General features: G+C 46.3%; 47 protein-coding genes (1 of these 47 running past the window's edge). 26 read left to right on the top strand and 21 right to left on the bottom strand.

Going from position 1 to position 57671, the window contains the following annotated elements; genetic code table 11:
* Nucleotides 1-653 precede the first annotated feature (653 nt).
* The 7 genes from L0U89_RS17670 (at nt 654) to L0U89_RS17700 (ending at nt 11572) form a co-directional block, all read left to right on the top strand.
* Nucleotides 654-1859, top strand: coding sequence for a helix-turn-helix domain-containing protein (locus tag L0U89_RS17670; protein ID WP_234862726.1), 1206 nt, complete (start codon nt 654-656; stop codon nt 1857-1859).
* Nucleotides 1860-2123: 264 nt separating this feature from the next.
* Complete coding sequence (locus tag L0U89_RS17675; protein ID WP_234862727.1) at nt 2124-3656, top strand: DUF1214 domain-containing protein; 1533 nt, start codon at nt 2124-2126, stop codon at nt 3654-3656.
* Nucleotides 3657-3712: 56 nt separating this feature from the next.
* Entirely contained in the window at nt 3713-5113 is a 1401-nt protein-coding gene (locus L0U89_RS17680) for a DUF1254 domain-containing protein (protein ID WP_234862728.1), read from the top strand.
* A 32-nt stretch (nt 5114-5145) separates the two neighbouring features.
* A complete protein-coding gene (locus L0U89_RS17685) occupies nt 5146-6612 on the top strand; it encodes a DUF1254 domain-containing protein (protein ID WP_234862729.1) in 1467 nt (488 codons plus the stop codon).
* Nucleotides 6613-6964: 352 nt separating this feature from the next.
* On the top strand, nt 6965-8131 hold the full coding sequence (locus L0U89_RS17690; protein ID WP_234862730.1) for a helix-turn-helix domain-containing protein: 1167 nt from the start codon (nt 6965-6967) through the stop codon (nt 8129-8131).
* Between the two features lie 417 nt (nt 8132-8548).
* Nucleotides 8549-10432 carry an alkyl sulfatase dimerization domain-containing protein gene (locus L0U89_RS17695; protein WP_234862731.1) on the top strand — a complete coding sequence of 628 codons (1884 nt, stop codon included), beginning with the start codon at nt 8549-8551 and terminating at the stop codon, nt 10430-10432.
* 327 nt (nt 10433-10759) lie between these two features.
* On the top strand, nt 10760-11572 hold the full coding sequence (locus L0U89_RS17700; protein WP_234862732.1) for a porin family protein: 813 nt from the start codon (nt 10760-10762) through the stop codon (nt 11570-11572).
* Nucleotides 11573-11630: 58 nt separating this feature from the next.
* Here the strand turns inward: L0U89_RS17700 and L0U89_RS17705 are convergent, their stop codons facing one another.
* A complete protein-coding gene (locus tag L0U89_RS17705) occupies nt 11631-12290 on the bottom strand; it encodes a hypothetical protein (RefSeq protein ID WP_234862733.1) in 660 nt (219 codons plus the stop codon).
* Between the two features lie 32 nt (nt 12291-12322).
* Nucleotides 12323-12772: a copper resistance protein NlpE gene (locus L0U89_RS17710; RefSeq protein ID WP_234862734.1), complete on the bottom strand. Its 450-nt coding sequence runs from the start codon at nt 12770-12772 to the stop codon at nt 12323-12325.
* 171 nt (nt 12773-12943) lie between these two features.
* Between L0U89_RS17710 and L0U89_RS17715 the strand changes: the two genes are divergently transcribed.
* Nucleotides 12944-15481, top strand: a complete 2538-nt coding sequence (locus tag L0U89_RS17715; protein WP_234862735.1) for a glycogen/starch/alpha-glucan phosphorylase — start codon at nt 12944-12946, stop codon at nt 15479-15481.
* Nucleotides 15482-15579: 98 nt separating this feature from the next.
* Here L0U89_RS17715 and L0U89_RS17720 read toward each other — a convergent pair whose 3' ends face one another.
* The 3 genes from L0U89_RS17720 to L0U89_RS17730 form a co-directional block, all read right to left on the bottom strand.
* Complete coding sequence (locus L0U89_RS17720) at nt 15580-16704, bottom strand: lipase family protein (protein ID WP_234862736.1); 1125 nt, start codon at nt 16702-16704, stop codon at nt 15580-15582.
* A gap of 18 nt (nt 16705-16722) precedes the next feature.
* A complete protein-coding gene (locus tag L0U89_RS17725; RefSeq protein WP_234862737.1) occupies nt 16723-17331 on the bottom strand; it encodes an HdeD family acid-resistance protein in 609 nt (202 codons plus the stop codon).
* A 157-nt stretch (nt 17332-17488) separates the two neighbouring features.
* Nucleotides 17489-18229, bottom strand: a complete 741-nt coding sequence (locus L0U89_RS17730) for a hypothetical protein (RefSeq protein ID WP_234862738.1) — start codon at nt 18227-18229, stop codon at nt 17489-17491.
* Nucleotides 18230-18439: 210 nt separating this feature from the next.
* On the opposite strand from L0U89_RS17730, the gene L0U89_RS17735 reads away from it, so the two are divergent.
* The 3 genes from L0U89_RS17735 (at nt 18440) to L0U89_RS17745 (ending at nt 20487) form a co-directional block, all read left to right on the top strand.
* On the top strand, nt 18440-19363 hold the full coding sequence (locus tag L0U89_RS17735; protein ID WP_234862739.1) for a glutamate--tRNA ligase family protein: 924 nt from the start codon (nt 18440-18442) through the stop codon (nt 19361-19363).
* 199 nt (nt 19364-19562) lie between these two features.
* A complete protein-coding gene (locus L0U89_RS17740) occupies nt 19563-20024 on the top strand; it encodes an Xre family toxin-antitoxin system antitoxin (RefSeq protein WP_234862740.1) in 462 nt (153 codons plus the stop codon).
* Nucleotides 20025-20031: 7 nt separating this feature from the next.
* Entirely contained in the window at nt 20032-20487 is a 456-nt protein-coding gene (locus L0U89_RS17745; protein ID WP_234862741.1) for an RES family NAD+ phosphorylase, read from the top strand.
* Between the two features lie 96 nt (nt 20488-20583).
* Here the strand turns inward: L0U89_RS17745 and serA are convergent, their stop codons facing one another.
* From serA to L0U89_RS17765, 4 genes are all read right to left on the bottom strand, one after another.
* Nucleotides 20584-22476: a phosphoglycerate dehydrogenase gene (gene serA, locus L0U89_RS17750; RefSeq protein ID WP_234862742.1), complete on the bottom strand. Its 1893-nt coding sequence runs from the start codon at nt 22474-22476 to the stop codon at nt 20584-20586.
* Nucleotides 22477-22613: 137 nt separating this feature from the next.
* On the bottom strand, nt 22614-23102 hold the full coding sequence (locus L0U89_RS17755) for an NUDIX hydrolase (protein WP_234862743.1): 489 nt from the start codon (nt 23100-23102) through the stop codon (nt 22614-22616).
* Nucleotides 23099-23722, bottom strand: a complete 624-nt coding sequence (locus tag L0U89_RS17760) for a chloramphenicol acetyltransferase (protein ID WP_234862744.1) — start codon at nt 23720-23722, stop codon at nt 23099-23101. Before L0U89_RS17760 ends, L0U89_RS17755 begins: the two co-directional genes overlap by 4 nt.
* A 10-nt stretch (nt 23723-23732) precedes the next feature.
* Nucleotides 23733-24584, bottom strand: coding sequence for a DUF2911 domain-containing protein (locus L0U89_RS17765; RefSeq protein WP_234862745.1), 852 nt, complete (start codon nt 24582-24584; stop codon nt 23733-23735).
* Between the two features lie 200 nt (nt 24585-24784).
* On the opposite strand from L0U89_RS17765, the gene L0U89_RS17770 reads away from it, so the two are divergent.
* Together L0U89_RS17770 and L0U89_RS17775 are read left to right on the top strand one after the other, a co-directional pair.
* Entirely contained in the window at nt 24785-25705 is a 921-nt protein-coding gene (locus L0U89_RS17770) for a 2-hydroxyacid dehydrogenase (RefSeq protein ID WP_439651577.1), read from the top strand.
* A gap of 18 nt (nt 25706-25723) precedes the next feature.
* The gene (locus L0U89_RS17775; RefSeq protein ID WP_008628499.1) at nt 25724-26566 is read left to right on the top strand and encodes a universal stress protein; all 843 of its coding nucleotides are present in this window, start codon (nt 25724-25726) and stop codon (nt 26564-26566) included.
* A gap of 34 nt (nt 26567-26600) precedes the next feature.
* On the opposite strand, the gene L0U89_RS17780 is transcribed toward L0U89_RS17775, so the two are convergent.
* Nucleotides 26601-27302, bottom strand: a complete 702-nt coding sequence (locus L0U89_RS17780) for a tetratricopeptide repeat protein (protein WP_234862747.1) — start codon at nt 27300-27302, stop codon at nt 26601-26603.
* A gap of 132 nt (nt 27303-27434) precedes the next feature.
* Between L0U89_RS17780 and holA the strand changes: the two genes are divergently transcribed.
* The 9 genes from holA (at nt 27435) to trmB (ending at nt 38005) form a co-directional block, all read left to right on the top strand.
* Entirely contained in the window at nt 27435-28457 is a 1023-nt protein-coding gene (gene holA, locus L0U89_RS17785; protein WP_234862748.1) for a DNA polymerase III subunit delta, read from the top strand.
* Nucleotides 28458-28465: 8 nt separating this feature from the next.
* Nucleotides 28466-31453: a tetratricopeptide repeat protein gene (locus tag L0U89_RS17790; RefSeq protein WP_234862749.1), complete on the top strand. Its 2988-nt coding sequence runs from the start codon at nt 28466-28468 to the stop codon at nt 31451-31453.
* A gap of 8 nt (nt 31454-31461) precedes the next feature.
* A complete protein-coding gene (locus L0U89_RS17795; protein WP_234862750.1) occupies nt 31462-33135 on the top strand; it encodes a TonB-dependent receptor in 1674 nt (557 codons plus the stop codon).
* A gap of 89 nt (nt 33136-33224) precedes the next feature.
* Nucleotides 33225-33992, top strand: a complete 768-nt coding sequence (locus L0U89_RS17800) for an SPOR domain-containing protein (protein WP_234862751.1) — start codon at nt 33225-33227, stop codon at nt 33990-33992.
* 2 nt (nt 33993-33994) lie between these two features.
* Nucleotides 33995-34687, top strand: coding sequence for a MotA/TolQ/ExbB proton channel family protein (locus L0U89_RS17805; protein ID WP_008628488.1), 693 nt, complete (start codon nt 33995-33997; stop codon nt 34685-34687).
* A gap of 2 nt (nt 34688-34689) precedes the next feature.
* Nucleotides 34690-35082, top strand: a complete 393-nt coding sequence (locus tag L0U89_RS17810; protein WP_234862752.1) for an ExbD/TolR family protein — start codon at nt 34690-34692, stop codon at nt 35080-35082.
* Nucleotides 35083-35088: 6 nt separating this feature from the next.
* Nucleotides 35089-36048 (top strand): energy transducer TonB, encoded by a 960-nt coding sequence (locus tag L0U89_RS17815; protein WP_234862753.1) that lies wholly within the window; start codon nt 35089-35091, stop codon nt 36046-36048.
* 5 nt (nt 36049-36053) lie between these two features.
* Nucleotides 36054-37343 (top strand): bifunctional folylpolyglutamate synthase/dihydrofolate synthase, encoded by a 1290-nt coding sequence (locus L0U89_RS17820; protein WP_234862782.1) that lies wholly within the window; start codon nt 36054-36056, stop codon nt 37341-37343.
* The gene (trmB, locus tag L0U89_RS17825) at nt 37343-38005 is read left to right on the top strand and encodes a tRNA (guanosine(46)-N7)-methyltransferase TrmB (protein ID WP_234862754.1); all 663 of its coding nucleotides are present in this window, start codon (nt 37343-37345) and stop codon (nt 38003-38005) included. Before L0U89_RS17820 ends, trmB begins: the two co-directional genes overlap by 1 nt.
* A 17-nt stretch (nt 38006-38022) precedes the next feature.
* Here the strand turns inward: trmB and L0U89_RS17830 are convergent, their stop codons facing one another.
* Nucleotides 38023-38523 carry a GNAT family N-acetyltransferase gene (locus L0U89_RS17830; protein ID WP_234862755.1) on the bottom strand — a complete coding sequence of 167 codons (501 nt, stop codon included), beginning with the start codon at nt 38521-38523 and terminating at the stop codon, nt 38023-38025.
* Between the two features lie 474 nt (nt 38524-38997).
* Between L0U89_RS17830 and L0U89_RS17835 the strand changes: the two genes are divergently transcribed.
* The 3 genes from L0U89_RS17835 (at nt 38998) to arfB (ending at nt 45018) form a co-directional block, all read left to right on the top strand.
* Nucleotides 38998-41673: an amylo-alpha-1,6-glucosidase gene (locus tag L0U89_RS17835; RefSeq protein WP_234862756.1), complete on the top strand. Its 2676-nt coding sequence runs from the start codon at nt 38998-39000 to the stop codon at nt 41671-41673.
* A 131-nt stretch (nt 41674-41804) separates the two neighbouring features.
* Nucleotides 41805-44597 (top strand): formylglycine-generating enzyme family protein, encoded by a 2793-nt coding sequence (locus L0U89_RS17840; protein WP_234862757.1) that lies wholly within the window; start codon nt 41805-41807, stop codon nt 44595-44597.
* Nucleotides 44598-44601: 4 nt separating this feature from the next.
* Nucleotides 44602-45018 (top strand): alternative ribosome rescue aminoacyl-tRNA hydrolase ArfB, encoded by a 417-nt coding sequence (gene arfB / locus L0U89_RS17845; protein WP_234862758.1) that lies wholly within the window; start codon nt 44602-44604, stop codon nt 45016-45018.
* A gap of 66 nt (nt 45019-45084) precedes the next feature.
* Here the strand turns inward: arfB and L0U89_RS17850 are convergent, their stop codons facing one another.
* From L0U89_RS17850 to L0U89_RS17880, 7 genes are all read right to left on the bottom strand, one after another.
* Complete coding sequence (locus L0U89_RS17850; protein WP_234862759.1) at nt 45085-46461, bottom strand: efflux transporter outer membrane subunit; 1377 nt, start codon at nt 46459-46461, stop codon at nt 45085-45087.
* Nucleotide 46462: 1 nt separating this feature from the next.
* On the bottom strand, nt 46463-49612 hold the full coding sequence (locus L0U89_RS17855) for an efflux RND transporter permease subunit (protein WP_234862760.1): 3150 nt from the start codon (nt 49610-49612) through the stop codon (nt 46463-46465).
* A 30-nt stretch (nt 49613-49642) separates the two neighbouring features.
* Entirely contained in the window at nt 49643-50797 is a 1155-nt protein-coding gene (locus tag L0U89_RS17860) for an efflux RND transporter periplasmic adaptor subunit (RefSeq protein ID WP_234862761.1), read from the bottom strand.
* A gap of 88 nt (nt 50798-50885) precedes the next feature.
* Nucleotides 50886-51764: a 3-hydroxyacyl-CoA dehydrogenase NAD-binding domain-containing protein gene (locus L0U89_RS17865; protein WP_234862762.1), complete on the bottom strand. Its 879-nt coding sequence runs from the start codon at nt 51762-51764 to the stop codon at nt 50886-50888.
* 10 nt (nt 51765-51774) lie between these two features.
* Nucleotides 51775-52806 (bottom strand): phosphotransferase family protein, encoded by a 1032-nt coding sequence (locus tag L0U89_RS17870; protein WP_234862763.1) that lies wholly within the window; start codon nt 52804-52806, stop codon nt 51775-51777.
* Nucleotides 52803-54011 carry an acyl-CoA dehydrogenase family protein gene (locus L0U89_RS17875; protein ID WP_234862764.1) on the bottom strand — a complete coding sequence of 403 codons (1209 nt, stop codon included), beginning with the start codon at nt 54009-54011 and terminating at the stop codon, nt 52803-52805. The genes L0U89_RS17870 and L0U89_RS17875 overlap by 4 nt, the downstream gene beginning before the upstream one ends.
* Before the next feature lie 9 nt (nt 54012-54020).
* Complete coding sequence (locus tag L0U89_RS17880; RefSeq protein ID WP_234862765.1) at nt 54021-54788, bottom strand: SDR family NAD(P)-dependent oxidoreductase; 768 nt, start codon at nt 54786-54788, stop codon at nt 54021-54023.
* Nucleotides 54789-55137: 349 nt separating this feature from the next.
* Here L0U89_RS17880 and L0U89_RS17885 point away from each other — a divergent pair, with 349 nt between their 5' ends.
* Entirely contained in the window at nt 55138-56106 is a 969-nt protein-coding gene (locus tag L0U89_RS17885; protein WP_234862766.1) for a zinc-dependent alcohol dehydrogenase family protein, read from the top strand.
* 155 nt (nt 56107-56261) lie between these two features.
* On the opposite strand, the gene L0U89_RS17890 is transcribed toward L0U89_RS17885, so the two are convergent.
* The 3 genes in view from L0U89_RS17890 to L0U89_RS17900 are tightly spaced (at most 11 nt apart) and all read right to left on the bottom strand, a layout consistent with a single transcriptional unit that may run on beyond the window.
* Nucleotides 56262-57287: a hypothetical protein gene (locus L0U89_RS17890; protein ID WP_234862767.1), complete on the bottom strand. Its 1026-nt coding sequence runs from the start codon at nt 57285-57287 to the stop codon at nt 56262-56264.
* An 11-nt stretch (nt 57288-57298) separates the two neighbouring features.
* A complete protein-coding gene (locus L0U89_RS17895) occupies nt 57299-57622 on the bottom strand; it encodes a DUF3817 domain-containing protein (protein WP_008628394.1) in 324 nt (107 codons plus the stop codon).
* Nucleotides 57623-57627: 5 nt separating this feature from the next.
* Nucleotides 57628-57671: the end of a hypothetical protein gene (locus L0U89_RS17900; protein ID WP_234862768.1), read on the bottom strand. 493 nt of this gene lie beyond the right edge of the window; only the last 44 of its 537 coding nucleotides appear in the window; its start codon lies beyond the right edge, outside the window; its stop codon occupies nt 57628-57630.

Here is a 57671-nt window from a genome sequence, read left to right on the forward strand (position 1 = left end):
CCTTACCTGTCAACTTATATCAGGATTACAAAAATCCTTGTAAAGTCCAATCAGGATCAGGCTTTCTACTGTAAAGCCAATTCAGTATTATTACAAAAACTGTCAACTTTTTTCAGGACGGGTCAAAAAGCCGACACGAGTCACCTCAGAACCGACACGAGTCAGCAAAAAGCCGACACAAGTCACCTCTGAACCGACATGAGTCGGTAAAAAGCTGAGACGAGTCGCCTCGGAACCGACACGAGTCGGCAAAAAGCCGACACGAGTCGCCTCTGAACCGACACGAGTCAGCAAAAAGCCGACACGAGTCACCTTGGACCCGACACGAGTTAGCAAAAAGCCGACACGAGTCACCTCGGAACCGACACGAGTCGCTAAAAAGCCGAAACGAGTCACCTCGGAAACGACACGAGTCGGTAAAAAGCTAACACGAGTGAGCTCAGAACCGACACGAGTCAGTAAATAGGTTGTTTGTGTTACCCTTCCTGCCTGCTGACAAAGGCAGGGTTGCACTTTTGGGAATCGGGATTACAAATCCCGAGAAATAAAAGGGTGGAATTACAAATTCCACCCAGCCGGGTTGAACTTTGGAATTTCAAATGCCAACAGGCTTCCATTCCCCTCGTTTTTAATTCCGCCGAAATCTTCATTACTTGGAGGGGATTTTATTGGACGTACATAGCCAAGTAGTAAAAAGGATAATGGAAATCAGTTTTGACCTCGCCACCTTTACACATTTGGCAGCCTGTGTGTTGGGGGTTGTTTCGGGGATTGTTTTGCTTTATCAGGGAATCAAAAGTAACCCGGTCAATCTGCCCTTGGCCTTTGGTCAGATTGTACTCGCGGTTGCCATTTGGGTAAGTTTTCTGGTGGTATCCCAATTGCTGGTCCACTGGCCCTTTATGTTTCGCACGGGCAGCTTTTTTGCCTTGTTGTTTGTGCCGCTGCCATTTTTATATGTGCGGTTCTATACCGAGAAGCGAACTTGGATGTGGTATGATTTTCTGCACTTTGTTCCTGCCTTGGTTTTTCTGGTCGATTTCTGGCCGATTTTCACACTTTCAAACCAAGAGAAGCTGGCTTTGATCCTCAAGGACATCGCCAATGAAAACCAATTTGCGCAATTGCGCGAAAGCCGATTTTTCCCACCAGGCTTTCACCAATCCTTTCGAACCATCTTGTTCAGTGTATATTGGCTGCTGGAAATGAGGCTAATGTACCGCTGGATCAAGGCAAAGCCGAATTTGGGGTTCGAAGAGAGGATCTGGAAAAATTGGATGTTTGTCTATCTGGCTTTTCAAATGGCTATTTGGCTTCCTTTCTATCTCACTTTTCTTTGGATCGACCCGGCACTGACTTACCACATGGTCAACACCGCAGGTGCGGTTTGGCTGGTGGTTTCTTCTTTTCTTTTGCTGCTGTATCCATCGCTCGTATATGGTCAGGCCAATCATAGGGCTCAGAATAAGGTGACAAAGCAGAAACCAACGGAATTGGAGCAAGGTACTGAGCTTTTGAAATTGCAGGAAGTGAAATCGGCAATTGAGACAGCCATGGAAAAAGACGCTCTATTTCTGAAACCCGGCTACACGATCAATGATTTTTCGCGAGATATCGGTATCCCGGTGTATCAGATATCCAAATGCATCTCCCATTTTGAGGGCATCAGCTTTATAGACTTCATCAACCGAAAGCGTGTTGAATACTGCGCACAAAAACTTGAGGCGGGCGAGTGGAGAAACCTCAAGATTGAAGCCTTGGCCTTGGAATGCGGCTTCAATAACCGAAATTCCTTTACCAATGCCTTCAAAAAGTTCAAAGGTATTTCCCCATCCGAGTTCATCGTCAGGCATAGGTAACCATCCACTGCAGAGGAGACCGTTCGAAAGTGTTTTTTTGATTTTGCAGCATAACAGGATTTAGAAAATAAATACCACTTTTCGACACTTCCTTTAATGGTCGTTTTCGTGCCAATCTTCGCCCAAGGATGGCCATGCCTAGCCCTTTTTCGCCCAGGTCACCCCCAGAAAGACTTACTTTTATAATCGGGCTACAACATGGTTTGTTTCCATGACACACGCCATGAGGCCTATTTCCATTCACCAAATTTTTGCTTTTAAAATATGAAGACCAACAAACTACTTACCTTCTCAACCTGCGCAATCCTTTGCCTTGCCCTCGCGGGCAATGCCGAAGCGCAAAGAAAGTCACGTGCCGCACAACCCGCTCCTGTACCTTTGGAAAAGGCTGTTTTAAAAGGAGACGAGAAAATCGAAACCCCTTATGGGGTGATGGAGCTGCAGCATAACTACCTGACAGACGAAAGCTCCCAAAAGCTTTTTGATGCCATGGACCTGCAGCGTGCCTCTCAGGCTTATATGTGGTCGACACCTCTGGTAAGTTTTGTCACCTGGCGCGAAGAACAGAATAAGCACTACGGACCCAATGCCCGCGGCACGTTTGCGGTGTATGTGAGTTTTCGGGAGAAGCAGGGCATCGTCACCGCCAACCTGACAACTCCTTATTTTATTGCTTTCGATAACCTTTCGAATGGACCACTCTACATCGAATATCCTGCCGGCATGACAGCAGGTGCTGCAATGGATTTCTGGCAGCGTCCCGTTTGCGACCTGGGCCTCACTGGCCCGGATAGGGGCGAAGGTGGAACTTACATCATTGTAGGTCCGGAGGACAATCCTGAAAAATATAAGAAGAAGGGCGTCTATGTATTCCAATCGGCTACCAACAACATCATGTGGGGATTTCGGATACTGGATACAAATCCGGCATTCAAAACCAATTTCGTGAAAGCCTTGAAGGTCTCCGCGCTCGGGGGTCAGCCTGTGCAGAACAAATTGATCGAAGGTTTGGATAAAACCTGGTCGGCGACCGCCTACCGGGGAATGGACTACTGGAAAGCCTTGCACAATGTCATCAACCAAGAGCCTGTGCGCGAGCAGGACAAGGTTTGGATGGCGATGATCGAACCACTGGGAATTGTAAAAGGAAAGCCTTTTTCTCCGGATGCCCGTCAAACAAAAATTCTGACCGAAGGTGCAGCCCTGGGTGAGCTGATGGCGCGTAATCTGGCAACCAATCCACGTTTCATGGAGAATTACTGGCCGGAAAAACAATGGCACAATATGATAGCCTTCTCGATTCCGCAGATTACTTACAACAAGGTGGAACTGGACGAGCGGACCGTATGGTTTTATGATGCCGTTACCAGCAGCGAAGGCATGGTTAACCCATACATCGGAAAAGGTCAGGTTTACCTGGTTGCCAAACGAGACAGCAAGGGCAACCTGTTTCGCGCTGACAAGACCTACCGGCTACGGGTGCCTGCAAATGTTCCGACTGCCCAATTCTGGGCGGTGGATTTGTACAGCCAGGATACCAGGCGTCATTATGACAACGGTGACCCAAATCCAAAGGTAAGTTCGGTGGCCATCAACAGCAGGATGCCCGACATCAAGCGGAATGAAGACGGCACCGTTGATCTGTATATCGGAGCCAAAGCGCCTGAGGGATACGAAAGCAACTACATGAAGACGGTCGGAACTGATGGATGGTTTGTGATCTTCAGGCTTTATGCACCGTTACAGCCCTATTTCGATAAGACTTTTGTATTGCCGGATTTTGAGGAGTTGAATTAAATAGAAGAGTATAGAGAGGCTATACATGTAATCCGGAACACTTTAAACAAGATCATATGAATATCAAATTTTTGATTGGCCTAGGGTTAATAGCCTTTGTCCTTGGTTGCCAAAGTCCGAAACCCGAAGTGACGCCCGAAGAAGCAAGGAGAATTGCTAAGGAAGCGTACATCTACGGCTTCCCGCTTGTAGACAATATGCGGGTGCAATACGCCTATTTCATCGACAAGAACGATCCGGATTACAAAGCGCCTTACAACATCCTCTATAATATTCCCCGCGTTTTCACCTCCCAAGACAAAGCAATCCAAACGGCCAATTCGGACACGCCTTATTCCTGGATCGGCCTGGATTTGCGCACAGAACCGATTGTGTTCACTGTGCCGCCTATCGAAAAAGACCGGTACTGGAGTTTGCAGCTCATCGACCTGTACACACACAACTTCGACATACCCGGTACGCGCACAGATGGGAACAATGGCGGCAGTTTTCTGATAGCAGGTCCCAACTGGAAAGGGGAAATACCCGAAGGAATTACAAGGGTAATCCGTTGTGAGACTGAGATCGCATCTGCCCAGTTCCGGACTCAACTCTTTGATCCTGCCGACCTGGAGAATGTTAAAAAAATCCAGGAGCAGTATATTGTAAAGCCTTTATCGGCCTTCATCAATCAACCTTCCCCCAAGGCTGCCCCTGAGATCAACTTCCCCAAGCCGCTCACGCCGGAGTCCCAGAGGACATCGTTGGAGTTCTTCAACTTGTTGAACTTCTACCTGCAGTTCTGCCCTACGCATCCATCCGAAAAAGACCTCAGGGAGCAATTTGCAAAAATTGGCCTGGTATCCGGTAAAACCTTTGATGCGGCATCCTTGTCTCCCGAAATCAAAGATGCGCTGAGTGCGGGTATAGAGGATGCCTGGAAAGAATTTGATGCCTTCAATACGAACGAAATCAAAACCGGCAAAGTGGGTAGTGCTGAGGCGTTTGGCACCAGGGAGCATTTAAACAACAATTATATGTTTCGCATGGCCGGAGCGGTATTGGGTATTTATGGCCTTTCCAAAGAAGAAGCAATCTATCCCATTTATCAGACTGATTCAGAGGGGCAGCCTTTGAATGCCGCTACCAACAAGTATACATTGACCATGAAGAGTGATGAAATGCCCCCGGTTAATGCATTTTGGTCATATACCATGTATGAGCTGCCGGCAAGAATAATGACGGAAAATCCGATTAACCGGTATTTGATAAATTCCGCCATGTTGCCAAATCTCAAGCGCAATCCAGACAATAGTATTACAATTTATATACAGCACGAATCTCCGGGTAAGGACAAGGAGTCGAATTGGCTTCCTGCGCCTAATGGGCCTTTCTTTTTCGTAAACCGCCTGTATTTGCCTAAACCTGAGGCCTTGAACGGTACCTGGAAGCCAAAGCCTTTGGTGCGGGTGCAATAAATCAACGTTTTGATGAAGTAATGACTGATAAAATGAGAAAAATAAAAGTTGGCGTATTTACTGTCCTAGGTCTTATTGCTTTCTCCACGGCATGTCAGAGCCCGAAAAAGGAAACTCAAACAGATTCGGTTGCTGTGGCAAACGCAGAGAAGTCTTACGCTGATTTGCAGCAGCAAGTGATGCAATCGCGGGCGATAGAGGCGATGATCTGGGGAATGCCTGCAGTGAATCTTGACCTTATGTACCAGGCTATGCTCAATGAGACGGCCTGCCGGGAAAACCAGATGTTGTATTGGTCGCGCCTCCTCGATTGGAAGAACCAAACGCTCACGCCCAATACCGACGTGGTCTATTTCACGCCTTACTTTGATACCCGAGAAGTTGGCCCCATTGTGTTGGAGGTACCACCGGCTGATGAGGGCGCCATTGTGGGTACGATCATGGATGCCTGGCAAATGCCACTGGAGGACGTTGGTGTGGCAGGTGCTGACCAGGGCAAGGGCGGGAAATACCTCATCCTGCCTCCGGGATATGATGGTAAAGTGCCTGCCGGATACATTGTGCTGCCTTCGCTTACCTACAGGGGTTATGCCCTTATTCGTTCTGTTTTAAAAAGTGGCAGCGAAGAAGACCTCGCCAAGGCAGTGGCATACGGTAAGCGCATGAAGATCTACCCGCTATCTCAAGCAAACGCTCCATCCCCCACGGTTTATGTGGATGCCGCGGGCGTGTTGTATGATGCCACGATCAAGTATGACATCCGGTTTTTCGAGACGCTGGATCGCATTGTACAGTATGAACCATGGCTGGAACGCGACCGGGCCATGATCGACAAGTTGCGTATGATCGGTATTGAAAAAGGCAAGCCATTTGCACCAGATGCCGCCCAAACCGAATTGCTCAATGAGGCAGCCGCGCAGGGTTTTACCTTCATTGACGGGATGTACAAGGAAGTGGTCAAGGGTGGTGCATTTGCAGAGGGCAGCAGGTGGTCATTTCCCCAGTCGATTGCCATGGTTTTCAAGGCATCGCAAGACCAATTCAAGGATCCGAACCTCTATCCTGTAGATGCGCGCGGCCTGTTGTTTTCCTTTATTTTCTTCACACCCAAGCGGATGGGAGAAGGCCAGTTTTACCTCATGGCCCTAGAGGATAAAGATGGCCAACTGTTGGATGGTAGTAAAAATTATAAGCTCACCGTTCCTGCCAATGCGCCTGTGCGTCAATATTGGTCGGCTACGCTTTACGATCTCCGTACGCATGCCCTCATTCGCGAAATGTCCCATGCAGGTCGCTCTTCCCAAAGCCCGGGATTGCAGGTGAATGCCGACGGCTCTGTGGATCTTTACTTCGGTCCCCAAGCCCCTGAGGGAAAAGAGTCCAACTGGACCCCGACAGATCCAAATGGGCAATTCGAGATATTGTTCCGATTCTATGGCCCCCTTCCATCCTTGTTTGATAAGACTTGGGTGCTGCCTGACATCGAGCCCGTGAAGTGAAATCTACCCTGTGAAGGAACGGAGCCCTGAGTCAAAAGTCCGCAAGACCAGGGCTCCGATTCCTGCGGGGCTTGCCTGTCGGTGAAGGCAGGGTTAAATTTTTGAATATTGGGATTTCAAATCCCGAAAAATGAGAGGGTGAAATTGCATCCCGACGCCTGTCGCGGATCCACCCAGCGGGGTCCCAAAAAAAAGACGGCGAAATTGCATCCCGAAGCCTGTCGCGGATCCTCCCAGCCCTTGGGATTTCTAATGCCGACAGGCCTTCATTCCCATCGTTTTTTATTCAGCCGAAATCTTCTTTATTTGATGATCGTTTTCCCCGATAGTCAATAAAGGAGCAAATCAAGCGATGGAAATCAATTTTGATTGGATCATTTTTGTGCATTTGGCAGCGGCAGTACTTGGGGTATTGTCGGCAGCGGTTATTTTTCGTTTTGCCGTAAAAAATAACCCTGCCTATCAGCCGCTGGCAATAGGGCAACTGAGTATATCCTTGGCTGTATTTGTTGGATTCTCCAATGTATCCCAATTGACGATCTATTGGCCATTCATGTACCGGATGGGAAACCTATTTGCATTGATCTTCATACCGATGCCTTACCTGCACATGGTCTTTTTCACAAAGCAGCGGCTTTGGAGGTGGTATGATAGCTTTCATTTGATTCCCCTTTTGGTGTATTTGGTAGACTTTTGGCATGTGTTTTCGATGTCTTCTGCGCAAAAGGCCGAATTGATCGTGCGTGAGGTGCAGGATTTGAACCTCTTGGGTATGTTTGCCCAGAGCAAGTACTTTGGGCCAGGTTTCCACCAGGAGTTTCGAACGATATTATTTAGTTTGTATTGGATTGCCACGGTATGGCTCTTTTGGAAATGGAACAAAAGCCGCTCGGAGTCAAATTCCGATGCGAAAGGCTGGAGGAATTGGATGGTGATATTTCTGGGATGTCAGGTTTTTTTGTGGTTTCCGTTTTACCTCAGCATGTTGGGTTTGGAAATAATGACTACTTACCATATCGTCAATTCGTTTTCGGTGGTATGGCTGATGGTGTCAAGTCTGTCGCTATTTTTCTTTCCGTCTTTGCTTTATGGAGGATTGCTCCAGAAATCCGCCCAAACGCACCGACAAGGAAGAGTTCATGTCAAGCAGGAGTCAAATCCGGAGGAGGAGAAAAAATTGGAAGAGTTCATTCAAATCATTGAATCGGAGATGGATGGGAAGAAGTTTTTCCTCGAAAGGGGCTACAGTATCAATGATTTTTCGAACGATATCCATATACCTGTGTATCAGATTTCAAAAAGCCTCAATACATTCCGAAGCATCAGTTTTATAGATTTTATCAATCTAAAAAGGATTCATCATTGTGTGGAAAACATTCAAAACGGGAAATGGTCGAACTATACGATAGAGGCCATTGCAAATGAGTGTGGCTTCAACAATCGCAATTCCTTTACCAATGCTTTCAAGAAGTTCATCGGAACCTCCCCATCCGAATACCGGGAAAACATCAAGCATTGACATTGTCCCGCCTGAAAATCACTCATGAATTGAATTTTTCTTGATTATTATTGGCCAAGACCCCAGCGAGTTCATTCGGATTTTTTCGCTAACAAATTAGGTTTCGCCACTTTTTAGGGAATGCGTGCTGATACATGTGGCCTTGCGGATTGCCCTGAGCTACTTTTGGTCCAACTCGGCAATCCTTGCGACCCCAGGAAAAGAGGGAATTCTTTAGGGTGGATTCAACTATTCCCGAGGGTAGTTGGAAATAACGCGGGGGCTTGAACTCTTGGAAAGAAGGATTAGATGCTTTAATGAGCAGTACTAGACTCCTTTTACAGCGTTGATCCGGCCAAGAAATTAATCGTTGCTTTGATGGAAGGGGAAACTATTCGAACGTCAATATTCTATTTTCAAAAAACTAATCAAAATTCTATGAGATCTAGGTCAAATTTCGCCATTAAGCTGTTTGCAGTTTTACTTCTGCTGGTCACTGCCTGTAATCGGCAACAGTCAGAAACAGAAATAAATGAAGCAGATGCCCAAGAACTGACCATTGAAAAGAGTGGAACCTTCATGGGCAAACCTTATGAATTGGTTGAATTTCCCAATGGCGCATGGGCTAACAAAACCCTACAGACTGACTACAAAATGTTCAAAGTCCCATTATCGTCCAATTTCATCAAAAAGGAAGTTGCAAAAATTGCCGATGGCATCTACACCATCAACGGCTTGTTTGCATCGTACATACCCGTGATCGAAACAAAAAATGGGGTAATCATCTACGATAGTGGTACCAGCCCGGAAATAGGACGGCAGATCCTTAAGATGCTGGAAACAGTAACCGAGAAGCCGGTGATTGCGGTGATCTACAGCCACTCACACTACATTTTTGGAAGTTCCGCAATCAAGGAAAAATACCCAAATGCCCAATTCATTGCCAACCCGAGATTGGCATCAAACCTGGCTTCCGGCCAAGGGGCAGGAAGCGTGTTTCCTGAGATTGGACCCCTCTTGAACAGTGGTTTGGTACAGCAGTTTCATATGATGCTACCACGAGAGGGCAAGGATGCGCCCTTTGGTGGATTCATCTCTTTTCCTGACTTCAGCGGATTCGTAAGGCCGACCACTGAGGTGACCGAAGGGCAGGTGCTCAATATTGATGGGGTAGATTTGCAGTTCTTCACCAATTTCAATGTGGACTCTGACGATCAATTGCTGGTATGGATTCCAAGTAAGAAAATAGTATTGAATAATGCATTCTGGGGATTTATGCCCAACATGTATTCTTTGCGGGGTTCCAACTTCAGAGATCCGGAAAACATCACGCAGGCATTATTTAAAATCAGGGACCTGGGTACTGAAATAATGCTGAGTACACACGGCACACCTATAGTGGGCAAGCAGGCGGTCAAGGAAACCGTGGAGACCTATGCTGATTTTTACAATTTTGTGAAGGACCAGACTTTGAGGGCCATGCTGTTGGGTAGGGCCCCGCAGGACCTGGGCAAGTTTTTGAAATTGCCACAGCATTTTCGCGATGCGGAGTACTTGTGTGAAACCTATGGTCCGCTCGAGACATTTGCCGAACCTATCTATCATCACGGCCGAGGATGGTTTGACAACGATGCTGCCAATATTTTCAAACTTACAAGGGAAGATGAGGCAAGAAACCTGATCAAAGCAATGGGAGGTCCTGACCGGGTGGTGCAGCTGAGCGATCAGGCCATCAAAGAGGGTGACCAAATGTGGGCGCTGAAGCTGATCAACTATCTGTATGTAACCGAACCCACCAACCAAACTTACCGCACCAAAAAAGCGCAATTGCTTTACCAATTAGGAATGGTGCTCGAATCGCAAAATGCACGGAGTTGGTGCATCACACAGGCCTATGCGCTTACCAATAAATTGGCTTTGCCGCGGTTGGTATTGCCTGATGAGATCGTGAATAATATGAATCCAACAACGCTGCTCACGCAGTACAAGGTAAGGATTGACCCTGAAAAGGCCGGTACCACGAATTACCTGTTGGCTTTTGCCGTAGGCGATGGCAAAAAAGTCGGACTTCATTGCCGCTTTGGCGTGGTTGAGTTTATTGATGATGTAGAAAAATACGGTCAAGCGCCCAATGCCACCCTTACCATGTCGCAAACCTCCTTGGTTGATCTTTTCATGAACAGAAAACCTGTTGGCCAAATTTTGTCAGAACAAGGCAACGCAGTTAAGGGAGACAGGAAGGAAGTGGAAAATTTCCTGTCGTATTTCGATGAAATATTTAGCCCCCAAGTGAATCAGGCTATACCCGTAGTGAAGAAATAGCCTATGAGGAGAGAAATGCCTGGCACATGGTTTTCAAATATGAATTCATTGTCACGCGATTGTTTCTTTTGCCTACTGATTGGCAACCATCTTCGCTAGCGCGTAGGTGCCCTTATTTAAAATGCTTCTTCCATGTCGAAAGGCTGTAATGTCGCATTCGAGAGCTTTCTAGGCCATTTCAAATGCTGAGATTGTCCAATATTTTACTTCGATGAAAGGCCGACGTATTTGTCGGTCTTTTTTTTTCTACAAAGGTGATGCGGTGGTTGTAGTGCTTGGGTGGTTTACCTATCGGGTTGGTTTTGTCGGAACATTCAAAGCAAATCGATGCCGTGGGAAATCCAAAACCTGATAAATATTGTATTTTTGGGCGTTTACAAATTTTGCGTGATGCGGGGACTATTTAGCCTTCTGTTGTTTTTGATTTCTTTTTCGGCTTATTCCCAAAGAGAAGTATTGGATGACAATGAAAACTGGTGGGGGATACTTACCTCAGGTCAGATTGCGCCCAATTATGCCTTGTGGATGGACAGCCATTTTGTGAATGAAACGTTTTGGATCATTCGTTCGGGACTTACCTATCAGACGGATAATGGGCAATGGGCCTTGACTGCTGGCTACGCTTACTTGAGGCTCGGGGCGCCATTTTCCGAGGGAAAACTGGTGAGGCCGGAGCATCGCCCTTGGGGACAGGTCGTGTACCGGGTTCCGGGGAAAGGCCCTTTCACGGCTAGCTTTAGATTTAGGTACGATGCCCGTTTCCGGGCAAATCTCGGTCCTACGGGTGTAGAAGATGGCTATATGTTCAATAGTCGTTTCCGTTTCAACAATTCCCTTCGGTACAATTTCCGGGATGCGCTGAGTCCCCATTTCAATTTCGCGACCTCCCTACTCAACGAGAGCTTGATTACGACGGGACCGGCACCCGTTACCAATGCTTTTGAGCACCGGATATTTTTTCTCCTGAATTTTCAAAAAAACAGCATTACGCTTTCTCCCGGATACCAGGTGAGGTTCTTGGATTTTCAGCCTGACTTCCTGCGGTTCAGACATGGATTCATTTTTTGGCTGACTTACAACTACCGCTTCAAGGACTTCAAAAGGAAGAATTTTGATGTGCTTCCCACCGACAAAATGTAAAAAAAAAAAAAAGGGGCCAACTTTGATGTTGCCCCTTAAAGTCACTTGATTTGATACTCTATTTTTGTGCTTGGATCACGCCTTCTTTGAGCATCCTTTCCAAAACCACCTCGGCAAATTCTCTTGAAAATTTCTCCATGGAAGAAGGATTCAAGGTTTTGGACTGACCGGTCCACACAAGAAGCTCGGAGCTTACATCGTAGATATTGATTTCGACGAAATACTTTCTGTCATTGACGATATGGCCGGGAGTCATCATCATGCCGTGGTGCATGCCCCAAAAGCCACCAAAACCTCCGGCGCCTCCCATTCCCCATCCTGGGCCCCACATCATCGGACCGCCCATCATGGCGCCTGGGATGTAGCGTTGCTCGTTTTGTACGTCGATGAGCGTCATGGTCATGATGGCGTCATTGCCGCGCTGATAGATGATATTCATCATGGCGTTTTTGTCCAAATCCGTGCTCATCCAGAAGTTAGGCTGTATCGTCGAACTGCTGGTAGTCGAATTGATGCCGAGGTTTCCAAGTGTTTTTTGCACATCATTTTCAAAACTCTGTCTCTTGGCCATGTCGCCAATCACTGCCGCTACGTAAAGGTTTTTGTATCCACCTGGATTTTTGGACGGGCTGGTCCATGATCTGGTGATCTTGGTAGCGGGAGAGCATGACACAACTGCCAGAAATATCATGAAAGCGTAAACGATATTCTTTTTCATCATTGTAGTTTGATTAATTTTTCTTGGTTTGTTTATTTTTTGTTCAGTCTATACTTATCTGCCAAATCCCCAGTGATTCGATTCCCGTCCATGTCGAGGTGAAACAGTACGTTTTCTCCTACGAAATATTGGTTCGGGGCGGGTTCGCTATCCAGGGTAATCGTGTTTCCTTCGTCATTCCAGGAGAAGGTGCCCTGAGTTTCGATGACTTCGCTATTTTCCTTTCCCAGATAGGTGACCTTTTTTACATAAGAGTTGCCTACACCCAACTCAATCACCGTTTGGATTCCTTCACAATCCGCACACGGGAGGACGCCCTCATAGATTCCCATAAAGTCCAAAGAAGTCACCGCGTTGTGTTCATCTCCTTCAAACATTTCATCGGAAACGACAATTTCTTCTGTTTGCTGTTTTGTTTGGCAGGCGACAATCATCCCTCCGTAGGCTGCCAAAATCACCATGATTACGGTGTTTAATCTCATTTTTTGCATCAGCTAAAATCCGGTTCAATATACAACCAATTTGCTATTTTCATCCTCGTAGATTACGTTATTCGCCACAATTCAATGAAAAAGATCAGATTCTATCTGTTTTGTTTGCTTCGCGATTTGGTTAACTTTCGCGCTTGAAATTTTTGGTAAAGTTGAAATAAAATGAAAAAGAAAGTACTAGCGGATAAGGTCCAAGCCGACGCGACTAACGGCAATGGCAACGGCAACGGACACTCACCGTATTTGGAGGATTCAAGGACAGGCTTGGGTGTGGATACGCTTAAAAGAGCGATCAGAAATAACCTGTTTTATGTGCAAGGCAAGTTCCCCGAGATCGCAACAAGAAACGATTATTATATGGCCATCGCATATGCTGTCAGGGACAGGCTTTTACAGCGATGGGTGGCTTCTGTCAAACAATATATTCAGGAGAAACACAGGGTAGTTGCCTATTTGTCCGCGGAATACCTGCTTGGGCCACATTTGGCCAATAATCTGATCAATCTAGGGATATACAAGGAGACGGAACAGGCCTGTAAGGAACTTGGACTGGATTTGGATTGGCTGATCGAAAAGGAGGTTGAACCGGGTTTGGGTAATGGCGGTTTGGGTCGTTTAGCTGCCTGCTACATGGACTCCTTGGCCACCCTGGAAGTTCCGGCGATCGGGTACGGAATCAGGTACCAGTTTGGGATTTTTGAACAGGACATCAGAGACGGCTGGCAGGTAGAAGACACCGATAACTGGCTGCGCCGCGGTAACCCTTGGGAAATCGCCCGCAGGGAGTTGAGCTATGACATCAAGTTTGGAGGTTATGTGCAGACCTATTTGGACCGAGCAGGAAAGCTTTGCTTCAACTGGATTCCCGAGTTGGTGGTGAAGGGTGTGGCTTACGACACACCAATTTTGGGTTACAAAGTAAACACGGCCAATACCCTAAGGCTTTGGAAATCAGAGGCTCCACACTCCTTTGATTTTCAGTCATTTAACGCAGGTGACTACAACAGTGCGGTGAACTCGAAGATTATTTGCGAAAACATCTCCAAGGTCCTTTATCCCAATGATGAGCAAATAGAAGGTAAAAGGCTTAGGCTGCAGCAGCAGTATTTCTTTGTGTCCTGTTCGCTTCAGGATATGATTGGAATCCACTTGCGTCAAGGTGAGAAAATCCATGATTTCCACAAAAAGTTTGTGGTGCAGCTCAACGATACCCACCCAGCGATCGGCGTTGCGGAATTGATGCGTCTGCTGATGGATGTCCATCAGTTGGAATGGGAAGAGGCTTGGGATATCACTTCCAAGACATTTGCATACACCAACCATACACTGCTGCCCGAGGCCTTGGAGACTTGGGATTTGCAGCTATTCGGATCAGTCCTGCCACGGCACCTGCAATTGATCTATGAAATCAACCGTAGGTTTGTTGACTACGCAACCATTAAGTTATATGGCAACCACCAGAAGATTTCCAGCCTATCGTTGATCGGCGAAGGTCCTAGGAAATATATCAAAATGGCCAATTTGGCTTGTTTGGGAAGTTTTGCGATCAATGGGGTGGCAGCCCTGCACTCTGAACTGCTGAAGAAAACGGTACTGAAGGATTGGTATGAACTGATGCCTCACAAGTTCCAGAATAAGACAAATGGGGTAACCCCGCGTCGCTGGATGGTGCTGGCAAATCCGGAATTGACCAATCTGATCAGCAGCAGAATCGGAGAGGGCTGGATCAAAAATCTCCACGAGTTGAAGGGATTGGAGCCCTTTGCGGACGATCCGGAATTCAGAAAGGAATGGATGCAGGTGAAGTTCAACAAGAAGAAAGCCTTGGCCAAACGTATCAAAAAAAGGCTCGGTTTGGACGTGGATCCCAATTCCATGTTTGACATCTTGGTGAAGCGTATCCATGAGTACAAGCGTCAGCATCTAAAGGTGCTGCACATCATCACGCTTTACAATCAAATCAAAAAGAATCCAAATATGGACGTCGTTCCAAGGACGTTCATTTTTGCTGGAAAGGCTGCGCCCGGGTATAGAAAAGCAAAGCTGATGATCAAGTTGATCAACTCGGTTGGTGAAATCGTCAACAATGATCCTGATATCAATGGTCGCATCAAGGTGGTCTTCTATCCCAACTACAATGTGACAAACGCCCAAAAAATATATCCTGCTGCTGACGTTTCGGAGCAGATTTCGACAGCCGGAAAGGAGGCTTCCGGGACAGGAAACATGAAATTGTCCCTAAATGGAGCCTTGACAGTAGGCACGTTAGATGGTGCAAATGTGGAAATCAGGGAATGTGTGGGCGAAGAAAACTTCTTCCTGTTCGGATTGACTGCGGACGAAGTTGCCAAAGTAAAATCCGAAGGCTACAAGCCCTGGGATTACTACAGCGAAAATCCGAATCTCAAAGAGGTCATCGACCAAATCAACTCGGGATATTTCTCGCATCTGGACAGCAAGGTGTTCAAGGAATTGACGGATTCCTTGTTGTATGACGACCAATACTTACTGTTTGCAGATTATCAATCCTATATCGATACGCAGGCCAAAGTCGAGGAGGCGTTCAAGGACCAAGACAAATGGGCCAGGATGTCGATTCTCAATACCGCGAGAATGGGCAAATTCTCTTCTGACCGCAGTATTCGCGAATACTGTGATGAAATCTGGAAAGTGGAATCTGTCCCTGTCACATTGGACTAAACATAAAAAAATCCCGGTTTTTACAGCCGGGATTTTTTTTGACTTTTAAGATGCCGGATTGGTGATGCCAATAATTGGCGTTTCCGCCAGAAATTGGATCAGCGTATTTCGAACCTGCGTTTTACCAACTCCATATAGGGCAGGTGGAAATGGTGCATGAAGATTTTTTCGGGATCATCAGGATATTTTTCCAAATATGCCGCATCGGCCGTAAGGGAGATTGTGTTTCCTGCACGCGCGTAGTCCATTGTGCCGGCAAAGGTAGGTTTTTCAAACTCGGGTAGGTATTTCTGGATAATTCCCGTCGCCTTTTCGCCAAGGTATTTTTCGAAATTCCGACTTGCGTGACGGGTTGGCTTGTCCAGTTTGTTGTAGACGTGCTTGAAGAGTAGCCGCTGGGAAAATTTCTGCTTTTTCAATATTTGATCAACATCCGAAAAAGGGTTCACCTTGTTGAAATCGGCAATCGTTTGGATGGAAAACGGAGTTTGCGGTACCCAATCAGATGCGTTGATGACATTGTATGCCCATCCGTCTTGGGTCAGGTTTTCATAATCCATGGCGAAAAATAGATTTCCGGGCTTCGGGGCGGCACTACAATAAGTCTTGATTATCCAGTCTGAAGGGATTTTTCCATTGGCACGGTTGGTGAGTAAATAAGCTGTCAATAAGTAGGCAATACCACCGCCCTGACTGTGGCCCATGATGAGTAGGTCTTTGGTGCCCGCTTGGTATAAGGAATCCATTTTCGGTCCAAGGTCCCTTGCGATAAAGGCCGTTGCCAAAAGCCAACCTGTGTGCACCGCCGCCCTTGTATTTTCGGCCAATTGATAATCAAACTTAAAATCACTGGCAATTTGGAGCTGACCTTTGGCGGGGACCATCCCTGAATAAAAGTTTTCAAGCCAAGACGAGGGGTCGCCCGCGGTCCCACGAATGCTGACCAAGGCGGTGTTTGAGTCTTTGTCAAACCACAGTTGCCATTTGTTTTTCAAACCCATCTCGGGGGAATCGTATATTTTCTCGAAGAATTCAGGCTCAGGAATTTTGCTCAGGTAGAGGCTATCCTGGGCAAACTTGGCCGATACCTTCATCAGCTCAAGGTATTCTTTTGGACTGAATCCCGGTTTTAGACCCTGTGCCCGCAGGCCATTGACTGAGTAAAATGCCAAAAACAGCAATAAGGAGATCCTTCTCCAATTCCAACAAGGTGTATTTCTCATCCAAAAAATGTCTTGAGTTTAGGATAACCGATTTTTCAATTCTTCTAAACCTTCTTTGATGTCCTGGCCTTTGTTCTTGATTTTTTTGAGCCCAAGCGACAAGACGATGTTGAATAGACCGAGGGAAAAGAAAGCCATGGCTGTGAAAATCACGATCGTCAATCCGCCCAAGGTGGGATTGAAAATGATCATTACCGCCAAAAGTATGGAAATCGCCCCTGAAAAAAGTAACCATCCCCATCGGCTGTCACCATATCGCTTCATGTCAAAGGCAAACCCGAAAGTCGCGAATCCTTTGAACATAAAGTAAAAAGCGACCAAGTAGGGGAGGACAGCCATTGTCAAAGGTGGGTGAAAGAATAATATTGCGCCAACGACAAAATCGAAGATCGCACCTGCAAGGTGCCAGCCCCAATCCTCGATGTCAGCCCTATTGCTGATCGCAAAAATCAAATTGAAAATGCCGGAGACAAACATGAATGCCGCAAAGAAGATCGCCAAGGCCACAAAGCTGGCAACGGGCGTAGTGATCGTCCATATGCCCGCGATGATGAACATGATTCCAATAATCAATGGCATCCACCAATATTTTACCGCATTTGTAGTTTTTTGGAGAATTGATTTCATAAAAGATTGGTTAAGGATAAATTTTTGAAGTAAGCTTTTGAAAAATACAAAATTTTGTAACGTCCGAATGTTATGGTTTGTTGAATTTTAAAAAATCCCATTAGAAATGAATTTCCCGAAGGGATAGATGCCTCGGTAGAGTTTGGCCTTCAGCGTTTTACTCTTCTTTTCGATACAAAGTCTTTCGCTCCAAAAAATCGGTCAGCATTTTTTCCACTTGCTCCCAATTCATGTCCAGGAATTGATGGTCGATGTTAAGGAGGTTGAACTCAATGATCAGGTCGTCAAGGTCTTTGTCGGATAGCTGATACTCGTATTTTAGCGCTTGCATGACTGAGTCCGATTGGATGAGGTCCAGATAGTCCTTTTGCCGGGCCAAGAAGGCGAGTTTTTTTGCGTAGGCACGCTTTTGTCGCTCACTTTTCATGAAATAGGAAATCGGGCCATCTAGTGTCAATCCCGGTTGAAGGCTTTGGTTGTTGCTGGTTCCTGCATACACCTTACCAGGCCCAGTTGGTCTATCGCTGAGGGCACGCATTGTTGAAAGATTTCCGGCACGAAAAGGAATTACTATTTCTTCCGCATAAAGGTCGAATCTTGGTAAGGTTCTTCCGTCCAGAAACACTTCCACAAGTATATGTTTCTCGGAACCAACGACATGGGCCTTGGGGATAAAGTAGTACCTCAAGAAAACGAGAGAATCACCCTCTTGTGCGCGCACCCGAAAATATCCCCGTTCGTTGGTGACGCTGCTATCACCGCTTTGAAGGTTGACAACCAATACTTTATCCAAAAAATTGCGATCAAGGCCATCAAGGACATTCCCGGTCACCACTTGGGACATCGCGCTAAGCGGTCCAAAGACAAGGAAAATGCACAAAATGAAAGCTCTATTCACTCCGTAAAATTAACGCAAGGCGTTCCTGATTAAAAATCCAACTGGTTAAAAGATATTAATGACTATCCCAATAGAGAATCATGGATCTGGCCCATTTATTGCCCGGAGACGGACTAAGTGTCTGTCGTTTGATACCCATTTTTTTTAGGATTGATGCCGCGAGACGTTTTCTTTCCAATTACACTATCTTCGAGAACAATTTGCGATAAAATGGAAAAGAGAAAACTAACACGCTATGCGCCCACACCAAGTGGATTTTTGCACCTTGGAAATATCTACTCATTCATTCTCACCTTCCACCTTGCAAAACAACGCGGAGCCAAAATCCTCCTCAGGATCGATGATTTAGACCAAGACCGCATCAAACCCGCTTACATCCAGGATATTTTTGATTGTCTTGAATTTATGGAACTGCCATTTGACCTGGGGCCAAGATCACCAAAGGAATACGAATCCGAATTTTCCCAGCGCCATCGTATGGCCATGTATGGAAGTGCATTGCAGGTTTTAAGGGAAAAAGGAAGGTTGTTTGCCTGCGAATGCAGTCGCTCAAAGGTAGACCGCATGCATCCCTTGGGCTATTATACCGGTCTTTGCTGGGATAAAAAGCTCCCTTTCGAGGCAAAGGATAACTCTTGGCGATTTCGGGCCGACATGCATCAGGAGGTGTTTTTTCAAGAACTCGCAAAAGGACAGGTTTCGGGAAAGCTTCCTGGTATTTTGGCGGATTTCATCGTAAGGCGAAAAGATGGATTGCCAGCTTACCAATTGACTTCTGTGGTGGATGACATACATTTTGGAGTGGACTTGGTGGTGAGAGGTAAAGACCTGTGGGGTTCGACGATTGCGCAAGTTTTGTTGTCCAAGTCGCTGGACAAGAATGACTTTTCGAATACTTTATTTCACCATCATGCCCTATTGAAAGGACCTGGAGATCAAAAACTTTCCAAATCTGCAGGAGCAACTTCCATTCATCATCTGAGGAAAGAGGGTAAGACGAGGAAAGAGATATTCGGGTTGATTGGAAAAATGATCGGTCTGGAATATGTGGCCAATTTGGAGGATTTTGCTGAATTGGTGCCCGATAATGGGCCATCTGTAAAGAGCCAAAATGACAAGAGGAGAGGAAAATGATTCATTGTTTTGTAGCTTCCAATCGTGGCGGTTTCGCCCAATTTTCTTCAAAGCCCTTCAATATGATGAATCCAGGTAACACAAAACACCAAATTATCTGTTAAGCCTTCCAAACCGAAATTGAAAAGTAAAAAATCGTCACTTATTGAAATAACGGACAAAATTCTATATATTAGAGGACAATTTTCCGATTAAAGATATGGCAAGACGCATTTCAAAAGTAAGCGAACCGGCGATGGCCGTCTACCACAAAGCCAAGCTTTCCCCAAATGATGTATTGGGAGTAGAAGAGGGGCTACTCGATGAGCCACTTATGCGAATTGAGACATTCCGCAATGGCCTGTCCAAGGCTTCATTTGAACGCCTCAAAGAGTTATCAGGCCTCGACAACACCCTGCTTGCCAATGCCCTTTCCGTCTCCTCTAAGACACTTCAGCGTAAGGATGTGTTTGATACTGCGCAGTCCGAGCGAATGTATGAATTGGCAGAACTGTACGCCTTAGGTACCAATTATTTTGGCAGAGAAGGATTCCAACGGTGGATGGTTCGCCCACTCTTCTCGATCGGGAATCGTATTCCGATTGAGTTGATCGATGTTTCTGAGGGCTTGGAGATACTTAAGACAGAGATCATGCGACTACAGCATGGGATAGCCGTCTAAGACCGATATGCGGATTTTTAGAATTGCCTTGACGGAGTATTGTGATACAAGCGGGGAAGGAGCGAGGGTATATGGCGGTAGATGGAATTTACGGGGACTTCCTGCGCTGTACGGAAGCGGCTCTGTTGCTTCCTGTTTGCTTGAGCGGCTTACGATTGATTCTGAGTTGTTTTCTTCAGAGCGGTATGTTTTTTATTCTGTGATGGAATTCACCGTTCCAGACCAATTGGTGGTAGTGCCACCGATTTCGGAGCTCCCACTAGATTGGGACGCGATTCCTCCCCAAAGAGCCTCGCAAGAGTTTGGCACACGCATGCTTTCGTCTGGGATGCTTTGTTTTGGGGTTCCTTCGGTCGTGGATCCTACTTCCATGAATTACGTCATAAATCCACTTTCCAAAGACTTTCCGCTTTTGACCTATCGTGTTTTTCCATTGGAATTGGACAAGCGGATACTGAGATAAGGTTGTCAAAATATTTAGGTCTGGAATTAAAAAAAAGGTAGCGAGTTATGCTCGCCACCTTTGTTGAATCTTACCTTGTTCAGAGCCTTTTTTCGATCAATAGAGTACTCTAAATCTGATTGTGCCAGGGATTGCCTTCATGACATCAATTACTTCAGGGGAGTAAGCCTTGTCGATATCCGTGATGACATAGCCTATCTTCTCGTTGGTTTTCAAATATTGCCCTACGATATTGATGTTGTAATTTGCAAGGCATTGATTGATTTTGGCCAATACCCCAGGCTCGTTATGGTGCACATGTATCAACCGATGGGCATCCCTCAAGAACGGCAATTGGATGTTGGGGAAGTTGACGGAATTGTAGGTGTTTCCGGTATTTATGTACTCCATGATTTTTCCAGGAACAAACCTTGCGATGTTTTGCTGTGCCTCCAATGTTGATCCGCCGATATGCGGTGTCAAGATTGTATTTCTCATTCCAATCAATTCAGACACAAATGGTTCGTCGTTGTTTTTTGGTTCATGCGGGAAAACATCCACAGCTGTTCCTGCAATCTGTCCTGATTCCAGGGCATCTTTCAAAGCCTTGATGTCGACAATATGACCGCGGCTTAGGTTAACCAAATAGGATCCCTTTTTCATGAGGGCCATTTTTTCCGCATCGATGAGGTTTTTGTTGTCCTTGCGGCCATCCACGTGCAGGGAAACGACATCACAGGTTCTGAGGAGTTCTTCCAATGAATCCAATTTTGTTGCGTTTCCGAGTGCCAATTTTTCGATCACATCGTAATAATACACATCCATCCCCATGTTTTCGGCAAGGACAGATAGCTGGGCGCCGATGTTTCCGTAGCCTACGATACCCAGCTTTTTGCCTCTGATCTCGAAGCTCCCGGAGGCTGACTTGTCCCATTTGCCTTGGTGCATTCCAAGACTCTTGTCCTGGAAATTTCTCATCAGGAAAATGATCTCCGCAATCGCCATTTCCACCACGGAGCGTGTGTTGCTGAAAGGCGCGTTGAAGACCGCGATGCCTTTCTCAGTACAGGTTTCAAGGTCAATTTGGTTAGTGCCAATACAAAACGCCCCAATCGAAATCAATCTGTTGGCATTTTCCAGGACCTTTTTGGTGACGTTGGTTTTGGACCGAATGCCAAGGATACTGACATTCTTGATTTTTTCGGCCAACTCGTCCTCATTGAGTGCGGAGCTGATGACTTCGACATTGTATCCTTCGTGTTTCATCAACTCCACTCCGATCGGGTGGACATTTTCGAGCAAAAGGACGTTGATACGGCTTTTTGGGTAAGAGAATTTCTTATTCATTTTGTTGATATATAGAATTTCATCGAGGCTGGGTGCCACATGGTCGGCCTTTGAAGTCACTTTTGGTCTGGCAACATTCTCGGTAAAGGCGTAAAATTTGTTTGCCATACCGAAGGCTTTTATCTCATAGTCAGTGTACCCGTCTCCGATAACATAAACATCGCCTCCGAGATTCAACCTTTTGATGGTTTCGGGCTTGCCACCGTTTTTCGAAAGAATATTTTCGCGGTCAAAATCCTTGATTTTTCCTGATTCGTCGTAGATAAATTCATTGGCAAATACATTTTCCGGACGAATGCCATAGTCGCTCACAATCGGTACAATAAAATCCCTGAAGCCATTGGAAATGATGATGATGTCTTCGGCATTTTCTTCCAAAAACTCCTTGTTGCGCTGAAAAGATTTGGAGACTTTCTGCTTGAGGGCCGTAATCAGTTCCTCTATCTGTGGCTTGCTGGCCTGCAGGATTGCCAGCCTTCTTTCGAGACTCTCGCGGAAATTGAGGCTTCCATCCATCCCCAAGTCGGTGATGTGCTTGATGGCTTGGAGCTTTTCGGACTTTTCGGGATCATCCTTGAGACTGATTTCTCCAAGTACATCCAAGGCCTCTACCTGCGTAAAAGTACTGTCAAAGTCAATGATAAATTTTTTGCTGCTGGGCATTTCCGTAATAATATTTTTAGAATGCAAGGCCAAAATTAGAATATTATCAAAAAAAACCGCCTTTTGTTAATATAAATACTTTTGGATAGTTTCTGTCAATTCTCTGAAATCGATTGAGAACCAATTTTTGCATGAATTCAAATCAGCGGCAAGCCTTCCAGTTCCTCATGCATCTGGATCAATTCCAAGTTATCGTCGAATTCGGCAGTCAAAACGAATTTCTTGCCTTTCAAGATCATTTCGTAGATGTGCCAGTCTGTTTTCGGTGTTGGCACCTTCAAAAGATCGTTGAAATGGACCCACTCCAGTATCCCTTCACTGCATATTGGGGGGCTTATTTTCGCGATTTCGGCAAGGTATACATAGTTGATCCAATTGTAGGACAGGGGCGAAGTTTCCGTCAATATCCCACAAAATTGCATACGATCGAGCTTGATTCCTGCTTCTTCCCAAGTCTCCCGAAGGGCACTTTGGAGTGGGCTTTCGTACGGATCCAACTTTCCTCCCAAAGGTGTATACATGTCTTTGTTGGGTTCTTTGAACCGCTTAAGCAGCAAAAAGCTGTCTTCATTTTTCAATATGCAAAGGGTTGCCGCTTTTTTCAGCCCAGTTGGAAATTGGTTCATGTGTTCAGTAAATGTTGAAATCTTTCTACAAATAAGCCCACGTGATAACCATCCAACAGCGCATGGTGCACGTGGATCGATACAGGCATAGTCCATATGCCGTTGGCTTCGGTAATTTTTCCGAAACTGATTTTTGGGCAGGAATCTGGAAAGGAGAAGCTCCTTGCATGAGAAACGGAACTGAATTCTAGCCAAGGTATTGCCGAAAAATGGATCACATTCTCGCCTGATATGGCTGGTTGGAGGCCTGTCCCATTTTTCACCGTTTCAATTTCAACCTTTGCTTTTTCGGCAAATTCATAAAAATCCTCATCATAATTGAGATAGGAGAATCCAAAGGTATTGTCGGGTCGATTGATTGTTGGGGAAGCATGAACCCTTTCGTAAAGCCTGACTTCAGCGCCATTGATTCTCATTCTGAAATTTTCGATCTCATTTGCCGCTGTGAGTGCTGCATGCAGATAGAGAAGAAAAAGGGAATCGCCATTTTCCTTCGATTTTTTATAACAATGGGTCATATCAACCCTTACAGTGACGCCAAAAAACGGTTCGTCAAATTCTCGGAAAAACAAAAAGTGGTCTTTACGGGACCACTTTTCAATTTCTATGACTTCAAACATGCAGCGATACTTACTTTATTGATTTAATCAAGCGTTCGTTGAGACCTACATAATCCGGGTTTTTGGCTTCTTTGGCCATTTCCATGGATTTAGTGGCACTTTCGATCGCTTCTTTCTTCTTTCCAAGCGCAAGTTCAATTTTTGCCTTGAGGTGCATCGTCCAGTATTTTGGATCGCTTTCTACGGACTTTACAATCCATTCGTAGGCTTGATTCATGTCCTTGTTATTCGTGAAATAGTAATTGGCAGCTTGGTAATACAATCCAGGGTTCTGTGGATCTTTGTCGATTACCATTTCCTTGATCTGTTTCATCACGATGGTGTCCACCTCAGTTTCGATCCTGAATTTCACACGCACATTTTCCCATTTGATGGCGATGGATGCACCTGTGTCTGTCATGTCCACGAAGTTGATTTCCATTGTTTCATATTTCTGGCCTGTTTTACCAGGTTTCACCGTAAACCTCAACGCATCTTCGTCTTGGTTGTAGCCTACTGCCCCCCATAACTTGGTGTTTTTGGAGAAGATAATCGTCCAATCTGATTTGCCAGGAATCGAGTAGAGTGCATAAGATCCTACAGGCAGATTATTTCCTTCGATTATTACAGGGGTGCTGAAAGTAATCACTGTCGCGGCATTTGCGCCAGTTCTCCAGACCTCCCCGTATGTAACTAATTCCCCGAATATTTTTCTGCCCTTGGTGCTGGGGCGGCTATAGTCAATGGTAACATCAGTAAGTCCAATTTTTTGGCTGATCTTAGCGGTTGGGCTTGCTTGGGGCATTTGGATTTGTTGGGCGAGACCAAGGGAATATATTCCGGCTATCAAAACGAAGGACAATAAAATAGATTTGCTTTTCATTTTTTTGTATGTAATTTAGTTGGAGTAGAAAATGAACGGCTAAAAATAACAATTAATTCCGATCATTGCTGGGGGTTTTTGAGATTGAGGTCTAAACAAGCATTGAAAGGCATGCGCATCGTTTTTGCCGTTCAAAAAAATGTTTTTAATAGTTCAAACCAAACAAAGGATTTTAGCGAATCCAATCAAATTATCGACAAATGGGCTTTGCCATAATATCACCGGGACGAGATGTCACTAAATGGAGGGAAAGCTTAATGAGGCATATGCCAAATTTGGATATACAGGTGTATCCCGAAATTTCTGCTCCTGAAAGGGTGGAGGCGGTACTTCTTTGGCAGCATCCAAAGGGAATATTGAGGGAGTTTCCAAATTTGAAGTTGATTTGTTCGATGGGCGCCGGTGTGGACCATATTCTTTCGGACAAAGACATAGACCCTTCCCTTCCGATCAGCAGGGTAGTGGACAAGGGGCTTACCAACCCAATGACCAACTATGTCCTGATGGGGATATTGGCATATCAACGGCAGCTGTCCCGCTATCAGAATAACCAAAAAACAAAGACTTGGGATATGAGCAATCCCGAATTGGATATCACCGTCGGTGTACTCGGAGTGGGTGCTTTGGGCGGAGATGTAGTCAAAAAGTTACAGGTTTTGGAGGTTCCGGTATTGGGGTATGGCAACTCACCGAAGAATGTTTCTTCCTATCCATATTACTATGGAACACAGCTACAGGATTTTCTGGATAAAGTCAACGTGATAGTTTGTATGCTTCCATTGACCGATAAGACAACTGGTTTCCTTAATATTGATTTCTTCAGAAGTTGTAGAAAAGGCACCTATCTCATCAATGTGGCGAGGGGAAGCCACTTGGTAGAAGAGGATCTTTTGACTGCAATTAGCGAGGGATGTATCTCGGGGGCCATGCTGGATGTGTTCCGGCAAGAACCCTTACCCAAAGAGCACCCATTTTGGGAGACTCCCGAAATTACCGTAACTCCCCATATCGCCAGTGTGACCAATCCTGACGCAGCTGTGCCTCAGATTTTAGAGAATTATAATCGTATCAAATCCAATAAACCACTTCTAAACACCATCGACAGAAATTTAGGCTATTGAAAAAAAGAAGATAAACCCATGACTCAAAATTTTGTAATTGTTTGTCCAACTGATTTTTCGGAATGTTCGCTAAATGCGATCGAATATGCGGCAAAGCTTGGAGAACTATATGCTGCTGATTTGTACCTATTCCATGTTCCGGACCATGATGACTATCAAAAACTCGCCTCACGAGACCACCATACTGGTGATCAGTATTCCTTTATCCAAAGAAAATTGGAGAATCTGAGAGCGGTCGTTGAAAAGGAAAGTATTCCAAATGGTTTGAAATCCTGCCATGCCAGCTTCAAAGAGGGGAAAACCGTACAGACGATCTTGGAGTTCAGCGAGGAGATCAAAGCCAACTTGATCGTAATCGGCACAGAAGGAGTCAATGATTTCAAACTGAATTTTATCGGAACAAGGTCAAGCAAAATCGTGGAGAGGTCTGAGATCGACGTTTTGGTGGTCCCAAGACGGGTGTTTTTCAAGCCGCCAAAGAAATTTGTCTATGCCACGGATTACCTGGAAGAGGATAAAATCGCGATCCAAAAGGTAGTCGAATTGGCAAAGTTTTGGGAGAGCGAGATCGATATTGTCCATGTCAGCACTAGGCTGAAGGCCATTGACAAATCGCTCCACATTACTATGGTACAGGAGATTAGGCCGTTTGTGAAATATGAAAAGGTGAACTACATACTCAAATCCTATCGGGATGAACCAGGACTGGGCTTGGAAAACTACCTAATTATCGCCAAGGGCGATATTCTCGTGACATTGAGTAAGAAAAAATCTTGGTTCGAACAGATTTTTTCAAACAACCTTTCCAGGAAAATGTCCTATTTCATCAATAAGCCACTGTTGGTCATCAAGATGGCATAGCTGTTTTTCGAATCATTGTATTGTTCCGACCCGATTATTTTCGGCCCAATTTCTTTTTCAGAAAATCTTTAAATTCCTGCTGGGTTGCTTTGTCGGAGACGAGGCGATTTAGGGTCTCCAAAAAATACCCGATGGTCAACTTTTTAGTGGTTTTTTGGGCTTTTTGGATCTCAGGCAATGGAATAGGTGATTGACTTTCGGTTTCTTTGGACAAGTTACTTGGTTGTTCTGGCTTGTATCCAACCAGTTCATCTGCTTTCTCAAAGCTCTTTTTGGCTTTTGCCATGTAGCCAAGTTTCTCTTCTACCAGGCCTTTGTTGTTGTGGGAGACCGCATCCTCAGGGTCCAGTTCAATGGCTTTTTCGTAATCCTCAATTGCGCCAAGTAAATCTCCGATCCGATCTTTAAAGTACGCACGGCTCGCAAACCTGTATGGGTTTTTAGGATCGAGATTTAGCGCGCGGTCAAATTCCGCCATGGCCTCGTCATTTCTTTTCAAGAGGTGAAGCACCACAGCGCGGTCGTTGATAATGCTTGGATTGAATGGCTCCAAAGCATAGAGGTAATCAAAGTCCTCCAAAGCGCTATCAAAATTGCCAAGACGTGTGAAGATTCTCGCCCTCAGTGAAACATAGTCAGTCGATTTGCCTTCTTGACTAATGCAGGTTTCAATAAGTGCGAGCGACTGCTCAAACTTTCCGACACTGAATAATTCCAGACTTCTCTCCAAGCTCATACTTTCCGTTTTTTGGATTACTTTTTCAATACAAAAATAGAGGGCATAAAGTTTAGATTTAGCATGGTTGGTGATTCAAATGGTAGCTCCGAAAATCTATTTCTTTCTATATTTGGGCCGTAAACTTCAACCATGGCGAGCAAAGCAGAAGACGTACTGAAGGATTTGAAAGCCGGGAAATATGCACCGGTTTATTTTTTGCAGGGGGAAGAGCCATTTTTCATCGACCAAATTTCCGACTACATCGAGGCCAATGCGCTCCAACCGCACGACCGCGGATTCAATCAGCTGGTTGTATATGGAAAGGATGTCAGCATGATGGACATTCTGAACAATGCACGTCGGTTTCCCATGATGTCTGACCGACAGGTGGTGATTGTGAAAGAGGCTCAAAACATCCTGAACCTTGGGAGGGAGGATATTGACAATCAGTTGATCAATTACCTGAAAAATCCACTGCCAAGCACCATTTTGGTGTTTGCCCATAAGTATAAAAGCCTTGATGGAAGAAAGCAGCTGTCAAAGGAATTGGACAAAGCTGCGGTTTTTGTGAAATCGGAAAAAATCAAGGATCATCTGCTTTCAGGTTGGATTGAGAGTTATGTGAAGTCAAAAGGTCATTCTATCGACAATCCGACCGCTGTATTTTTGGCAGAAGCCATTGGAAACAACTTGGAGGTGATTTCCAATGAGGTGGACAAGATTATCATCAATTTTTCCAGTCCGTCGGCGATTACCAAGGAACTCATCCAAAAGTACGTAGGCATCAACAAAGAGTACAACAACTTTGAACTCACCAAGGCAATTGGCGTGAGGGATACGCTCAAGGTGAACAAGATTATCGAGTACTTTTCCCAAAATCCAAAGAACCATCCGATCATCCCGATCGTAGCATTGATATTCTCATACTTTCAAAAGATCGCGCTTTTGCACCAGAACAAATCAGCCTCAGAAACTGAATTGGCGAGAATTCTCGGAATCAACCCATATTTCATCAAAGAATATAAAATAGCAGCCAACAATTACCGTTTAGGCAAAGTAATTGATTGCTTCTCCCATATTCGCGAGGCAGACCTCCGTTCCAAGGGTGTGGATGCATCAGGCTGGGAAGACAAGGAAATCCTGCGCGAATTGTTGTTCAAAATCATGCATTGAAAATGCCCATGAAAAAAATCCTCTCGGGTCTGTTGATTGCCACTTCTGTTTCCTTCGCAAGTGCCCAATCCAGCCTGTACCAAAATGGTCCGCAGCAAGAGTTGGACGAAAACCTTGAGTTATTTGACAAACACCAGTTCGCCGCGACCTCCTTCGGATTCAGGCAAATCCGCGAAGGAGAAGTCGACGGAAACCAGGCAGTCACTTCTGAATTTCACCATGCGATCGCTGCTCTCAAAATAGAGCAGCCGGGTGGTTCAGATTGGGTCAGAAGATTCATCAGAAACCATCCCCAGCATCCAAGAAAGACAGAAGCGGCGTACGAACTAGGGAGTTTTTTCTTTGAAAAAAAGAACTACAAGGAGGCGATCGCTGGGTTCCAATTGATGGGGGATGGTTTGGTTACTCCTGAAGTACAATCCGAGGTGGCCTTCAAGATGGGCTATTCCTTTTTTCAATTGAAGAATTATGCGGCTGCGTTGCCTTATTTCACCAGGGTAAAGGGACAAAATTCACCTTTCAGACCCGATGCACATTACTATTCAGGTTTTATCCAAAAGGAATCCGGCAAGTTCGATTTGGCAATTGCGGATTTCTTGGAAGCAGAGAAAAATTCTTTCTATGCGCCCAAGGTTCCGTACATGATCGCAGGCTTGTATTACCAGCAACGGCAGTTTGATACCCTCATTCCCTATGCTGAAAGTGCCTTGAAGTCAGGAAAAACCTTGGATAGAAAAGAGGAAATCCATCTGTTTTTGGCGGAGGCTTATTTTGAAAAGCGGAATTTTCAGGGTGCTGCGAGCAATTACGACGCATTTGTCAATGCCAAGAAGCGTGACCTGGACCGCTCGCAGGTCTACAAGGCAGGCGTTGCCCAGTTTGAAACCGGAAATTTCCAGAGGGCTTCGGACTATTTCAAAGTTTCTGCGGTGCAGGACGACAGGATCGGGCAGGTATCAAGTTACTATCTGGGACATTCATATTTGAAGTTGAACAATCCGCAGTTTGCATCCAACAGCTTCAGTGCTGCCTATAAGAGCAATGCCGATCCGAGTATCAAGGAAGATGCATTGGTCAATTATGCAAAGGTAAACTTGGAGCGGGGGAGTTTTCAGGAGGCAGTGAATGCCCTAGACGCCTATTTGGAAAATTATCCAAACGGCCGATATGCGCGTCAGGCCGAAGACCTCCTGACAGATGCGCTCATCAATACAAGCAATTACCTTCGGGCAATAGAGCATATAGAGAAACTTCCAAGGAAGTCCGAACGCATGCGTAGCGCCTACCAGAAGATCGCTTTCTACCAAGGCGTGGTGTATTACCGGGATAAAAAGCATGACCTTGCAAATACCTATTTCGACAAGTCATTGAGTACGCCGAGCGATCGGGACTTGGTCATTCAGACACATTTTTGGAAAGGGGAGAACAACGCTGCGGCGGACAGACTTCCCCAAGCTATCAAGTCCTACGAGACCTTGCAAGGGCTGAGGCCAAATGCAAGTGATCCGTTTCTACTCAAATCCTATTATGGCCTCGGATACGCTTTTTTCAACACCCAACAATACCCAAAAGCTGAGGCGCAGTTTCGACAATACATCGAAAAAGGAGGGAAATCGGACAATCGGGAACATTTTGATGAGGCTTTGGTGAGGTTGGGGGACGTTTACTTCGTCCAAAAGAAGTTTGCCGAATCGCAGAATGCCTACCAGAGGTCGATTTCCGAGGGAGGTAGTTCGGTGGACTATGCCTATTTCAGATCGGGGGTCGTGTATAATTTCCAAAACAGAAACTCCGAGGCAATCGCCCAGTTGGACAGATTGATCGGGGGTTATCCGAACAGCATCTATTTCGAAGATGCGCTTTTCCAAAAATCCCAGATCAACATGGAAGAAATGCGGTATGCGGATGCAGTAGATGGATTCAGCAAATTGATCGAAGCCAGGCCCAACAGCCAGTTTGTTCCGCATGCCTTGGAAGGAAGGGCTGTGGCCAATTTCTCGCGTCAACAATACGACCAAACGATCGAGGACTACAAGCGGATATTGGATAGGTTCCCCAATTCCACGAATGCAGAAGCGGCCTTGGTTGGACTTCAGGAATCTTTGGCCTTACAGGGAAGGTCCGCAGAGTTTTCCCAATACCTCGCCACCTACCGCAAGGCAAATCCAGGAAATACGAGCGTTCAAGGTTTAGAATATGAGGCTGCCAAAAACCTTTACCTGTCAGGTTCTTGGGAGCAATCGTATCGCGCTTTTGAGACTTATTTGAGAAATTACCCCCAGTCCGCCAACAGGCCTGAAGCGAGCTATTTTATGGCTGATGCGCAATACAGGTTGGGCAGAAAAGCACAGGCTTTGGAGCTTTTTTACCAGATTGATAGGGACAAAAATTCCCCTCAAAGAAGCCGTGCCGTGCAAAGGATAGCCTCCATCGAACTTGAAAACAAAAACTATAAGAAAGCCATCGGATATCTCAGGGAATCAATTGATTATTCTAGAAATCCCTTAGAGGAAAACGAGACATTCTCTGGGTTGATGCATGCCTATCTGGAGACTGGAAAAATCGACTCCACGATCTTCTTCGCCGAAAAAGTGGTCAACTTGGGGAATGTGACACCTGACAATGTCCCCGCAGCCTTGTTGATCAAAGCGAAGGCATTACAGCAGCAGGCAAAGACGAATCAGGCTGAGGAAACCTTGCGGGACCTGGTCAACGATTACAAATCTATCCAGGGGGCAGAAGGCTTGTTTTTGCTGGCAGAAAGCCAAGCCAAACGAAAAAGCTACGAGCAATCCAACAATACCATATTCGATTTTTCAGCGCCGTTTTTCGAATATGATTACTGGTACGGGCGGGCTTTCGTGCTCTTGGCGGAAAATTATCTCGCTCTGGGCGAGACCTTCCAAGCCAAAGCGACCTTGGAGTCTATCGTAGAGAATTCCCCAAATGCTGAAATCAAAGCCTTGGCAAGCCAAAAATTGGCTACAATTCAATAGCAAAGACCATGAGATCTATTTATTCAAAAATATTTCAATATTCACTTGCAGGCATTTTGGGACTGTTCTTCGCTGCCGAAGGATTTTCTCAACAAACAGGTGAGGTGAAGGACCAAGAATTTATCATCCGCAAAGACAGGGTACTTACGCTTCCTACCCAGCCCAGAAGGTTTGAGAGGCTACCTGTTCTTCCCAATCCCAAAAGTAGCAATGCATATACCTATGAGGTACAGCCCTATTTCCTGAACCTTGAACCAGTTGCCATCAAGTCGGAGGCCGCCCAGAAGAATTTCCCCAAAAAACAGGAGGAAATGTACCGGGGATTTGCAAGGTTTGGATTGGGGAACTATAATTCTCCTTTGTTGGAAGGAAGGTACAATCTATGGGAAGACGGTGACTACCAAGTTTCGGCAAAGATTTTTCACCATGGATTTTACTCAGGACCGACAGGTGATTCCAATTCAGCAGAGACAAAGACCAACGTGAAATTGGACGGGCGTCTGTACAAAGAGGTATATCAATTTTTCGGAGGCGTACATTATAACCGCCACATGGTCAATTTCTACGGTTTTGATTGGAACGATTTGAACTTGGCGGATTATGTTCCCGGACAAAATGTGCTGAATACCTTCCAGGTTATGGGAGGAATCGAGGACGTTGACAAAGTCGAAGGGCTGAATTATGAAGGGAGAGTTTTCATCCGAGCGTTTCATGACAATTATGAGGCCTCGGAAACAGAAATCGGGATCTTGGCAAAAACAGATTATTGGTTTGACGATGCGTTGAGGTTCGATTTTGACATGAATCTATCCCTGACTGGCCCCAAGGATGTTTTCTATGGCGATATCAACCGAAACTATTTCAAGATTCGACCATCTGTCGGCTATTTGACAGAAAGCATCAAGGTTGATGTTGGAGCCAAAATTGTATTTGAAAACGATGTCACCAACAACAAATCTTCTGATTTCCATATTTTCCCAGCACTCTATGGACATTACATGTTGGCGAAGGAATTTGGTATTTATGCGCAATTTGAAGGTGACGTACTGCGGACAACCTATCAGGATTTTGTCCGGGAAAACCCATTTTTGGGGCCAAGTGATCGCCTGCTGAATACGATCCAAAATTTCAAAACGGGAGCCGGCGTTAAAGGAAATTTGCTCGACGAGTTGGTCTATGAAGTGGGTTTCAATGTCGGCAGGTACCGCAATATGTATTTCTTCGCCAACAGTGCTACCGATAGTACGCGATTCAATCTGCTTTACGATGATTTGACAAATGTGATCAACTATCGCGCGATGGCCTCATGGAAGTATGACACCTGGTATCAAGTGACCGGTTTGGTCAATTATTATAGTTATGACATGGGTACTTTGTCGGCAGCGTACCATCGTCCGGAGTGGGAGGTAAGTCTCAACAACCAAATCCAGCCGACAGAGAAGTGGTTGATACAATTCAATGCCAACTTAATGGGTGGAATCCAAGGATTCAATCAGCAGTCGGATGTCTCGGTTAAGCTTCCCGCGGTTTTGGATCTCCAATTAAAGGCGGATTACAAAATCACGGATCGGTTTTCGGCATTTGCAATCGGCAATAATCTCCTGAATAGGACAAACCAGCGCTTTCTGAATTATCCTGTAAGGGGCATTCAAGGAATTCTTGGGGCAACATTCCAATTTTAATCCTAATATTGCGTAACTGATTACCCGAGTTTGGGGCACCATTTTGACGGTGCGAGATCCATTTCTGAAAACAGCGGATTAAAAAAAGCATGGAAGAGAAAGAACAGGAAGCCCTTCGACGACAAGAAGACAAAGACTACGGTTTTCCGTTTGTTGACGTGAGGCCGCTCTCTTCCACAGAAAACCAGAAATCAGAACCTGCCCAGTCCGTAGACCCGGTAGCGGAATCGGCTACAATTGAACCAGAAACATCCGTCCCAGGCTCCCTTTCAAATCCGATTCATTTTGAGCGAAAGGAGACTCAGAAAAGAAACCAAACGCCCTTGCTTATCACATTGGTGTTTATGTTGGCTGTGATTCTGGCGGCGATGGCCTATTTTCTCTATTTTACCCCAGCAGAGGAAACTGTCAAAGAAGTCGCCGAGACACGACAACCAGAAGCTATGCAGGAAGCGGAACCCGTTGTGGACGAGGTCGCTGCAGATACGGTCGAATTGGAAGTTCCTCTGAAGCTAGAGAAAGAGGAAGAACCAGTGAAAGAAGCAGCTGCCCCTCCCGTCACCCAAACCCAACCTGCACCCACGGGCGCAATCGGTCAATTGCACTTGGTCGAATCAAAAGGCGAGCGGCCCATCTACCATTTGATTGTTGCCAGTTTACCGAATGAGAGAATTGCGCGGGAAGAAGCACAGGTATTTCTCAACAGCGGTAGGGATGTTTGGATGATTTTTCCGGTTGGGGATACCAAAAACTTCAGACTTTCCGTTGGAAGTTTCGGCAGCTTCAAATCCGCCTCAGAAGCACTTCCCCAAGCAAAAAATGACTTTGGCGAATCAACTTGGATTTTGAAATATTAAATATGGTTTTGTTACAAACACTCAGTACAGAAGGCCAGGTCATGGCCGATTCTTTGGTTTCACTCGATGGTGGACAAAAAAGCATAGGATTGCTGGATTTGCTGATCAAGGGAGGATACATGATGATTCCTTTGTACATCCTGTTCATCATGGCGATCTACATCTTCATTGAGAAGCTGATGACCCTCAAGAAGGCATCCAAATCACCCAAACACATGATGGATCAAGTCAAGATTTTGGTGCAAACGGGGAAAATCGAGCAGGCAAAGATGCTCTGCATGACAGAAAATTCACCCGTCGCCAATATGGTTTCCAAGGGTTTGGAGCGGATCGGAAGTCCATTGAAAAATATTGAGGTTTCCATCGAAAATGTGGGAAAAATCGAGATATACAAGCTTGAGAAGAATCTGGGTGTATTGGCAACAGTTGCAGGCGCTGCTCCCATGATTGGTTTCTTGGGGACGGTTACTGGTATGATACAGGCATTTATCGCTGTGGCCCAAGAGGAGGGAATGGTTTCCCCAAAATTGCTGTCTACGGGTATTTATGAAGCTATGATCACGACAGCGACAGGATTAGTTGTCGGTATCATTGCTTACCTTGGGTACAATTACTTGGTGACCCAGGTTTCCAAATTGGTACATAGCATGGAATATGCTTCGGTGGAATTCATTGATCTTTTGCAAGAAAAATAAGTATGGGCCTTCAATCCAAACATAAAGTTGATGCGGCATTTAGCATGTCTTCGATGACGGATATCATTTTCCTGTTGTTGATATTCTTCATGTTAACCTCCTCCTTTATTACTCCCTCCGGTTTGCCAGTCAACCTTCCTTCAAGTGAAACATCCGATATCGTGATGCAGGAGGTGACGGTTTCGGTAACCAAAGACCTTCGCTTTTCCGTTAATGATAAGGTGATCAGCAGGGAACAGATCAAATCTGAGCTAACGACTTTGCTTCAGGGAAAAAAAGGTCAAGTCGTACTTCATATTGACAAGACGGTTCCGGTCGAATATTTGGTAGAAATCGGCGGGATCGCTGCGTCTTTGGAGGCCAACGTATCTATTGCAACAGTTCCTTACAAATAAGCAGATATGCAAATCTGGGAGGCAGAAAAGACAGAATCAGAAAATAAGAAAAAGGCCGCAATCATCACGGTGCTTGTCAATCTTCTTTTGCTGCTGGCGATCTATTTTATTGTGGTATGGAAGGAACACATTCCGCCCCTTCCAAAGTACGGGATGGAACTGAATCTTGGTTTTACCGACACTGGCAGTGGTGATAGGCAGACCAATGCGCCGCCTTCAGAAGCACAGGCGCAAGCGGAAAATGCGCCCGCACCAGGGGAACAATCACCTAAGCCGACGGAATCAGCTGTACCCGTTGCACAACCAAAGACAGAAACGGCAAGGCCAAAATCTACTCCAGCAAAGCCGGCCTATGAGGCGCCTGCCAAAACGAATAGCCCGGTAAAGGGCGCTGAAAATCCCAAGCCAGTAGTGAAGGAAACAAGCCCTGCCAAAAAAGAAAATGTCCCAAGTACACAGCCGGCCACATCGGAGGCCGAAAAAACTACCACAAAGGCTGAGGAAAAACCCAAAATCGACCAAAGAGCTATCTTTGGCGCAGGAGGTACATCAGGCACCGGAAACAAACCCGCGGCAGGTAGTTCCCAGGGTTCCTCGTCCAAAGCAGGCGATGAAGGAAAGCCCACAGGAACAGTAGATGGACGGGCAATCATGGGTTCAGGAACCGGTACGGGGAATCCAGGCCCAGCATCAGGCGTCGGGCTGGACTTGGCGGGATGGGAATTTGCTACGCAGCCAACCATTCGCGATAATGTTTCCACAAGGAATGGAACCATAGTTTTCAAAATCACCGTAGATGAAACCGGAAAGATAATTCAGGCTTTGCCAGAGAATTACAATGTTTCAAATGAAGTTTTGGCCTACTATCGAACCGTCGTCGCCCAGATCAAGTTTAAGCGCCAAGGGGGCAATGCCACAGCTGATTTTTCAACCGGGCGCATCACCTTTATTATCAAAGTTGATTGATGCCGATGACTTACCAGGAGACGTTGGACTACCTGTTCAATGCACTGCCGATGTTTCAGCGGATCGGTGCAGCGGCTTTCAAAAAAGACCTGACCAATACACTGGCACTTTGCGATCATCTCGGTAATCCCCAATCGCAGTTTAAGACTATCCATGTTGCCGGTACCAATGGCAAGGGAAGCACTTCCCACGCCTTGTGCTCCATATTGATGGAGGCTGGATACAAGGTCGGACTCTACACGTCCCCGCATTTGAAATCCTTCACAGAGCGGATAAAAATCAACGGGGAAGAAATTCCCGAAGGAGACGTGGTCACATTCGTAGCACAAAACAAGGCGTTTTTAGAGGAATTAAAGCCGAGTTTTTTTGAAATGACAGTCGGTATGGCCTTTTGGTATTTTGCCAAGGAGCATGTCGATATCGCCGTGATCGAGGTTGGCATGGGAGGAAGATTGGACAGCACGAATGTGATTTTGCCTGAACTCTCCCTTATCACCAATATTGGCTACGACCATATGCAGTTTCTGGGAGATACACTTCCCTTGATCGCAGGTGAAAAAGCAGGGATCATTAAACAGGAGGTTCCCGTTGTTATCAGCCAAACGCAGCCGGAAACGCAGCCAGTATTCTTGGCCAAAGCCGCAGAAATGCATGCTCCAATATATTTTGCCGATCAGGTTTTCAGGGTCAAGGCGAGTAAACCTTCGGTCTCTGGAATGCAAACTTTCGAGTTCGAATCTAACCGTGGAATAGTTCAATACGATATGGACCTATTGGGGAGTTACCAGCGGTACAACTTACCAGGGATTTTGAATGCTTGCAAGGTTTTGAATACGCTCAGTTGGGAAATTCCGGAAACAGCCATTCGCCGAGGTTTATCGCGTATTGTAGCAAACACCGGACTAAAAGGTAGATGGCAAATACTTGGGAAAGCACCTTGGGTCATTTGTGATACAGGACACAACGAGGACGGAATCCGCCTCATTCTGGATCAAATCGGAAAAATGACTTTTGGTCACCTTTGGATGGTGATCGGTATGGTACGTGACAAAGATATTTCAAAGATCCTTTCGATGCTACCCAAGGACGCATCCTATGTGTTTTGCGAAGCTAGCATCCCCAGGGCCTTGCCAGCTGCTGAGCTTTCCGCGGCGGCCTTGGGACATGGTTTGAGGGGTGAAACTATCCCTGACGTGAATGATGCCATCGGCCGTGCCAAGCAATTGGCAAAAGAAAATGACTTGATCTTCATAGGAGGCAGTACTTTTGTCGTCGCCGAAATCGAAAATTTGTAATGAGCAGAAAGAAACTTCAGAGATTCAAGGAAAATGATGCCAACCGCAACGTGGTCCAAGCGGGGAAGCCGATATTTGAAACAATCAAAGGGAATTGGAATCCGGTCCAATTTCCAATCGCGCAACCTATCGTCGTCGAACTTGCCTGCGGTAGGGGAGAGTTTACTGTAGGGCTTGCACGTGAATACCCCCAGTCCAATTTTATTGGAGTGGATATAAAAGGTTCGAGAATATGGAAAGGCAGTACGATCGCCATTCAGGAAGGACTGGACAATGTGGCTTTTCTCAGAACCCAGATTCAGGAATTGGACAAGTATTTTGACAATGGGGAGATTTCCGAGCTTTGGATCACTTTTCCAGACCCATTTCCGAGGGAAGGGGATGAGAAGAGACGATTGACCTCAGGCAAGTTTTTGGATATGTACAAGCCACTCATCGCCAAAGGAGGGGTGGTCCATTTCAAAACCGATAATACCGGACTTTTTGATTATACCCTTGAATTGCTCAAATCAAGGCAGGATGTGGAGCTTTTGTTATTTACCAATGATTTTTACCAATCTCCCTATCGGGATGAGCACCATGGTATTCAAACCCGCTATGAAAAGATGTTCAGCGAAAAAGGCGAAAAGATCAAATACCTGAAATTTAAATTCATCGGGTAGGACAAAGTAAATATCCCTCAAAGATCCATTTCCATCACAAAGTCGTCCATCACAAATCCGTTACCGATGTCGATCACCTCTTCTTTGGCTTTCCTCATGCCAATCCGCTCATAGAATTGGATTGCCTTTTCATTGAACTTGTTCACGTTGAGGTAAATAGCTGCTTGGTTTTTTTTCCTGGCTTGATCGACTACGTAGTTGATGAGAAGTCTGCCAAGCCCTTTTCCCTGGGTCTCGGGGAGTAGATAGATGCGATGGATTTTTGTCTTGTTGGATTGATTGGAGTCATGTTCATAGGAGCAAAAACCTAAATAACCCGTTTCACCCTTAGCCAGTATGTACTGATGGCCTTTTTCCTGAATGAGTGATTCCAAAATAGGAAGGGCGTACATCGCATCTAGCATGTAATCAATTTGTTCCTTGGTGAGGATTTTACTAAAGGTCGAGGGCCAGGTTTTATATGCGATCGATTTGACTTCAGGTAGCAAATCCACCGTGGCAGGGATAATCTCAATCATCGAGAAGGAGTGGGTTTTGTTCCTAGATACGTTTCGATACATCCAAGTTTAATAAACAGGGCCAAAAAAAGAAACCCTTCCGAAGGAAGGGTTTTTTGGGTGATTAAGAAAATGACAAAAAGTTGCGAGATAGACGAGAATTCAAGGTTAAAAAAATGGAAGCTTTTCAAATGGGTGATGCTTGAAAAACGCGGGTGATTAAGTCGTTTTGTTGTTCAAGATGATTTAAAGCTAGGCAAATGATTTTACAAAAACAAAACAAAAAGTATGTGAAAATATAAAATAATAAATTTTATAAAATTTTTTGATAAAAAAACAGAATAATAATTTGAAATTAAAAAAACTTGCCATCAAATACAATTCTCTATGTTTTTGTCGTTTGGCGGGGTGTTGATGACCGTGGATTTTGTGTTTACCAATACCATTTTTATTTCTATCTTTTATCTCCAAGACCTGAAAAAAATTTTGAAGAAGTTGAAAAAAATTTTTATGCCCCTGGTTTTTCTGCTCGGTTTCTTGAGTTGCAGCCAAAATGCACCCGAAAAAGTCCAGATTAGTTCAAGAGATGAGCCGATCTATGCGACCTACGCGGCCGGTTTGGAGCGTTCCCAATATCTGGTCGACCAAGGCTATGAGTTCCAATATTTCGAAGCTCACAAGCCGCTACGATTTAATTCACAAAAGGGAGGTCAAATGGGTTTGGTTTTCAAAGTCGAAGGCATATTGATTTCGGATATCGATCAATATTTCCGACAACCATCTATCAGCGAGAGCTTTCCTGACATGGTTAATTTTTCCTTTCAGCCAGCGCAGGGTTTAGAGGTAAATGGTGATTTTTTTGTTTATAGTTCAACTGTTGCGATACAACAATATGAACTCTTGAATTCTAGCGGGAAACCAATGGAAATATCGTTGATTCCCTTTTTTCAGAACGATTATCGAACTGTCCGGGATCTGAAGACTTTCGCCCGAAATAACGCCTTTCACTTTTTTCATGAAAAATATCCCGACGGGTGGTCAGTCAACCAAAAGATACCCTACAATGACAGTCTGCAGAGTGTTTTGGTTTTTTCAGACGTCGCCAATGATTGGTCCTTTTTTAATTCAGCGTCCGGAAAGGCTGCCCAGCCGGACTTTTCTTTTTTTGAAGATAGGAAGCAGAAGCTTCAGATCTATGGCCGGGCGTATGACAAAAAGGAGCGACTTGCCGAACCGAGAGGATCAGCGAGAATTCTCGTCAGAGACCCCGAAAATCCGAAATATATCCTAACGGAAAACGCACCTGTTTGGGGACTCCGGGCGCCTGCGATCGATGAAGATGGCTTGTTTCGTATCGAATTGGGGAATTTTCCTGATGGATTTTCCTTGCGCAACCTTGAATTCAGCTATCTGAATTTGACCAGAAATATTGCAGACATCTTTTCGCCGGGCTTGCTAGAGTCATCCAAACGAATTGACTTTCACGCTTCCGACAGCGTCAGATTGGTTAGGGTTTCGGGTATTGAGAAACATTGGCATGATTCGGTTTTTTCGTTTTCCTGGGAGCCGGTACCAGACATCGAGTCATACTTGATCTATCAAAGAAGTTATCCCGATGGTCTGTATGAACTTGTCGAGGAAGTGAAAGACGCTTCTTTTCAACCCGAGAATAACTCAGGAGAACGTTTGATGGGCTATGTGGTCTTGCCTAAGGGTGATTTTGCATCTATCCATTCCGAGGAGATACTCAATGTACCCGATCACAGTTTAGATCGTTGGTTTGCAGTGGAAAAAGGTCCCGCCCATATTGAAAACCCTAACGGTATGGCTGCCAAGTTTGAATTTACGTTGAAGCCAGGCGAATCAAGGACTTTTTCGATAGTACGGGGAATTGTAGACCACAAAGCTGATTCAGATAGTCTTTACCAAGCGATAGGGGATATTTTGCCGATTGACTTTGGGAAATACAGGGCTGAGAATCGCAGTCTTTTTGCCAAAGTTGCCCCGCAAGAGGAATGGGATAATGATACACAATGGCTCTACAAAAGTGCTTGGAACATGATGCGCCAAGTCATGATGCCTGCCGAGGGCAAAGCCAAGCACAATTATTACCTGTTTTCTCGGGAACCGACTTGGGGTTGGGGACACGGAGGGCAGGTGTTTCACGAGAGTATCACGATGCTGGCCTATGCCCATTTGGATCCACGGAGTGCGATGAATTCCCAAAGGATCTTTTCCGAAAGGCAATATGAAAACGGCTATATCAATTACCGCACAGGGCCTTTTTTGGATGAAATCATCGAATACAATGGCCAGTTGACCTCGTCCGCACCTTGGTACAATTGGCTTAATTGGGAGATTTACCTCATCACCAAGGATCGGAAGTTTTTGGAAGAAATGTACGCGTCAGGAAGGAAGTTCTACGATTTTTACACCCAAAACAGGGACAGTGATGGCGATGGACTTTTGGAATGGGGCGGTCATGCCATCCTGGAATCCGTTCGGGATGCGAATGTGGCGGTTTGGGACGAGGTAGGTTGGCCATCCAATTTTGAATCTGTGGACCTCAACTGCATGATGGTCATGGAAGCAAAATCCTTGGAGCAAATGGCTCTGGTTTTGGGTAAAAACGATGAAGCGAAACAATGGAGGACCGACCATCAAACCCGTATTCGCCTGATCAATGAGACATTTTGGGATGAGGAGAATGGTTTCTTCTACAACGTCAACAAGACCGACAATTCCTTTACTTTCAATCGTCCAAATGACCTGAAAAGGGACGAAATCATCGGTTTTTTGCCACTTTGGGCGGGCGTTGTCGATGAAGACAGAGCTCGAACACTGGTAGAGAAGCTGACTGATCCAAATCAGTTTTGGAGAAGACACGGCATCCCTTCGCTTTCTGCCAAAGATACCTATTACAACGACAAAGGATACTGGAATGGTCCGGTTTGGCTGCCTTGGAATTACCTCATTTTTCGTGGGCTCAAGGATTATGGCTACCATCAGGAAGCGGCTGAACTGACCGATAGGGTCGCAGCGGTGATGATTTCACAACTGAAACAAAACCACAACCTATGGGAATTCTATTCGCCGGACCAAGATTGGGCAGGCTACCATAAGACCTATATATGGGCCGGGATCATCAATCGGATGCTGATGGATAGGTGAAGTAATGCTTGAAAAAATGAGATTTGGCAAACTGGTGAACTTTGGACCCTGCAGAGTATATAGCGTTGCATTTCATTTCAGATGCTCGATCGATTGTTTGCGTCATTGAAAAAAGAAAACACCCAAAAACTATGGCCCGAATATTTGTCTTGCTGCTTTTATTGCACCAACTCGCTAGCCTCTCGCAGGCGCAGAATCTGACGGTGTTGGGTGACAATCGCCTGCAGGTCCACCAATTGCAGGGGATTGACTTGGTGCAATCATTACCAATTTTTTCGATCGTCATCAGTGGCGAAAAGGTCCTATCCAGCGAATTTAATCCAGCAGTTTCTTCTTCCATTTGGCAAAGCAAGCTTGCTGTGGTCATGGATAGCACGGAGACCTCGGAAAATCATTGGGAAGGTATTTTCAGGTTTAAAAACATTTCCAAGGATACCTTGACTTTGGAGAATTTTGTCCCCTTTGGAGGTTCGAATGGCCAAGTATACATCACAGGTCTTGGTAAGCACCGTCTCTCACGGACGCACCTTTTTCGTCCGGGTTTCCAGCCGGTCAATGTGATTTTGCCTGATAACGCATGGGAATTGGGCTACTGTAGTTTTGAAATAGGCGGGAAAGGTTTTGCTGCATTGGCGAGAAGGAAGTATTGGGATGGGGCCATCAGGAGGCGTTTCGAAACGGTACTTCCCCCGGGGGCTTCAGTGACTTACAGGCTTTATTTGGATACTTATACTGGGGTATGGCAAGACGGATTGCGGAAGGTTTTTCAGGAAAAATTCCTGTACGATTCGGACACTTTTGACAATAGTCTCTATGAAAGGAAAGACCTTCAGTGGATCAGAAAGGCCTATGCCATGCATTTGCTGATGGCTTGGGACAAGGATTTTTACAGTGCTGAAAAACAGGTATTTAACATATTTGAATTTGAGCGAAAAAGTAAGCGATGGTTCGGGGGCAACGATGTCATTGGAATATGGCCGACTTGGCCGACCTTGGGTTTGGACCAAAGGAACCAATGGGATCTTTTCCGGGATCTACCCGGTGGATTGGAAGGCATCGCGGCTGTTTCGGATAGCCTGAATGCATTGGGGACCAAGCTGTTTATTTCCTACAATCCATGGGATGAGAGCACACGTCTTGAAGGACATTTGGAAGGTATGGCCGAGCTCATTCGAGGTACGCATGCGGACGGCGTGGTCTTGGACACAAAGGGAAGCTCAAGCGGCGAGATCCAGGCCGCGGCAGACGGTGTCAGACAAGGCGTCGTGATGTACAGCGAAGGGATGGCGGTGCCAAAGGACATGCCGGGAATTGTATCTGGACGAGTACACAATGCGCTCTACTACCCGCCGGTGCTGAATCTCAACAAACTGATCAAGCCTGATTTTGCCATTTTCAGGGTTGCAGAATTGGCGTTCGACCGTATCCGCAGGGAATATGCGCTATCCCTATTCAACGGCTACGGTACCGAGCTCAATATATTCCGTCCCGGAAGACCGGAATGGATGGAGGAGGATTACCGGTTTTTTGGGCAAACCTTGAGGATTTTGAGGGAAAACCATTCCAATTTCATCGTGCAATCCTACACGCCGCTATTGCCGACCTTGGAAGATGGGATATTTGTCAATCATTGGCCAAGGGAAGAGAAAGAGATTTTCACGGTTTTTAGCCTTAGGCCCGAGGGCTTTATTGGAAACTTGCTGGAGGTACGGGTTCCAAAACCAGGCTGGCACTATGTCGACCTTTGGAACCACCTCGAGGTTAAACCTAAGGAAGTTGATGGAAAGTACTTCCTGCCAGCCGATCTGGAAGCCTTTCACAAAAAGTGGCTCGGCACCAACAATGAAGGAGCGGTAGGGGCGTTTGCTTATATGCCCGATGTTTTGGAAGCCACCCTGGTTGAAAATATGCTGCTAGTACGGTCAAAGGTCGCAGGTGAAATCCTTATCTGGGCTGGTCAGCCTGCTTATGACAAGGATGCGGTTACCGTATCAGGGGAACAGGCAAGCATCGATATCCGAACCCAGTTTGGGGATTATGAAGGAAAGATCGTGATCCAACTGATGGACAGAGAAGGGGAATTGGTCGATGAGGAAATCATCCACATGGAGTATGGCGTACCCAGATTGGTTTCGGTATCCAAAAGGACAAACCCGTTGAAAAAGGCTCCAAAAGGCATGGTGGAGATTCCCTCTGGGACATTTGAAATGAAGGTTACCCAAGGAGATCAGTTCATCCCTTATCCGGTTTCCGGATTTCCAAAAGAATTGCAAATCACGGGATTCTTCATGGATGTTTTCCCAGTCACCAATGCCCAATTTCAAGAGTTTTTGGAGGCATCCGGGTACAAGCCGCAGGACGCTCACCGATTTTTGGCACATTGGGTGGATGGCAAAACACCTGTTGGGCAGGAGAATTTCCCTGTGGTCAATGTAAGTTATGAAGATGCCCAGGCCTATGCAGTTTGGGCTGGAAAGCGACTGCCCACCGAAGCCGAGTGGCAATATGCGGCTTCAGCGGGAGACGGCAGGGATTGGCCTTGGGATGCCAGTTTGAAGGTAAAAAAGCGCACGGAATATGTAACCAATACGCTGACCGTGGAGCACTTGGACGGCCTGGATTCGGCATTCGTCAACCTAGGAAATGGGCAAATCGAAGCAGTTGGCTCAAGGCCTAAAGGAAAAAACCCATGGGGATTGCAAGATTTGGTTGGCTCGGTTTGGCAAATGACCAATGACCTATACGATAGCGGAACGAGCCGATTGATCATCCTGAAAGGGGGGAGTTATTTCAAGCCGAGTTCGAGTTGGTGGTATGTGCAGGGAGGCCCGCGTGAAACCCATTACCGTCAGATGCTGTTACGGGTATCGGAGGGATTCGAGCGCAATGCCACGGTGGGATTCCGCTGCGTCGCTGACAAATAGAAACATGGATATCTACCAAAAGATCAGGGAAAAGGCATTTGACGGGGAATTTGAGTTTCAGATGAGCCGCAGTTCAGGTCCGGGCGGGCAAAATGTCAACAAAGTGAATTCCAAGGTGACCTTGGTTTTCAACATTCGAGGATCTGTTGTGCTTTCCGAGGAAGAGAAAAATGAATTGCTGGTCAAACTCGCCAATAAATTGGATTCTGAAGGAAACTTACAGATCCAAAGCCAGGAAAAGCGCTCCCAACTTCAGAACAAGGAAATTGCCATTGCGAAGTTCTATGAAATGATCTCCAAAGCCTTCAAGAAGAGGAAGATCCGCAAGGCGAGCAAACCGAGCAGATCAGCAATTGAGAAGCGCTTGAAAGAAAAGAAGATACAGTCCGAAAGGAAAAAAATCAGAAGGGGAGGGGATTGAGCTTCTTTTTGCCATAAAAAAAAAGGCCCTGTTTTAAGGGCCCTTTTTTCGTTTACAATATTCCAATTACCAACCACCTCCCAAAGCCTTGTACAACCTGACCGTGGCGACAAGTTGGTTTTCCAAGGCGACGGACTTTTCAAATTCGGCGTTGAATGATTCCCTTTCCGCATCCAATACCTGAAGAAAGGAAGTGTAGCCATTATCGTACAGCGCCTTGGACAGGAAAAGTGATTTTTCCGTGGCTGCTTTCTGCACGCGACGGGCATTGAACTCATTGCGGTAGGTCCTGATTTCCGCAAGGGAATTTTCCACCTCGGCAAATGCCGTCAGCACGGTTTTCTCATATTCATAGGCACTTTGTACCGCACGGGCACGTTCGACATCGACACGGCGTTTGTTTTTTCCAAAATTGAAAATCGGTCCCGTCAACTGTCCAGTGACTGTTCCAAGAACAGCCTCAGGTGTAAACAGATTGCTCAAACTAGGGCTCGCGACTCCCATCATCCCTGTTAGGCTGATAGAGGGAAAACGCATCGCCACCGCAATGCCAATCCGTTCGGTTTGGGCCATCAAACGCTGTTCTGCTGCCTGAATGTCTGGTCTTCGGACCAAAAGCTCAGATGGTAATCCGACCGGGATGTCCAAAGGCAGGGCTTGATCTTGGTTTTCCTTTCCTCTTTCGATGGGCCGATAGGGTCTCGCAAGCAGCACGTTGAGGGCATTTTCCACGTAGATGATTTGCCGCTCGAGCGCATAAATCTGCGATTCTGCGGCAGCCGCGATTTGTTGGGCCTGCAGTTTGTCTAATTCGGAGACATTTCCCTTTTCAAACCTTTTTGAAATGATATCCAGGTATTCCAACCGGATTTCGTGGGTTCTTTTTGTGATTGCCAATCGTTCATCCAATCCTCTGAGATTGAAGTATAACTCGGCAACTTGGGCCACTAGCGATATGTAGACCGTTTTCCGGGCTTCTTCAGCTGCCATCATTTCGGCAAAAGCAGCACGGTTTGCCCTACGAAGCTTGCCCCAGAAGTCAATTTCCCAGGAAACATTTCCCAACACAGCAAGCATATTTGGGGAAAAAGCCACGCCCGCATCCTGTGCAAAGTCCCTGAAATTTGCTGCCCTGCCGAGCGCATTGTAATTGAGCATCGGGTAAAGATTTGCCTTGTTGAATCCCAGCGTGGCTTTTGCCTCCTCTACCCTGGCCGCAGCCTGCAACAGGTTGAGGTTGGAGTCCAAAGCTGTTTGGATCAAACCCTTCAAAGTCTCGTCTTGGTATACCTCCCACCACGCTAGATTGGTGATGGAATCCGTCGACGTCGCAGCCTGTGTATATTTGGGCGGCTGCTGCATTTCTGGCTTTTCGTATTTAGGACCAACTTTACATCCCACTAATGCCAAACCCAAAAGAATAATCAGTGCTAAGTTTTTCATATCAGTGTGTGGGTTCAGAAGGTGAAACAGGAGCTTCAGGTTTCTTTTTCTTTCCGCCGATACTTTCTATCAGTACAAAAAGCCCAGGTACGACAATTACCCCGATAATCGTTGCAATGAGTGTTCCGCTGAATACGGCCATGCCCATGACTTTCCGCGCTTCGGCACCAGCACCTGAAGCCGTCAGAAGTGGAACCACGCCGAGCATAAAGGCAAAAGAGGTCATCAAGATAGGACGAAGGCGGAGCTTTGCTGCTTCCAGAGCCGATTCGAAAAGGCCCTTGCCTTCCTCATACAGCATTTTGGCAAACTCCACGATCAGGATGGCATTTTTTGCCGTCAAGCCAATCAACATCACGAGGCCGATTTGGGCAAAAACATTGTTGACATAACTGGTGCTCCATAGACCACCCAGCCACAATCCCAAAAATGCCCCAAAAACCGCCGCCGGAACACCCAACAAGACAGAGAATGGTAACTTCCAGCTTTCATATTGTGCTGCCAAAATCAGGAACACAAACACCAGGGCCATCAAAAACATTGTACTACCTGTTCCTTCCGCTGCCTTTTCCTGATAAGACATGTTGCTCCACGAATAGCCGATTTCCTTTGGCATTGTGGCAGCGACTTCCTCCAAGGCACGTAAGGCGTCTCCGGAGCTGTACCCTTCTTTCGGCGCGCCGGAGATTTCAGCGGCGCGGTACATGTTGAATCGATTGGTATAGGATGGGCCACTGATGTCTTCCACAGATGTCAATGTCGAAAGCGGAATAATCTCACCTTTTCTACTTCTCACGTAATACCTTGAAATATCCAGGGGATCAAGCCTGTCTTCTCCCTCAGCCTGGACAAAGACCTTGTATTGCCTGCCGAATCGGTTAAAGTCGTTGACATAGGCACTTCCAAGATAGGTAGAAATCGTGCTCGTTACCTCGGCGAGGTCAATTCCGAGCTTTTCGACTTTGTCGTAGTCGATCGTGATTTTCTTTTGCGGCACATTGGCGCGGTAGAGGGAGAAAATGTTTCCAATTTCAGGGCGTTTTCTCGCCTCACTTATAAAATGCTGGGTTTGCTCCGCCAGGAATTCGGGCGTGCCACCGGATCGATCCTGAAGTTGGAGCGTGAAACCGGCAGAGGTTCCCAGACCTTCTATCGGTGGAGGTCCAAAGGCAATTGCCGTCGCTTCGGTGATATTGCTTCTGAAGGCGATATTGGTGGCTTGGATGAGTTCCTTCGCGGTCATCTTTCTTTCCTCCCATGGTTTCAAGGAGACAAACACGAACGCATTATTGGTAGAGTAGGACCCCGTCAACAAGCTAAATCCCAATACCATGGTAGAATACTCGATATCCTCAAATTCGGACAGGACGGTTTCTACCTTTTTGGCTACTTGGTCGGATCGCTCCAGCGAAGAAGCATCGGGAAGTTGGATGTTGATCAAATAGTAACCCTCATCTTCTTCGGGAACAAATCCGGCCGGGATGCCTCGTCCCAAAAACACCGTAGCAAACAGGACGACTCCGATAATCATAGCGGACCGGATGGATTTTCTGGCTACGATTCCTGCAACGCCTGTATACCCCAATGTAAACTTGTCAAATGCCTTGTTGAAAGCGTTGAAAAACCGTTGTAGCAATCCCTTTGATTCTTTTTTGGGCTTGAGCATCAAAGCTGCCAGGGCCGGACTTAATGTCAAGGCATTGAAAGCTGAAAACAAGACAGAGATAGCGATGGTGATGGCGAACTGCTGATAGAGCCTTCCGGTAATTCCTCCAGCAAATGCAACCGGTACGAATACAGCTGCCAATATCAAAGCAATTGCGACGACAGGCCCGCCAACTTCCTTCATGGCCTTTTTCGTTGCATCTTTTGGCGAAAGTCCATGTTCGATATGGTGCATAACGGCCTCGACAACCACGATGGCGTCATCCACTACGAGCCCGATCGCCAAAACCAAGCCCAGAAGGGAAAGTACATTGACCGAAAACCCAAGAAGCGGGAAGATGATGAACGTACCGATCAAGGAAACCGGTACTGTCAAAAGCGGAATCAGGGTGGCGCGCCAATCTTGCAGGAATAGGAACACGACCAAGATTACGAGGATCACAGCTTCGAAAAGCGTATGGACAATTTCCTCAATACCTACCGAAATCGCCCGGGTCGTGTTGAGAGACACCTCATAATTGACATCCTGTGGAAAGAACTTTTTCAAATCCTCCATCGAGGCTTGGATCAAGTCTGCGACTTCCAAGGCATTGGATCCAGGCATTTGGTACACGACGATGGTGGATGCCGGTGCACCGTTCAAGCGGCTGACAGCATTGTAGTTATCCAAACCCAACTCGATTCTGGCAACATCCTTCAGCCTGATGATGGCGCCGCGGTCGTCAGACTTCACGATGATGTTGCCAAATTCCTCCTCGGTAACCAGGCGCTCCTGCATCGTGACCGTGTAGGTGTATTCAACCCCCTCAGGCGCGGGAGGTGCCCCGAATTTTCCACCAGGGGTAATGGCATTTTGCTTGCGAACGGCGGCGACCACATCGTTGACAGTCATGTCCATACGGGTCAAAAGGTCGGGATCCAACCAAATCCGCATAGAGTAATCCGAACCACCAAACAACAACACATCGCCGACACCTTTGATCCGTTTCAATTGGTCGACGATATTGATGTTTGCGTAATTATTGAGGAATTTGGAATCGTAGGTATTGCTTGGTGAGGTCAGGGTCACCAGCATCAGGGGGAAAACCAGGGACTTTTTGGTAGTCACCCCGAAGTTCTTCACTTCGACTGGTAGTTTGGCATTGGCTTGGGACACCCTATTTTGGGTCAGCATGTTGGCATTGTCCAAGTCTGTCCCTACCTCAAATGATACCTGCAATGTCAACGAACCGTCGGCAGCGTTGATCGATTTCATGTAGAGCATTTCTTCCACGCCATTCACCTGTTGCTCAATAGGCGTCGCTACGGCCTGTTCCACATTGACTGCATTGGCGCCGGTAAAGTTGGTGGTGACCTGAATCATCGGTGGGGTGATTTCAGGGTATTTTGAAATGGGGATGCCACGTAGCGTGATCAATCCCATGATAACCAATAGGATGGAGATTACCATCGCTACTATCGGTCTGCGTATGAAAAACTCGCTCATAATGTCTTAGTCTTAGGCTGTCAGAAAAACTTATTTTGCTGGGGCTTTTTCCGGCCACGCCTGCTCATTGACCGTGATCTTTGTGTCGGGTGTCAAACTCGCAGTTCCCAAAATCGCAACCAGGTCTCCTGCCTTCACACCGGAATTGATCACCCAACCATCACCGGATTTTGGCCCTGTGGTGACCGGAACAGCCTGTATTCCACCAGAGGCATTAATCGTAAACACCTGGGACAAATGTTGTTGTTGGATAACCGCCCGCTGCGGCACTAGCACCGCATTGGGAATCGTAGTTACCAAGATTCTGGCCTTCACAAAGAGACCCGGCCGCAAAACACCCGTCGGATTGGGAAATCTGGCTTCTACTGTCAGTGTGCCCGTTTTGGGATCGATTTCCCGGTCGGCCAAGTTTATTTCACCAACACCTTCGTATTCGGTACCGTCCGCCAAAACCAAGTGGACATTTTTTCGGGTTTGCTCTATTTCTTCCTTAGTCAGTCTACTCAGCCGCAGGTATTCCTTCTCACTGATTTGAAACCTCACCCTCACGGCACCTACGCTAGAAATCGTTGCCAATACCGATGTGGTTCCCATACGGGTCACGTAATCGCCCACCCTAAAATTCGAAATGCCGATGATACCATCAAATGGCGCATACACGCGGGTGTAGCCCAGTTCTATCTTGGAATTTGCGAGTGAAGCCTCTGCCGCGCGTACACGGGAGGCGGCGGCCTCATAGCTTGCCACCGCATTGTCCAGATCCTGCTTGCTAAGCGCATTCATCTCAGCCAAGGGGCGTACACGGGAAAGCTCGTTTTGTGCCCTCACCAGTTCGGTCTGTGCGCTGGCAACCTGGCTTTTCTCCCTATCCACACTCGTCTGATATTGGATATCATCGATGGTATAAAGCAAAGTGCCCTTTTTTACAAAAGTGCCTTCGCGAAAATTAAGTGATGTGACCCAGCCATCTACCCTCGATCGGATGTCCACGTCGGACTCGCCGTAAACCTGGGCGACGAATTCTTCAAAAATGGGAACATCCTGTTGGATGGCTTTTACAGCATTGATTTGAACGGGGGGGAGCTCCACAACCTCTGTTTTCTTGCATGCCGTCCATGGTAACATAACCGCCACCAAGATTAGGACTTTTACTTGACGCATTGGAATTAGGTGTCTTTTTTTCATGTGTTATGTTCCGAATTGATACTTGGTTTGAAATTTAGCCAATTTAAATTCAGGTTGATCTAAATCGGGTGTGAAATAAGTCAAGATTTCAAGTCAAAAATCCAGGCTGCCTGAAAGCAGGATTGGGGTATTTGTAAAACCCTTCACCCGACTTTACGCCTGCTTTTCCCTGATCCAGCATTCCTTTGAGCAGGGCCGCAAAAGCCTTCGAGCCTTCCTCGTTGTTGTTGACAGTCACATGCCATACCGTATCCAGACCGATGCTGTCCATGATGGCAAAAGGTCCCATATCCACGCGGAAGTTGACCATGTATGATTTATCGATGGCTTCGACACTTCCGACACCATTCGCAAGCAGTTTGCCGGCCGTGCTGAGAATCGCCCCAAGCATGGCATTGAACAGATAGCCATGGTTTTCTTTTTGGATCACGACAGGCACTTGTTCCAAGGACCTACCAAATGCCTCCAAAACAGGAATCAATTTTGGATCAGTACCGGGATGTGGCATGATGTCCACGCCCTTCGCATAAAACACATCGTGAAAATGAAGTGCGCAGAACCGCTCCGGTCTTCCCGAAATCTCTGCAAACATGGAGGGTAGGAGAAACGAGGTATTTGTGGTAAAGATGGTCTTTTCAGGCGCTATTCGGCCAAACAGTTCCCAAACCTCATTTTTCACCTTCACATTTTCCAAAACGCTTTCGTTGATGATGTCGGCATCTTGTACCGCAACTTGTGGGTTGTCGGTGAAAACAATGCCTTGAATCGCGTTCAATCCCGAGTCCGCTTCAAAACCACTGCTTTTCGCCAATTGGTGGACGATCGTTTCCATTGTCTTCTTGGATGTATCCAAGGCCTTTGGGTTGATATCATAAATGCGGACGTTGAATTGCGATAACGCGGCCTGGAGAGCCACACGGGTACCAAGTGTACCAGCGCCAAGGATGCAAACATTTTTGATTTTCATGGTCTTCGGTTTAAATCTTTTCGGTTTCAATACTTTTCATGGCTTTTTTGCCGCAGGCTTCGACTACATGGATCAGGCCGGCAAATCGCTCATCTTTCGCGAAGCCCAAGGAGTAGCGCTTGAATATTTGCTGTGCGATCACGCCCACCTTGAATAGCCCAAAGGCATAGTAAAACAACATATTGTCCGATGGTAGGGGGCTTTTGGATGCATAATATTGAATGGCTTCCTGCCGCGTAAAATTTCCAGGGACATGCGTCAAATTGAACATCTTCAGGATATCGGGATCACCCGGCTCCGCCCAATACGCCAAACTCGTCCCCAAATCCATCAAGGGATCGCCTACGGTAGCCATTTCCCAATCCAAAACGGCCTTGATGTTTGGGTTTTTTGGACTTTCCAAGACAAGGTTGTCGTATTTGTAGTCGTTGTGAATGAAGCCACTAAACTCGAATTTAGGCATATTTTCCAGCAACCAGCGACTTGTGCGCTCCATTTCGGTCAACTCATGGCTCTTGGCATGTAAGTACCTTTCCGACCAGCCAATTACCTGTCTTTCCACATATCCCTCAGGTTTGCCCATTTTCGCCAAACCTGATTGCTCCATTTCCAATTGGTGGAGTTCCAACAGCCCGTCGAGGGTATTGATCGATAGTTGATGGAAAAAACCTGGACCTAAGTCCAAGCCTGTGGGAATCTTGTTGCGCAGGATCAGCCCATCGACTTTTTCCATGATGAAAAAAGGCGCACCGATGACAGATTCGTCTTCGCAGCATAGGACGGGCTTGGGGACTTTATTATAACCTGCTTTTTGCAAAGCCTCCAAAATCCGATACTCCCGCACCATATCATGCCCCTTGGCAATCCTGAGTCCCAATGGAGGCCTTCTCAAGACCCAGTCCTTTTCCGGTGTATGAATCAAAAACGTCAAGTTTGAGTAACCGCCTTTGAATTGGGTAATGACGGGATCCATGGCCTGAATGTCCAGATGGGCTTCCAGATAGGGGAATAGGTTTTCCAATCCTAGCGGTTCCTTGTTCATCCCTGCGTGTATTGTTTGAGGATTTTCTTTGCTAAAACGGACTTATGCACCTCATCCGGACCGTCATAAATCCGTGCCCCACGCTCGTGTCGGTACCAAAAGGAGAGGAGCGTATCATCGGTAATGCCGAGTGCGCCATGGATTTGGATCGCGTGGTCCAAGGTTTTCATCAATACATCCGATACAAAAAACTTGATCGTAGATATATCCTCTTTTGCGGCTTTGGCGCCTTGGGTATCGATCTTATAGGCGGTGGCCATGACGAGTAGGGCGGAGGCCTTGATGGAGGCTGCAGTTTCGGCGATCCAGTTTTGTATGGTTTGTTGGCCAGCCAAAGGCTTACCCGGGTCGAGTTCCCGGGCAATAGCACGGCGGCACATCATTTCCAAGGCCCGATCACATATGCCAATCCAGCGCATACAATGATGGATGCGGCCGGGTCCGAGTCTTTCCTGCGCCAAGGCAAAACCTTCCCCTTCTTTGCCGATGAGATTGCTGACTGGCACCCTGCAATTCGTGAACCTCACTTCCCCATGGGAGAGATAATCCTCGCCGAAATCGCCCATGATGGGGATATTGCGTACCAATTTGTAGCCGGGATTATCCAATGGCACCAAAATCATGCTTGCCCGCTGATAGGGATTCGGGTTTGCAGGGTCGGTGACAGCCATCACGATCGTGAATGCAGCCCCATCAGCCGAAGAGGTGAACCATTTGTGTCCGTTGATGACATAATCGTTTCCGTCCCGGAAAGCGGTCGTGGATAGATGGACAGGATTGCTGCCGGCATGTTGCGGTTCGGTCATGGCGAAACAGCTTCGGATATCGCCTTTTTCCAATGGATGCAGGTATTTTTCCTTTAACTCCGCATGGGCAAATTTGTGCATCAGCTCCATATTGCCGATGTCGGGGGCGTTGCAGTTGAAGATATAGTGTCCCAAGGGGCTTCTTCCCAAAACGCGGGAAACTTCTGCGAATTCGCTCAAACTTAGTCCCAGCCCGCCTGAGGAGGTCGGAAGATGTGGCGCAAATAAGCCTAAATCCTTGGCCTTTTGCCTTATAGCTTTCAGCTTGGGTAAGGTGTTTCTGAACGAGCCATAGATGGCCTCCATTTCGATTGGGAATACATTTTCTTCCAAAAATGCCTCATATCTCGGCAGCAAGCGCTGCACATTTTCTCCTGAAAATTGGGTGATAAATTCCATGCGCTAACCTTAAATCGTGAATCCCCCGTCTGCGGTGACGATACTGCCGGTGGTGTAAGATGAGGCTGCAGAAGCCAAAAATAGGGCTGCCGCACCGATTTCCTCAGGAGCGCCAATGCGCTTTATCGCCATCATCTTCATCATCTGATGCATGAGCTTTTCGTTGCTCCACAAGGCCTCTGCGAATTTTGTTTGGATCAGACCGGGGCAAATTGCGTTGACACGGATCTTGTGATCACCCCATTCCTTGGCATATACCTTGGTAAGGGAAATCAAGGCAGCTTTACTGACGCTGTAGATGCCCAATCCGGGTTCGGGGGATATTCCTCCAATGGAACTGATATTGATTACGGATGCACCCGAAGATGCCCTCAAGTACGGGAAACACAGGTTCATCAGGTGAAAAGGCGCTTTCAGGTTGACATCGATGATCTTGTCAAATGCTTCCAAAGACGTGTCGTGGACGGGTCCGTATACCGGGTTGGTCGCGGCATTGTTGACGAGGATATCGATTTGGTTGTACTGTTTGACGGTGGCATCGACTAGTTTTTCGAGGGCCTCTTTTTGGCCGACATGGCAGGCGATGCCAGTGACGTCGTAGCCTTTTTGACGGAGTTGGCTGGCCATTTCATACAAGGATTCCTGTTTGCGGCTGCTGATGACCACTTTCGCTCCCGCAGCTGCAAAAACCTCGGCTATCGCAAAGCCGATGCCCTTGCTCGCTCCAGTGATCAAGGCAACCTTGTTTTCTAGAGAAAAGAGTGATGATAAATTCATTTCTAAAGGTTATTTGAGTTTATCGACAAGTTAGAAAAACTAGTGTGTATTGGCTATCACTGGTCAAAAAATCCCAACTATTTATCGAGAATTGCTCATTCGAAAAAATGTAATTCAGATCGTGGACGACGTCGGGCAGCTTTTTTGAAGTTTAACTGCCAACTGCATCAATGGGGCCCCTATTTTTTGACAGTAGGTTTTCAGCATATCGGTTTTGTGTTTTTGAAAACCCTCATTCCATAACCATAGAAACAATCCCGTCTTCCTCGAGGTTTTGAAACAATCGTGCCACCATAGGCAGTGATTTTTACTTATCTTTCCCATTCAGATTTACCCAAATAATTCAACGATGAAACAAATCATTTTCCACCAAACCGGTCTGCCTGCTGAAGTCTTGACACTTGAAGAGGCGGCGATTCCCCAACCAAAGACTCACGAGGTTTTGATCAAGGTAACTGCCCGCAATATCAACCCCTCCGACATCATGTTTGTCAGGGGGATGTACGGCATTACGCCTCGGCTTCCCAGCAGTGCAGGATTTGAAGCGGTAGGAATCGTGGAAAAAACCGACGAGAAAAACACGATTCCCGTTGGCGCAAAAGTCGTTTTCACAGCCATCGGAACCTGGAAGGAATATGTCTGTGTCCCTGCTGCCATGGCTATTCCCGTTCCCCCACAGATGCCGGACGAGATCGCATGTCAGGCCTTTGTCAATCCATTGACCGCTTACGCAATGGTCGAAAGTAGTGGTCTAAATGCAGGTGATTGGCTTTTGATCACTGCGGGCGCTTCCGCCTTTGGGAAATTGGCCATTCAGTTTGCCAAGCAGAAGGGGATCAAAGTTGCCTGTACTGTGCGGCAAGATGCCCAAAAAGGCTATTTGACCGAACTTGGGGCCGATTTGGTGATAAACACCGAAACCGAAAAGCTTCAAAAAGTAGTCATGGAGAAGACTGGAGAAGGAGTACATGTGGTGTTTGATGCCGTAGGAGGCGTCCTCGGTGCAAGGGCTTTGGCAAGTTTACGGGTAGGAGGGAAGATGATGGTTTTTGGATTGCTTAGCTTGGAGAATATCCCACTGAATTCAGGTCTTTTGATTTTCAAAAATCTCAAAGTCGAAGGATTTTGGCTGACTACCTGGATCGAAAGCCTGTCGGCGGAGGCGAGGCAAAAAGCATTCAAGACCGTTTTTTCCCATCTTTTGGGACAGAGCGTCAAATTGGACGTGGCAGCTTCCTATCCCTTGGAGCAGTTCAAAGAAGCATTGGAAGCATACGAGAAAGGCGGAAGAAACGGCAAGATTTTATTGGTTTCATGACGTAGCAATCTTGTGAATAAGATAAGTTGATGGGGCTCTGATTCGCCGTAAAAAAAAACGGCGTTTTGGGGCCCTATCGTTTTTTGGAGATTGAAAGTGCTTTCAATATGGATGAGCTCCCTGTTTAATTTGGGGAGAGGAATTTTTCAAGAGTCTCATCCTTTTTTCCTCACCATCTCCAAGCTTTCCCGCAAAATATGTCCCATGTTATTGCAGTCCAGAAACTTTGGATTGTTGTAGTGTTTGGCAAGCTCCTGCCTGAGGGAGGCGATGTTTTCGGCTGTGGAGATCACGTCGTTTTCCATCGCCAGGAGAAGGTCTTCGATCTCTTTTGCAGAGTTTTTGAGTCGGTTGGCAATCAGCGCACGTTCCTCGCGCTGGTATTGTACCATGGATTCCGGCGTGATATGCTTGATTCCCAATTGGATCAAGGGGTTGTTTTGCTTGAAATACTGTGGCAGATAAACGGACTTTTTTCCTTCAAAAGACTGTTGGTCAAAGTCAATCGCCCGAATCCTATAGTGTGTTTCTTCAAAGTCAGGCGTCACATCGACCACAAAGTTGGAGGAATGCATATCGCCCAAAAGTCTCACAAAGCAACGTTCGTTGAATTTCACAAACTCCTTGGCCAAGCGAATCACGTTGAGGGATGGATCATTGAGATGCTTTTTGATGAATTGCTCCCCTGGAATACCCGCAATATGTTCTTCGATTAGGGTTCCTTCATGAACCAGGTAGTTGATGCGGTTGGGCGAGAGCAAGTGCTCCAATTCGAGGCCATAAACACGTGAAGCATCCGCGTTTTTGATATAGAAATAGTCAAAGTTATCGTTGATCTTGTTGACAATTCTAACACGGAACGGCTGCGTATTGCCATAGATGCACAGGTCGATGCGGTCGACAAAAAGGTGCTGCATGACCGACATGTCGCCCTCCGCCTTTAGCAAAGCATAGATTTTCTTGACGTTGTAATGAATGTCCTCCCGGTCTGATTCTGCAAAAAGTACTGTCTCCCAGTGGGTGTCGTTTCCTTTAGAATCATACAAGGGGAAAGAACCTGAATACCGCAACAAATCCCTGTAGTGTATCGGAACTTCCACCTCCCGCCCATAAGCCTGCAAGAACTTGCGCAAGCCAGTCGAAATAGGGTAGATGATCTTTTTCCTGCTGATCAGGGCCATTTGTTGAATTGTTAATGCCGCGCCATTTCCCGTTCCTCGGGACTGAGGTTTCTATCAAACACAAAGGGGCCAAAGGGCAGTATCGCTGCGACGAGTGCGAAAAACGTTTTGCCGAATTTCCAATCAAGTTTGTGCGCAGTGGGAAATACCATGTACACATAAACCACAAACAAAACCCCATGTGCCCAGCCAACATATGTAACAGCCAAGGGCATATCCATGACATATTTCAGCGGCATCGCTACAAAAAGCAGCAGCAGAAAGGAAATCCCTTCGATGATACTGATGGCCCGAAAACGCCTGAGCCATTTCGCTTGTTCACTTTTTCCTTCCATGAGTTCTATTTCTTGATGTTGAATAGTATCTGAATTTCTTTCCAAAGTA

The organism is Mariniradius sediminis (assembly GCF_021491425.1).
In the GTDB taxonomy this organism is placed as follows: domain Bacteria; phylum Bacteroidota; class Bacteroidia; order Cytophagales; family Cyclobacteriaceae; genus Mariniradius; species Mariniradius saccharolyticus.

What these genes read in the sequence shown, in the direction of transcription:
- L0U89_RS17675 (WP_234862727.1), top strand. Translation starts at nt 2,124, where the DNA reads ATGAAGACCAACAAACTACTTACCTTCTCAACCTGCGCAATCCTTTGC.
- L0U89_RS17680 (WP_234862728.1), top strand. Translation starts at nt 3,713, where the DNA reads ATGAATATCAAATTTTTGATTGGCCTAGGGTTAATAGCCTTTGTCCTT.
- L0U89_RS17685 (WP_234862729.1), top strand. Translation starts at nt 5,146, where the DNA reads ATGAGAAAAATAAAAGTTGGCGTATTTACTGTCCTAGGTCTTATTGCT.
- L0U89_RS17690 (WP_234862730.1), top strand. Translation starts at nt 6,965, where the DNA reads ATGGAAATCAATTTTGATTGGATCATTTTTGTGCATTTGGCAGCGGCA.
- L0U89_RS17695 (WP_234862731.1), top strand. Translation starts at nt 8,549, where the DNA reads ATGAGATCTAGGTCAAATTTCGCCATTAAGCTGTTTGCAGTTTTACTT.
- L0U89_RS17700 (WP_234862732.1), top strand. Translation starts at nt 10,760, where the DNA reads ATGCCGTGGGAAATCCAAAACCTGATAAATATTGTATTTTTGGGCGTT.
- L0U89_RS17705 (WP_234862733.1), bottom strand. Translation starts at nt 12,290, where the DNA reads ATGAAAAAGAATATCGTTTACGCTTTCATGATATTTCTGGCAGTTGTG.
- L0U89_RS17710 (WP_234862734.1), bottom strand. Translation starts at nt 12,772, where the DNA reads ATGAGATTAAACACCGTAATCATGGTGATTTTGGCAGCCTACGGAGGG.
- L0U89_RS17715 (WP_234862735.1), top strand. Translation starts at nt 12,944, where the DNA reads ATGAAAAAGAAAGTACTAGCGGATAAGGTCCAAGCCGACGCGACTAAC.
- L0U89_RS17720 (WP_234862736.1), bottom strand. Translation starts at nt 16,704, where the DNA reads ATGAGAAATACACCTTGTTGGAATTGGAGAAGGATCTCCTTATTGCTG.
- L0U89_RS17725 (WP_234862737.1), bottom strand. Translation starts at nt 17,331, where the DNA reads ATGAAATCAATTCTCCAAAAAACTACAAATGCGGTAAAATATTGGTGG.
- L0U89_RS17735 (WP_234862739.1), top strand. Translation starts at nt 18,440, where the DNA reads ATGGAAAAGAGAAAACTAACACGCTATGCGCCCACACCAAGTGGATTT.
- L0U89_RS17740 (WP_234862740.1), top strand. Translation starts at nt 19,563, where the DNA reads ATGGCAAGACGCATTTCAAAAGTAAGCGAACCGGCGATGGCCGTCTAC.
- L0U89_RS17745 (WP_234862741.1), top strand. Translation starts at nt 20,032, where the DNA reads ATGCGGATTTTTAGAATTGCCTTGACGGAGTATTGTGATACAAGCGGG.
- serA (WP_234862742.1), bottom strand. Translation starts at nt 22,476, where the DNA reads ATGCCCAGCAGCAAAAAATTTATCATTGACTTTGACAGTACTTTTACG.
- L0U89_RS17755 (WP_234862743.1), bottom strand. Translation starts at nt 23,102, where the DNA reads ATGAACCAATTTCCAACTGGGCTGAAAAAAGCGGCAACCCTTTGCATA.
- L0U89_RS17760 (WP_234862744.1), bottom strand. Translation starts at nt 23,722, where the DNA reads ATGTTTGAAGTCATAGAAATTGAAAAGTGGTCCCGTAAAGACCACTTT.
- L0U89_RS17765 (WP_234862745.1), bottom strand. Translation starts at nt 24,584, where the DNA reads ATGAAAAGCAAATCTATTTTATTGTCCTTCGTTTTGATAGCCGGAATA.
- L0U89_RS17770 (WP_439651577.1), top strand. Translation starts at nt 24,785, where the DNA reads ATGGGCTTTGCCATAATATCACCGGGACGAGATGTCACTAAATGGAGG.
- L0U89_RS17775 (WP_008628499.1), top strand. Translation starts at nt 25,724, where the DNA reads ATGACTCAAAATTTTGTAATTGTTTGTCCAACTGATTTTTCGGAATGT.
- L0U89_RS17780 (WP_234862747.1), bottom strand. Translation starts at nt 27,302, where the DNA reads ATGAGCTTGGAGAGAAGTCTGGAATTATTCAGTGTCGGAAAGTTTGAG.
- holA (WP_234862748.1), top strand. Translation starts at nt 27,435, where the DNA reads ATGGCGAGCAAAGCAGAAGACGTACTGAAGGATTTGAAAGCCGGGAAA.
- L0U89_RS17790 (WP_234862749.1), top strand. Translation starts at nt 28,466, where the DNA reads ATGAAAAAAATCCTCTCGGGTCTGTTGATTGCCACTTCTGTTTCCTTC.
- L0U89_RS17795 (WP_234862750.1), top strand. Translation starts at nt 31,462, where the DNA reads ATGAGATCTATTTATTCAAAAATATTTCAATATTCACTTGCAGGCATT.
- L0U89_RS17800 (WP_234862751.1), top strand. Translation starts at nt 33,225, where the DNA reads ATGGAAGAGAAAGAACAGGAAGCCCTTCGACGACAAGAAGACAAAGAC.
- L0U89_RS17805 (WP_008628488.1), top strand. Translation starts at nt 33,995, where the DNA reads ATGGTTTTGTTACAAACACTCAGTACAGAAGGCCAGGTCATGGCCGAT.
- L0U89_RS17810 (WP_234862752.1), top strand. Translation starts at nt 34,690, where the DNA reads ATGGGCCTTCAATCCAAACATAAAGTTGATGCGGCATTTAGCATGTCT.
- L0U89_RS17815 (WP_234862753.1), top strand. Translation starts at nt 35,089, where the DNA reads ATGCAAATCTGGGAGGCAGAAAAGACAGAATCAGAAAATAAGAAAAAG.
- L0U89_RS17820 (WP_234862782.1), top strand. Translation starts at nt 36,054, where the DNA reads ATGACTTACCAGGAGACGTTGGACTACCTGTTCAATGCACTGCCGATG.
- trmB (WP_234862754.1), top strand. Translation starts at nt 37,343, where the DNA reads ATGAGCAGAAAGAAACTTCAGAGATTCAAGGAAAATGATGCCAACCGC.
- L0U89_RS17830 (WP_234862755.1), bottom strand. Translation starts at nt 38,523, where the DNA reads ATGATTGAGATTATCCCTGCCACGGTGGATTTGCTACCTGAAGTCAAA.
- L0U89_RS17840 (WP_234862757.1), top strand. Translation starts at nt 41,805, where the DNA reads ATGGCCCGAATATTTGTCTTGCTGCTTTTATTGCACCAACTCGCTAGC.
- arfB (WP_234862758.1), top strand. Translation starts at nt 44,602, where the DNA reads ATGGATATCTACCAAAAGATCAGGGAAAAGGCATTTGACGGGGAATTT.
- L0U89_RS17850 (WP_234862759.1), bottom strand. Translation starts at nt 46,461, where the DNA reads ATGAAAAACTTAGCACTGATTATTCTTTTGGGTTTGGCATTAGTGGGA.
- L0U89_RS17855 (WP_234862760.1), bottom strand. Translation starts at nt 49,612, where the DNA reads ATGAGCGAGTTTTTCATACGCAGACCGATAGTAGCGATGGTAATCTCC.
- L0U89_RS17860 (WP_234862761.1), bottom strand. Translation starts at nt 50,797, where the DNA reads ATGAAAAAAAGACACCTAATTCCAATGCGTCAAGTAAAAGTCCTAATC.
- L0U89_RS17865 (WP_234862762.1), bottom strand. Translation starts at nt 51,764, where the DNA reads ATGAAAATCAAAAATGTTTGCATCCTTGGCGCTGGTACACTTGGTACC.
- L0U89_RS17870 (WP_234862763.1), bottom strand. Translation starts at nt 52,806, where the DNA reads ATGAACAAGGAACCGCTAGGATTGGAAAACCTATTCCCCTATCTGGAA.
- L0U89_RS17875 (WP_234862764.1), bottom strand. Translation starts at nt 54,011, where the DNA reads ATGGAATTTATCACCCAATTTTCAGGAGAAAATGTGCAGCGCTTGCTG.
- L0U89_RS17880 (WP_234862765.1), bottom strand. Translation starts at nt 54,788, where the DNA reads ATGAATTTATCATCACTCTTTTCTCTAGAAAACAAGGTTGCCTTGATC.
- L0U89_RS17885 (WP_234862766.1), top strand. Translation starts at nt 55,138, where the DNA reads ATGAAACAAATCATTTTCCACCAAACCGGTCTGCCTGCTGAAGTCTTG.
- L0U89_RS17890 (WP_234862767.1), bottom strand. Translation starts at nt 57,287, where the DNA reads ATGGCCCTGATCAGCAGGAAAAAGATCATCTACCCTATTTCGACTGGC.
- L0U89_RS17895 (WP_008628394.1), bottom strand. Translation starts at nt 57,622, where the DNA reads ATGGAAGGAAAAAGTGAACAAGCGAAATGGCTCAGGCGTTTTCGGGCC.